Source organism: Pseudomonas japonica, from assembly GCF_013522925.1.
Classification (GTDB): domain Bacteria; phylum Pseudomonadota; class Gammaproteobacteria; order Pseudomonadales; family Pseudomonadaceae; genus Aquipseudomonas; species Aquipseudomonas japonica_A.
In genome coordinates this window covers 111714-169384 of record NZ_JAAMQU010000011.1, presented here as the reverse complement: position 1 = coordinate 169384, position 57671 = coordinate 111714, and the positions used below count along the sequence as shown (strand labels likewise).

Sequence of the window (57671 nt, the reverse complement as noted above, 5' to 3'; positions counted from 1 at the left end):
GCCCCCGAGGTTGAGCAAGGTGCCAACCCCAAGGCCGGTACCCGGGCCAATCACCACGGCCGGGCGGCGCGGGTCGGCACGGCCTTCGCGCACGGTCCTGAATTCACCTTCCTGTAGCTGGGTCATGCCCAGCGCCATGGCGGTGAAGTCGTTGATCAACAGCAGGCGCTCTACCCGCAACGTGTTGCAGAAGGCCTTCTGGCTAAGCCGCCAGTGGTTGTTGGTGAAGCGGAACTCGTCGCCGTCCACGGGCCCGGCAACCGCCAGGCACACCTGAGAGACCGCGCCCGCGGCCAGGCCCTGGTCTTTCAGGTACTGCGCAATGGCTTGCTCGGGGCTGGTGTAGTCGGCGGTGGAGAAAACCTGCACCGCGCGCATCGCATCGTTTTCCCACAGGGCGAAACGAGCGTTGGTGCCACCGATGTCACCTACCAGTGCCAATGTCATTTAAGGGCTCCCAAAGCCGAGGTAAAGGCGCTGGCGCCCTGCTCGGCCGAGCTGAACGCCACCCGCATGAAACTGAACAGTTCACGACCGCAGCCCACGCTGCTGTCGATGGTTGGCACCGCAGGCTCGCGGGCGGCGAACTCGGCCGGATCGACCTTGAGCTCAAGGCTTCCGGTCGCGCCGTCGACGCGGATGATATCGCCATCGCGCACGCGGGCCAGCGGGCCATCGTCCACCCCTTCCGGGCAGACATGGATCGCGGCCGGGATCTTGCCCGATGCACCAGACATTCGTCCATCAGTAACCAGCGCCACCTTGAAGCCTCGGTCCTGCAGCACGCCGAGGAAGGGGGTCATCTTGTGCAGTTCCGGCATGCCGTTGGCCCGTGGCCCCTGGAAGCGCACCACCGCTACCACGTCGCGCTCCAGCTCACCGGCCTTGAACGCATCGGCCAGTTCCTGCTGGTCTTCGAATACCCGGGCAGGGGCCTCCACTACGCGGAATTCCGGCGCCACGGCCGACACTTTCATCACGCCGCGGCCCAGGTTGCCTTCCATAACCCGCAGCCCGCCTTCATTGGAGAAGGGGCGGCTGGCCGGGCGCAGGATCGCTTCTTCGAGGCTATCGCTCGGGCCATCGCGCCATACCAGCTTGCCATTGTCCAGGAAGGGCTCGCGGGTGTAGGCGGCCAGGCCTTTGCCCAGTACGGTGTTCACATCTTCGTGCAACAGCCCGGCGCTCAACAGCTCGCGGATCAGGAACGCCATGCCGCCGGCTGCCTGGAAGTGATTGATGTCCGCTTTGCCGTTCGGGTACACGTTGGACAGCGTGGGCACCACCTCGGACAGGTCGGCCATGTCTTTCCAGGTGAGCTGGATGCCCGCCGCCATGGCGATCGCTGGCAGGTGCAAGGTGTGGTTGGTGGAACCACCGGTGGCATGCAAGGCCACGCAGGCGTTGACCAGCGCGCGCTCGTCGACGATTTCGCCCAGCGGCATGAAGTTGCCGCTGGCCTTGGTGATGCGCACCACTTGCTGGGCGGCTTCGACCGTGAGCGCCTCGCGCAGCGGAGTGTTGGGGTTGATGAAGGACGACCCGGGCAAGTGCAGCCCCATGACTTCCATCACCAGCTGGTTGGTGTTGGCGGTGCCGTAGAACGTGCAGGTGCCCGGTGCATGGTAGGAATTCATCTCCGATTCCAGCAGCTCTTCACGCGTGGCCTTGCCTTCGGCGTAGCGCTGGCGGACGTCGGCTTTCTGCTTGTTGGAGATGCCGGACGGCATGGGCCCGCCCGGCACGAAGATGGTCGGCAAGTGCCCAAAACGCAGGGCGCCGATCATCAGGCCCGGAACGATCTTGTCGCAAATGCCCAGGCACAGGGCTGCGTCGAACATGTTGTGGGACAGCGCCACCGCGGTGGCCATGGCGATGGTTTCGCGGCTGGCGATCGACAACTCCATACCCGGCTCGCCCTGGGTCACCCCATCACACATGGCCGGCACACCACCGGCGAATTGGCCTACCGAGCCCATTTCCCGCAAGGCGGCCTTGATCACGTCGGGGTAACGCTCGTAGGGCTGATGCGCCGAGAGCATGTCGTTGTAGGCCGACACGATCGCCACGTTCGCCGCATTGAGCAGGCGCAGGTGGTGTTTGTCCTCCGCGCCGCAACCGGCCACGCCGTGGGCAAAGTTCGCGCATTGCAGCTTGCCGCGCTGAGGACCGTCGGTCGCGGCGGCGCGGATCATGGCCAGGTAACGCTCGCGCGTGGGGCGGCTGCGTTCGATCAGCCGTTCGGTAACCTCGAGGACGCGGGGATGCATGTAGGACTCCAGGCTTTAAATGGGACCGTTATCGGGCGCCGCAGCGGATCGTCCTGGGGTGAAACTTTCAACTTAACTGCCAGGGGTCGATCAAAAGACAGAGCCGTACCGGTCACGCGTTGTAGATAAAACAAAATTCTGCCATCAAAAAGGCTTGTTTTCTATTTCTATGCGAATAATCTTGTAATTCCAACAACAAAACAGATTTGGTGATTCGGATTCCTCGGCTGGAGCGTTCACAATCTGACAGTAGGTAAAGCCATGACCATTCGCATCGCAATCAACGGTTTCGGCCGCATCGGTCGAAACGTCCTTCGTGCACTGTATACCCAAGGCTACCGCCAGAACCTGCAAGTCGTCGCCATCAACGATCTGGGCGACAGCGCCATGAACGCGCACCTGCTCAAATATGACACCGTGCATGGCACGTTCGACGCGACCGTCGAGCATGACGAGCAGGGTTTGAGCGTGAACGGCGACCGGATTGCCGTTTCGGCCATCCGCAACCCCGCCGACCTGCCGTGGAAAGCCCACAACGTAGACGTGGTGTTCGAATGCACCGGCCTGTTCACTGATCGTGAGAAAGCCGCGGCGCACCTCACCGCAGGCGCCGGCAAAGTAATCATCTCCGCCCCGGCCAAGGGTGCCGATGCCACCGTGGTCTATGGCGTGAACCATCACATCCTCACCGCCGAGCACAAGGTCATCTCCAACGCTTCCTGCACCACCAACTGCCTGGCACCGGTGGCACAGGTGCTGGACCGTGAACTGGGCATCGAGCAAGGCCTGATGACCACGATCCATGCCTATACCAATGACCAGAACCTGATCGACGTTTACCACACCGACCCGTTCCGTGCCCGCTCCGCTACCCACTCGATGATCCCCAGCAAGACCGGCGCCGCTGAAGCAGTAGGCCTGGTGCTGCCGGAGCTCAAAGGCAAGCTGACCGGCATGGCCGTGCGGGTGCCGGTGATCAACGTGTCAGTGGTAGACCTTACGGTGAACGTGAAGCGCGACGTGACAGCCGACGAAGTCAATGCCCTGTTGAAGGCCGCTGCCGAGGGTTCGAAGGTGCTGGGTTACAACACCTTGCCGTTGGTGTCATGCGACTTCAATCATAACCCGCTGTCGTCCATCTTCGACGCCAACCACACCAAGGTGATCGGGCGCATGGTGAAAGTGATGGCCTGGTACGACAACGAATGGGGCTTCTCCAACCGTATGCTCGATAACTGCCTGGCCCTGTGTAACGCCAGGTAATGGTTCCCACGGGGACCCGGCTTGACCCAGGCAGCAGATGAGAAGCATTATCATCCGCTGCCAAGTGGTCAGGTCGCCCCGTGAACCCCTCTCGTCTGGATGTCGTGTTTCTCCGCCAACGGCTCAGCCTGCTTCGCACGCTACAAGGCCTGGTCCGTAATGCCAGCGTAGCCGAGGACCTGCTCCACGAAACCTGGCTCAGGGTTTCGCGTGCGCTGGCCGAGCGCCCCGTGGATCATCTCGAACCCTTCGTGTTCCAAACTGCCCGCAACCTGGCGCTCGACCACCTGCGCGCCCAGCGCCGCCACGCCCGCCTGGTGGATACCGAACTGCCCGCGCACGCCTTGCACAATGTGGCCGAGGAGCGCAGCAGCGCGGAGGACGCGGCCTATGCCGAACGGCTGTTGCGCCGCCTGAGCACGGAGGTGGCTGGCTTTACGCCGCGACAGCGGGAGATTTTCGTGCGCAACCGCCTTCACGGCCAGCCCTGCCCTGCTATCGCCCACGAACTCGGGATATCCGCGAGCACCGTGCAGAAAGAACTCAAGCAGATCATGCTTATATGCCTGCACGCTACAGGGCACGGTAGTGAGTAGTCGCCCGCGCGATCAGCGCCTAAGCTGCGGGGATCGAAACCAGGAGAAGCACCCGATGACCGACGCATCGCCCGGCAAGGCCCTGGAAGAGGCCGTGGAATGGATGATCGTCCTGCAAAGCCCTACGCCTGCGCAGTGCCAGGCCTTCGATGCCTGGCTGGCCGAAAACCCGTTGAACATCGATGCCTACTCCAAGGCTTGCGCGGGCTGGAACCATGAGGCCGTAGCGCACGTGGCGCAGGCGCTGGAAGTGCCCCGAAGCGCGGCCAAACCCCGGCCGTCACGCAAAGGCCGCTGGCGCCATGCCGTCGCGACCATGCTGGTTATTGGTGTAGCCGGCGTGAGCAATTTGCCGCTGCGGCTGCAGGCCGACCACCTCACCGCAACGGGAGAGCGGCAGCGGTTCGACCTCAACGACGGCACCCAGGTGGTGCTCAATACCGACACGGCCTTGTCCAGCGATGGCCAGGAGGACACGCGCTCGGCGCACCTCTACCAGGGCGAAGCGTGGTTCGACGTACCAGGGCGCGCTCGCCCATTGGAGGTGCAAGCCGGCCCTCTGGTGGCACATGCCAATGGCAGCACGTTCACCGTACGCCTGATGAAGGGCGAAACGCGGGTGCAGGTGGCGCGTGGCGAAGTGCAACTGGAAGGCGCCCGGCAAACCCTCAATGTGCCTGCGGGCATGGGCGTAAGCCTGAATGCTTCGGGTTTCGGCCGCCCTGCCCCGCTGCATCCGGACGAAGACCTCGCCTGGCTGCGAGGGCGACTGGTGTTCGTTGACCGCCCCTTCAAGCAGGTGCTCGCGGAGCTCAGCCGTTATTACCCTGGCTGGATCGTGATGGCCAACGATGCCCTTGGCGAGCGGCGTATCACCGGTAATTACAATGTGCAGGACCCCGCTGCCGCCCTTCGTGCGCTGGCTCAAGTCACTGCGGCAAGCCTTCGGGAGCTTCCTGGCGTGATGCTGCTGAACTGAACCCCTCACAGCCCGCGTACCCTTTCATAGCAGGCGCCAGGTTTTTTTTTACGCGTTTACGCCGTTCATTCGTCTCGTCTTCTTGCCAATGCAAATTATTCGCATCAAGACGGAGCCTTTCATGCATCATCCCCTGCTTCCCGGCGCCTTGTTTGCCCTCACGGCCGCGCTAAGTACCGCAGCCCAGGCGCAACTTGGCGACAGCCGCGATTTTCGTATCGCTCCACAGCCACTGCCCGCAGCGCTCAATGCCTTTAGCCTGGTCACCGGCTGGCAGTCCGGGCTGCCGGCAGAGTTCGGCCAGAATGTGATGTCCAGCGGCGTCACCGGCCACTATGCCTCCGAGGAAGCCCTGGCCCAATTGCTCAAAGGTACCGGGCTTTCCTACCGCAAGGTGGGTGACAACTCGGTGGTGCTCACGCGTCAGGCCGCAGTGGAGCTGGCGCCCGTCACCGTCAGTGCCACCCGCCGCGCGCAGGCCGTTAGCGAGGTACCGGGGAGCGTGAGCGTGATCGAGCGGCAAAGCCTGGACCGGGACAACGTCAACACCATCCACGATGCCGTGCGCTACGAGCCAGGCGTGAGCGTGGGCGGTGCCGGGCAGCGTTCCGGGCTTACCGGCTACAACATCCGCGGCATCGATGGCGATCGCATTCTTACCCAGGTGGATGGCGTGGCGATTCCGGAAAGCTATTTCTTCGGCCCTTACGCACAAACCCAGCGCAATTACGTAGATCCCGAAATCATCAAGCGAATGGAAATCCTGCGCGGCCCCAGTTCGTCCCTTTACGGCAGCACAGCCATTGGCGGCGCCGTGAGCTATTACACGCTCGACCCCGAGGACATCATCAAACCCGGAGAAGCCCTGGGCGCGCGGCTCAAGGCCGGTTACAGCTCCCGCGACAACAGCTGGCTCAAGTCCGGCACCTTCGCCGGGCGCCACGGGGCTTTCGATGGCTTGCTGCACCTCAGCCAACGCGACGGCCATGAAACGCAATCCTACGGAAGCGACCATGGCACCGGGCTGGCTCGCACCGCAGCCAACCCGCAGGACGTGCGCAGCAGCAGCGTGCTGGCCAAGGCTGGCTGGAACTACACCGACGACGGCCGCGTGGTGCTCACCTACGAGAAATACAAAAGCGAGACCGAAGCCGACATCAAAAGCGCGGTGGGCGGGCCTTTCATCTATGGCGCTGCGAGCGGCATGTACCGCTCGCGCAACACAGACGACACCCTTACCCGCGAGCGCTTCGGCATCGCCCACAGCTTCAGCCTGAACAGCCTGCTGGCGGACGAAGCCAAGTGGAGCCTGAACTACCAGTTGGCCAAGACCGACGAGCAGACCGACGAGCTGTATGTTCCCCGCACCCGTCAGGTGCTGCGCCACCGCGATACCACCTACAAGGACCGCCAGTGGATTTTCGACGGCCAATTGGAGAAAGCCTTCACCCTCGGCGCCACGGATCACGACCTTACCTATGGCGCAACGCTCAAGCGCCAGAAGGTGACCGGGTTGCGTTCGGGGTACGGCACCTGTTTGGCCAATGGGTTGAACTGCAGAGCGGGCAGCCCGAGTGCCGATGATTACCTGGCGCCGGAAAGTGACTTTCCGGACCCGACCGTGGATACCTTCAGCGTGTTCGCCCAGGATGAAATCCGCGTGGGCAACTGGTCATTCCTGCCGGGCGCGCGCTACGACTACACCCGTCTGAGCCCGCACCTCACGGATGAATTCCTGAACACCATCACCGCTACCGACGCCACGTTCAGCGACGAAACGAAAACCTGGCACCGCCTGTCCCCCAAGCTGGGGATTACCTACGCGTTTACCGAGAACACAAGCTGGTATGGCCAATACGCCGAAGGTTTCCGCACGCCCACGGCCAAGGCGCTTTACGGTCGCTTCGAGAATGCCGCTGGCGGTTACCGGGTAGAACCCAACCCCGACCTGGAGCCCGAAAAAAGCCGCAGTTTCGAAACCGGCCTGCGCGGCTACTACGACACCGGCAGCTTTGAACTGGCCCTGTTCTACAACAAATACCGCGACTTCATAGATGAAAACCAACTGAATGGTGCCTACGACGCAGTCACCTTCCAAAGCAGCAATATTCGCCGTGCCAGCATTCGCGGTGTGGAGCTCAAGGGCCGCTTGAACCTGGACCGTTTCGGCGCGCCGGAGGGGTTCTACAGCCAGGGCTCACTCGCCTATGCCCGTGGGCGCAACGACGATACCGGCCAGCCCATCAACAGCATCAACCCTCTCACCGGCGTGCTTGGGCTGGGCTACGAGCAACCGCGCTACGGCGGGCTGATGAGCTGGACACTGGTCAAACGCAAAACCCGTGTCGATGGCAGCAGCTTCAACACCCCCGATGGCGGCACCCTGTTCAAGACGCCGGGGTTCGGCACGCTGGACCTCACCGGTTATTACAAGCTCAGCGACGACCTGACCGTGAACGCCGGCCTGTACAACCTGACCGACAAGAAATACTGGCTGTGGGATGACGTGCGTGGCTACGACAGCGTGGGCGAAGCGGCAGTGACCGCACCCGCGAACCTGGACCGCCTCACCCAGCCCGGCCGCAATGTCTCCGTCAACCTGGTGTGGGACATCTGACACCTTGCCGGGCTGTGTTGCCGCCCGGCACCTTCGAATTCTGGAGCGAACCCATGAACGCAAACGCCACCTTCGCGCAGCAAACCCTCGCACATCCGCTACGCTCGCAACGGCTGAGCCAAGCCACCCATGCCCCTCACGAAGTGCTCGACAGGCTGGTGAAGGCCCAGGCACCCTTCGATTCGATCGAAGGCTTCAGCCGCTTCGTGACGGCCCAGTACCAGTTCCAGGCCGAGCTCGAAACGCTTTATAACAACCCTCGCCTGGTAATCCATTTCCCCGATCTGCCCTCGCGCTGCCGTCTGGAGCAGGCCCGCGCAGACCTGTCATATTTGCAGGTAGAGCTACCTGCCGCGGTGCCCGGCGCGCCGGCGGGTTTGTCCCTCGGCGAATCGCTGGGCTGGATTTTTGTCTCTGAAGGGTCGAAACTCGGCGCCGCGTTCCTCCTCAAGCGCGCCGAGGCCCTCGGGCTGTCGCCTACGCAGGGGGCTCGCCATCTGGCCGAACCCGAAGGGGGCCGGGCGGCGGGCTGGAAGGCCTTTGTCAAAGCGCTGGATGCCGTGGCGCTGGACGAACGTGAGGAGCAGCTCGCCGAGGCAGGCGCGCTCGCGGCGTTTGAGCGCTTTACTGTATTGCTGCAAACGGCCTTTGCCCGTGCACAGGCTTGAATTCATTGCCCGGCCCGCCCTCGGCGTGGCCGGGCCCCATCTCTGCACGGTGCCGATGACCGCCCAGCTTCCCCCCAACCGCTCGCGGCTCGCCCGCCTTCTCTACGGCGTGCTGGCTTACGTATGCCTGGGCATCGGCATCATTGCCATTTTCGTCCCAGGCCTGCCCACTACCGAGTTCGTGCTGATTGCCGCCTGGGCCGCTACCCGCAGCTCGCCCAGGCTTGCTGCCTGGCTGGAGCACCACAAGGTGTTCGGCCCGATCATCCGCAACTGGCGTAACGGCAAGGTGATCACACGGCGGTCGAAACTGGCCGCGACCTTCAGCATGCTGGCGTGCGCCGTGATCATGTGGCTGACCTTGCGCCATTACTGGGCGATCTATGCGGCCATCGGTGGCATGGTGCTGGTGAACCTGTGGATCTGGTCGCGCCCCGAAGGGGTAAAAGGATCCAACAAGCAATAACCGCCTGTCTAAAATATTTAAAGTCCTTGTATGGCTTGCCGATGCGGTGAGGTAGTCGAACGTTCGGCTTGCGGGGTGCGCCACAGCCCCTCGCTGATCACCTCACCCATTACGAGCGCGCCCCATGCTGCAGTCACTTTCTATCCGTTTGAAGATAGTCCTCTTGGCGGGGCTATGTCTTGTTGCCGTGGTCGCCACCGTGGTGGGCATGAATATTTACCAAAGCCGGCAAAACAATGCCTTGGTCAGCGACTCGAGCGAGCGGATGCTCACCCGTAGCGTCGAGAAGCTGCTGCTGGCGCAGGCGGCGGAAAAAGCCGCTTCGCTGCAAAAGGCCTACAGCGCCGACCTGATGCTGGCCAGTGATGTAGCCGAGCAGATGGGCCAGCTGAGCAGCGCGGGCAAACGCCACGACTTCAGCGATCGCGCCATCCGTGAGGAAGCCAACCGCGCGCTGGAGCTGAGCTTCAAGCGTAACCGTGACGTGCTGGGGGTGTGGGCGGTCTTCCAGCGTGACGCCTTTGATGGCGATGACGCCGGCTTTGTAGCCGATCTGGCACGCGGCTCCAACGAAACCGGCCGCTTCGGCAGCTATTGGAGCCGCTACGACGGCACCGACAACAACACCGCCATCGATGAAGACGACCTGGTGAAGTCGGACATCAACGCCAGCGGCCTGCCCTACAACACCTGGTACACCTGCGCCCTGCAAAGCGGCAAGCTGTGCCTGCTCGAGCCCTATGCCGACACTATCGGCGACAAAACCGTGCTGATGACTACCATCGCATTGCCCATCCGCGTCGATGGCAAGGTGGTGGGCGTGGCCGGTGTAGACCTGGCCCTCAACTCGCTTCAGGTCAGCGCGGTACAGGCCAAGGCTGAGCTGTTCGACGGCGCAGGCCACATCATGGTGCTTTCCAGCAAAGGCGTGTTGGCCGCCAACAGCGATGCGGCCGATACCCTCGGCAAGCGCATCGACACCGCCCTCGGCGACGAAGGCCGGGAGATCCTGCAGCTGGTACAAGGTGGCACCGCCAAGGTTATCGCCCGCGGCGACCTGATCCGCGCCATTTATCCCGTAACACCGGTAGAAGGCGCCCCTTCATGGGGTGTAGCGATCGACCTGCCCCGCAATGTATTGCTGGCTGATGCCATGAAACTTCAGAACCTGCTGGATGCCGAGCAAACCAGCGGCACCTTGCAAACCCTGGCCGTGGCCATCGTGGCGGGCCTGCTCGGCTTGCTGTTGCTGTGGCTCACGGCCTCGGGCGTGACCCGCCCGATCACCGGCGTGGCCATGATGCTCAAGGATATCGCCAGCGGCGAAGGCGACCTCACCCGCCGCATCCAGTACGCTCGCCGCGATGAATTGGGCGAGCTGGCGAGCTGGTTCAACCGCTTCCTCGACAAGCTGCAACCCACGATTGCCCAGATCAAGACCAGTATCACCGAGGCGCGCGCCACGGCGGACCAGTCCTCGGAAATCGCTCGGCAGACCAGCGACGGCATGCAAGTGCAATTCCGCGAGATCGACCAGGTGGCCACCGCTTCGAACCAGATGAGCGCCACCGCTCAGGAAGTGGCCAGCAGCGCGTCCAACGCCGCCAGCGCGGCACGAGGGGCGGACCAGTCGGCACGGGATGGCATGAGCATCATCGAGCGCAGCACCCGTGACATCAACGGCCTGGCCGAAGAAGTAAGCAAAGCCGTGGCCGAGGTGGAAACCCTGGCGGTGAACAGCGAGCAGATCGGTACCGTGCTCGAAGTGATCCGCAGCATTGCCGAGCAGACCAACCTGCTGGCGTTGAACGCCGCCATCGAGGCAGCCCGCGCTGGCGAGAGCGGCCGTGGCTTCGCGGTGGTGGCCGACGAAGTGCGTAACCTGGCCAAGCGTACTCAGGATTCGGTGGAAGAAATTCGCCACGTGATCGAGCGCATCCAGGGGGCCACTCGCGATGTGGTGTCGACCATGCATTCGAGCCAAGGCAAGGCCCAGGAGAACGCTACGCAGATTCTCCAGGCGTCCTCTGCCCTTACCCGCATCAGTGAGGCGGTTGGCGTGATCAGCGAGATGAACTTGCACATCGCCAGTGCCGCGGAAGAACAAAGCGCCGTGGCCGAAGAAGTGAACCGCAACGTATCGGCAATCCGCATGGTGACCGAAACCCTGACCGGCCAGGCAACGGAGTCGGCACAGGTCAGCAGCCAGCTCAACGCCCTGGCCAGCCAGCAAATGCGCCTGATGGACCAGTTCAAGGTCTGATTGCCCATTGCGGTCTATGCTTCTAGCGTCTACGCCCCGGCCCTCGGGGCGTTTCAGCAAGGGAGCGCTATCGATGTTCGAACCGGGCCATTTGCATCTTGAACACATCCCAGCCCAGCCACGCGATGTTGCGTACCGGCTGGACATCACCTACGAGCCTCACGACGAGCCCAACGGCACGGTGATGCACTTCCAGGTTACTGGAGATATCGCCGGGCAGCCGTTGGACGAAGGCCTGGACCTGCCCGCGGACCTGGCCTTCAATTTCGCCAGCGACATCGACCACCTGGCGCGCCAGCACGGCATGCCGGCAACCCAGGTGCTACCCATCAGCATTCACAAGCAGTACGACGCCATGTTCGCTGACATTCAGAACAAACTGCAGCGTTCACCCGGCGACCCGGTCGACCCTGCGCACTTGCCCACACCGTAGGCAAGCGCGGGCAGCGGTTCCTTCATACCTGAGGGCAAGGCATAATTCGCGGCTTCTGCCGCTCAGGCCCGCCCGCCCCCTATGCGCATTCACGTAAGTTTCCAAGACCGCGTCGGTATCACCCAGGAGGTGCTTGCCCTGCTGGGCGCGCGCAACCTCAACCTGGATGCCGTGGAAATGGTCCCGCCCAATGTCTACATCGACGCGCCCACGCTCAGCCCGGCGGTGCTGGATGAGCTGCGCGGGGCGTTGTTTGCCGTGCAAGGCGTGACTGCCGTCACGGTGGTAGACATGCTGCCCGGCCAGCGCCGGCATTTGCAGCTCGACGCGCTGCTGGCCGCCATGAGCGACCCGGTGCTGGCGGTGGATACGGCCGGCACGGTACTGCTGGCAAACCCCGCCATGGTGTCGCTGTATGGGCGCGACCTCGCGGGCCAACCGCTGAGCGAGCTGTTCAACGACCCTGCAGTGATGACGGCCTTGCTGGAAAACGGGTTTCGCCTGCCGCTGCGAGAAGTGGCGGTCGAAGGCGAGCCGCTGCTGCTGGAGGCCACGCCCATCCCCAACGCCGGGGCGCTGCTCACGCTCTACCCGCCCAACCGGATCGGGGAGCGCCTGGCGGCCTTGCACCACGACCATGCCGAAGGCTTCGAGGCGCTACTGGGAGAGTCCGCTGCCATTCGCCAACTCAAGGCGCGCGCGCAACGTATCGCAACGCTGGATGCGCCCTTGCTCATTCAGGGCGAAACCGGCACCGGCAAGGAATTGGTAGCGCGGGCGTGCCATGCGGCCAGTGCACGCCACAACGCCCCATTCCTGGCGCTCAACTGTGCAGCGTTGCCGGAGAACCTTGCCGAGAGTGAACTGTTTGGCTATGCCCCGGGCGCGTTCACCGGCGCGCAGCGCGGCGGCAAGCCCGGCTTGATGGAGCTGGCGCATCAGGGAACGGTCTTTCTGGATGAAATCGGCGAGATGTCTCCGTACCTACAGGCCAAGCTGCTGCGGTTCCTCAACGACGGCAGCTTCCGCCGCGTGGGCGGCGAGCGCGAAGTGAAGGTGAACGTGCGTATTCTCAGCGCCACGCACCGGGACCTGAACAAAATGGTCAGCGAGGGGAGCTTTCGCGAAGACCTGTACTACCGGCTCAATGTACTCAACCTAGACGTGCCGCCGCTGCGCGACCGGGGGCAGGACATCCTGTTGCTGGCGCGCTGGTTCATGCGCCAGGCCTGCGCGCAGATCGGCCGGCCGGTGTGCCGTTTGGCGCCCGGCACCTATCCGGCGCTGCTCGGCAATCGCTGGCCGGGCAATGTTCGCCAACTCCAGAACGTGATCTTCCGCGCTGCGGCCATCTGCGAAAGTACGCTGGTGGACATTGGCGACCTGGACATTGCTGGCACTTCGGTAGCCCAACACCGGGACCGGGATGTGCAAAGCCTGGAACAGGCCATGGACGACTACGAACGCGCACTGCTGGAAAAGCTCTACGCCGACTACCCTTCCAGCCGCCAGCTCGCCGCCAGGCTACACACCTCGCACACCGCCATCGCCAATCGGCTGCGCAAGTATGGGATACCGGGGCAGAGGGAGTAATGAACCCTGGTCTTTCTGTTGGTCTTCCCGGCCGTCCACATAATCGTGACGCCCCCGTAATGAATTCAATACGGTGTATTTATCACGTTACACCCCCCCCAGGCCGCCCAGGCGCTGACTTCGCTTAAAACCGTAACGGAACCGCTACACCGCCGTTCCTCACGCTGTTTCAATGATCCAGCGGCGCCCAACAAAACCAGCCCTTTGCCCCGCTTGGCAACCAAATTGCAACAGCCCCTGCAATCCAGCCCACACGGGCACTTGTTTTCGGCCCTGTATCGGCCTTCAGGAGTGTTGCATGAGCGTTTTGCGTTTTACCCATGAGCATGAGTGGCTGCGTGCCGAAGCGGACGGCAGCGTGACGGTGGGTATCACCGCGTTCGCTCAGGAAGCACTGGGTGACGTGGTATTTGTGCAGTTGCCAGACACCGGCGATCACGCCGCTGACGCAGAAGTGGCGGTGCTGGAGTCTGTAAAGGCAGCGAGCAGCATCAACATGCCGCTCGACGGTGAAATTCTTGAGGTGAACCCGGCGCTCGAGGGCAAACCCGAGCTGGTGAACGAAGACCCGCTGGGCCGTGGCTGGTTCTTCCGCTTCAAGCCCGCCGACGCCGCCCAACTGGATGGCCTGCTCGACCAGAACGCCTACGATCAACTCATCGCCGCACAAGCCTGAGGAGACGCAACATGCCTTTCGACGTTGCTTTGACCACCGATAACGAATTCATCGGCCGCCACATCGGCCCCCGCGCCGAGGACGAGCAGGCGCTGCTGCAAACCCTTGGTTTCGACAGCCTGGAAGCCCTCACCGCTGCGGTAATCCCGGACTCCATCAAGGGCACCAGCGTGCTCGATGGCAGCGACGGCCAGAGCGAAGCCGATGCCCTGGCCGCGCTCAAGGCCATCGCCGGCCAGAACCAACTGCTCAAAAGCCTGATTGGCCAGGGTTACTACAACACCCATACCCCGGCACCGATCCTGCGCAACCTGCTGGAAAATCCGGCCTGGTACACCGCCTATACGCCCTACCAGCCGGAAATTTCCCAAGGCCGGCTCGAGGCCTTGCTGAACTTCCAGACCCTGGTCAGCGACCTCACCGGCCTGCCGATCGCCAACGCCTCGCTGCTGGACGAAGCCACCGCCGCCGCCGAAGCCATGACCTTCTGCAAGCGGTTGTCGAAAAACAAGGGCGGCAACGCTTTCTTCGCTTCGGTACATTGCCACCCGCAAACCCTGGACGTGCTGCGCACCCGTGCCGAACCGCTAGGCATCGAGGTGGTGGTGGCAGATGAGCAAACGCTGGAAGACACCAGCGCCTTCTTTGGCGCCCTGCTTCAGTACCCAGCCAGCAACGGCGACGTGCTGGATTACGCGGCAGTGGTCGAGCGCTTCCATGGCAGCCAGGCGCTGGTAGCCGTGGCTGCGGACCTGCTGGCCCTGACACTGCTGACGCCGCCCGGTGAATTCGGCGCGGACGTGGCCATCGGCAGCGCCCAGCGTTTCGGCGTGCCCCTGGGCTTCGGCGGCCCTCACGCGGCGTACTTCTCCACGAAAGACGCCTACAAGCGCGACATGCCCGGCCGGTTGGTAGGCGTGTCCATCGACCGCCATGGCAAGCCAGCCTATCGCTTGGCCATGCAAACCCGTGAACAACACATCCGCCGCGAAAAGGCGACCAGCAACATCTGCACCGCCCAGGTGCTGTTGGCGAACATCGCCAGCATGTTTGCGGTTTACCACGGCCCCAAAGGCCTGCAACAGATTGCCAAACGCACCCATGCGCTCACCGCTATCCTCGCCACAGGGCTCAAGGAGCTGGGCGTAGAGGTGGAACAGGCATCCTTCTTCGATACCCTGACCCTGCGCACAGGCGCCAACACTGCCGAGCTACATGCCAAGGCCCGGGCCGCTGGCTATAACCTGCGCCAGGTGGACGCCGAACGCGTGGGCCTGTCGCTGGACGAAACCAGCCGGCAAGCGGACGTCGAAGCGCTTTGGGCGTTGTTCAGCAATGGCCAGGCACCAAACTTCGCGACCGTTGCAGCCAGCGCCTCCGACGCATTGCCTGCCCCGCTGCTGCGCCAGAGCGCGATTCTCAGCCACCCGGTGTTCAACCGTTATCACTCCGAAACCGAGCTGATGCGCTACCTGCGCCGCCTGGCCGACAAGGACCTGGCGCTGGACCGCACCATGATCCCGCTGGGCTCCTGCACCATGAAGCTTAATGCGGCAAGCGAGATGATCCCGGTGACCTGGGCCGAATTCGGCAACCTGCACCCCTTCGCTCCCGCAGAGCAAAGCCAGGGCTACAAGGCGTTGACCGAAGAACTTGAGGCCATGCTGTGCGCGGCCACCGGCTACGACGCCGTGTCGCTGCAACCCAACGCCGGCTCACAAGGTGAGTACGCCGGGCTGCTGGCCATCCGCGCTTACCACCTGAGCCGTGGCGACAGCCAGCGTGACCTGTGCCTGATCCCCTCCTCCGCCCACGGGACCAACCCGGCCACCGCTCACATGGCTGGCATGCGCGTGGTGGTGACAGCCTGCGACGCACGGGGCAACGTCGACATCGACGACCTGCGCGCCAAGGCCGAGGAGCATCGGGACCGCCTGGCCGCGCTGATGATCACCTACCCGTCCACCCACGGGGTGTTCGAGGAAGGCATCGGTGAAATCTGCCAGATCATCCATGACAACGGTGGCCAGGTGTACATCGACGGCGCCAACATGAATGCCATGGTCGGCCTGTGCGCCCCTGGCAAGTTCGGCGGCGACGTGTCCCACCTCAACCTGCACAAAACCTTCTGCATCCCCCATGGCGGTGGCGGCCCCGGCGTAGGCCCCATTGGCGTGAAAGCCCACCTGGCGCCGTTCCTTCCCGGTCATGGCGAGCTGGCGCGCAAGGAAGGCGCCGTGTGCGCGGCACCGTTCGGCAGCGCGAGCATTCTGCCCATCACCTGGATGTACATTCGCATGATGGGCGGCGCGGGCCTCAAGCGCGCCTCGCAAGTGGCCATTCTGAACGCCAACTACATTGCCCGCCGGCTCGAGGAGCACTACCCGGTGCTCTACACTGGTAGCAATGGCCTGGTCGCTCACGAATGCATTCTCGACCTGCGCCCCCTCAAGGACAGCAGCGGCATCAGCGTCGATGACGTCGCCAAGCGCTTGATCGACTTCGGCTTCCACGCCCCGACCATGTCCTTCCCGGTTGCGGGCACGCTGATGATCGAGCCGACCGAAAGCGAATCCCGCGAAGAGCTGGACCGCTTCTGTGACGCGATGATCTGTATTCGCGAAGAAATCCGCGGAGTGGAAAGCGGCGCCCTCGACCCCGAGGACAACCCGCTGAAGAACGCGCCGCACACCGCCGAAGAACTGCTGGGGGAATGGCCGCACAGCTACAGCCGCGAGCAGGCCGCCTACCCGTTGGCCAGCCTGAAGGCGACCAAGTACTGGCCGCCGGTGGGCCGCGTCGACAACGTGTTCGGCGACCGCAATCTCGTGTGCGCCTGCCCACCTATCGAAGCCTATCAAGAGGCCTGACCTGGCCACAGGGCGGTGTCTTCACCGCCCTCCCGGGTCACCTCGATAGCGTCTTCCTGGAGCGATCATGTCCCTGAGTGTGTTCGATCTGTTCAAGATCGGTATCGGCCCGTCCAGCTCGCATACGGTCGGCCCCATGCGGGCAGCCGTGCGCTTCGCCGAAGGGCTGCGCCGCGATGGCCTGCTCACCAGTGTGGCTCAGGTGAAAGTGGAGCTGTATGGCTCGCTGGGCGCCACCGGTAAGGGCCATGGCAGCGACAAGGCCGTGCTGATGGGGCTCGAAGGCGAGCAGCCCGACACGGTAGACACCACCACCATCGAGCCTCGGCTGGCGGCCATTCGCGCCAATGGCCGGCTACGCCTGCTGGGCGAGCACGAAATCGCCTTCGTCGAAAAGCAGCACCTGGCAATGATCCGCAAGCCGCTGCCCTACCACCCCAATGGCATGATCTTCCGGGCATTCGACGCCGCCGGGCTGCAAGTCCGCAGCCGGGAGTACTACTCCGTGGGTGGCGGCTTCGTGGTGGACGACAACGCGGCGGGGGCTGACCGCATCGTGGCGGACACTACCGTGCTGGCGTATCCCTTTACCACGGCCAAGCAACTGCTGGCCCACTGCATCAACGCGGGGCTGTCCGTCAGCCAGGTAATGCAGGCCAACGAGCTGGCATGGCGCCCGGAAGCCGAAACCCGGGCCGGCCTGTTGCATATCTGGCAAGTGATGCAGCACTGCGTGGCGGCAGGTTGCGAGAACGAGGGCATCCTGCCAGGCGGCCTGAAGGTCAAGCGCCGCGCCGCAGTCTTGTATCGGCAACTGCGCAACAACCCGGAGGCTGCCCTGCGTGACAGCCTTTCTGTCCTCGACTGGGTCAATTTGTACGCGCTGGCAGTGAACGAAGAAAACGCCAGCGGCGGGCGTGTGGTCACGGCGCCAACCAACGGCGCCGCCGGCATCGTGCCTGCCGTGCTGCATTACTACATGCGGTTCGTGCCGGGCGCCAATGAGGATGGTGTAGTCCGCTTCCTCCTCACGGCGGCCGCCATCGGCATCCTCTATAAAGAGAATGCGTCCATCTCCGGCGCCGAAGTGGGCTGCCAGGGTGAGGTGGGCGTGGCCTGCTCCATGGCCGCCGGCGGCTTGTGCGAAGTCATGGGCGGTACACCGCAACAGGTAGAGAACGCCGCAGAAATTGGCATGGAGCATAACCTGGGCCTTACCTGCGATCCTATCGGGGGGCTGGTGCAGGTGCCGTGCATCGAGCGCAACGCCATGGGCTCGGTCAAGGCGATCAACGCCGTGCGCATGGCTCTGCGTGGGGATGGCCAACACCACGTATCGCTCGACAAGGTAATACGCACCATGCGCCAGACCGGCGCCGACATGAAGAGCAAGTACAAGGAAACGGCTCGCGGCGGCCTGGCAGTAAACATTATCGAATGCTGACGGCGCGGCCGCGGCAGAAGGAGCACACCGATGTCTGAAGTTTTGTTGAAAACCCCGCTGCACGCCTTGCACCTGGAACTCGGCGCGCGGATGGTGCCCTTTGCCGGCTACGAGATGCCGGTTCAATACCCGCTCGGGGTGCTCAAGGAGCACCTGCATACCCGCGAACAGGCCGGGCTGTTCGACGTGTCTCACATGGGCCAGATTCGCCTGGTGGGCAAAGATGTCGCAGCGGCGCTGGAAACCCTGGTGCCGGTGGATATCATCGACCTGCCCGTGGGCACTCAGCGCTATGCCGTGTTCACCAACGACCAGGGTGGGATCCTCGACGACCTGATGGTGGCCAGGCTTTCCGAGGAGGAGTTGATCCTTGTGGTTAACGCCGCCTGCAAGCACGCCGACCTGGCGCACCTTCGCCAGCACCTGGAAGGCCAATGCACCATCGAGCCCTTGTTCGAAGCGCGCGCATTGCTAGCGCTGCAAGGCCCCAAAGCGGTGGACGTGCTGGCGCGCCTGCAACCGTCCGTGGCGAGCATGACCTTCATGCAGTTTGCCCCCGTGGAACTGGCAGGCATCGACTGCTTCGTCAGCCGCTCGGGGTATACCGGGGAAGATGGCTACGAAATCTCGGTGCCGACCGAACAGGCCGAAGCCCTCGCGCGTCGCCTGCTGGACGAACCCGAAGTACAAGCGATCGGCCTTGGCGCGCGGGATTCGCTACGGCTCGAAGCCGGCCTGTGCCTGTACGGCCACGACATGAACGAAACCCTCACCCCGGTGGAAGCCAGCCTTGGATGGGCAATCTCCAGGGCGCGCCGGGCAGATGGTGCTCGCGCCGGCGGGTTCCCCGGGGCTGAGCGCATATACGCCCAACAAAAGGAGGGCGTGGCGCGCAAACGGGTTGGCCTCCTCCCACAAGAACGCATGCCGGTGCGTGAAGGCGCCGAAGTTGTGGATGCGAACGGCACAACCGTGGGGCAGGTGTGCAGCGGCGGCTTCGGCCCAACGCTTAATGCGCCAGTGGCGATGGCTTGGGTAGACACGCACCTGAGTGGGCTGGATACCGAACTGTGGGCACTGGTGCGGGGCAAAAAGGTACCGGTCAAAGTTGCCCGGATGCCCTTTGTGGCACAGCGTTATTTCCGCGGCTAAGCTGGGTACAGCGCCGTGGCGTTTTTCGTGTGTAACGAGGCCGTCATGGCGCTGTGTTTGCATAGCAAGGCAGGCTGATTTTCAAACCGTTTATAACGGTTGAGCGGTCATGCTGGATAAACAGGAACAAGCACGAAAAGCGGGGAAAAAAAGGCACAAAAGCAGGCGTTTTCGGGGCTTGTTTTTGTAACTGAAGTTAGCGTAGAGTCATCTCGACTGTGTTTGCATGGGTCGCTATGGTTCGTGACCTGGGCAGTAGCGCTAGGCTTTGCTACAACCCGTTCGACGTCTCTTACTTTCCTGCAACCAGCAACAGCGACCTTTCATTGTGAAAGCAGCTGACATTAATATTGAGCTTCAAGGAAATAAGATATGAGCCAGCGTCAGAGCGGTACCGTCAAGTGGTTTAACGACGAAAAGGGTTTTGGTTTTATCACTCCTGAGAGCGGTCCGGATCTGTTCGTACACTTCCGCGCTATCCAGGGCAACGGCTTCAAAAGCCTGAAAGAAGGCCAGAAAGTGACCTTCGTTGCTGTGCAGGGCCAGAAAGGCATGCAGGCAGACGAAGTTCAAGCCGAAGCCTGATCCCCTTCGCATGAAAAAGCCCCGGCTGGAAACAGCCGGGGCTTTTTTTATGCCGATTCACTCGTGCAAGGTGCTAACCCCTTTCGCGAGCTTCGCCTGCGGCTGCGCCGGATGGCCGGCCCCGTTGCTCTACAGCAGCCAGGCCCGCCTCAGCCCTACCCTGCCCTGCGCAGCAACCAGGCCCCGGCCACGGCACATACAGCCGCGGGCAGTGCCACAGCCAACAGCGGCGGGAAGCCGAAGACCAGGCTGGATGGCCCAAGCAGGTCTTGAGCGATACGGAACACGAAGCCCACCAATACGCCGGTGAATACCCGCTGACCCAGCGTGACCGAGCGCAGCGGCCCGAAAATGAACGAGATCGCCATCAATACCAGTGCGGCAGTTACCAGGGGTTGCAATACCTTGGTCCAGAACGCCAGCCAGTACTTGCCGTTGTTCAGCCCCTGGGCGGTCAAGTAGTGGATGTAATCCCACAGGCCTGTAATCGACAAGGACTCAGGCGCCATGACTACAGTGCTCAGCAACTGCGGCGTAAGTGCCACGTCCCAGCGCAGAGTATCGGCGGGCACTACTTCAGTGTGGTCACCCTTGAACAGCGTGGTGGTGACTTCGCTGAGCTGCCAGTGATCCTGATCGTAGACCGCCTTGCGGGCGAAACTGGATTCAAGCAAGTGGCGCTGGTCATCGAACTCGTAACGGGTTACGCCATAGAGCAACCCGTTAGGCTGCACGGTATTGATATGGATGTACTCATTGCCTTGACGATGCCACAGGCCATGCTTGCCACTTTGCGCATCGCCCCCACCCTGTGCCAGCGAACGCGAGGCCTGGGCCTGGTCTTCGGCCGGCGGCGCGACGTACTCGCCGATCAACACGCCAGCCACCATCAACACCAGCATGGGCTTCATCACCGCCCACACAATGCGCGATACCGACACGCCGGCCGCACGCATGATGGTCAGCTCGCTGCTGCTGGCCAGGCTGCCCAGGCCAATGAGGCAACCGATCAACGCCGACATCGGCAGAAGCTCATACAGCCTGCGCGGCGCCGTGAGCAGCACATACCAGGCGGCGTCGCCCAGGGTGTAGGTATCGGTCAGGTCGCCCAGCTCGTCGATGAGCGCGAACAGTGTGGCCAGGCCCAGGATGATCCCCAGCACTGCCAGGATAGCGACGAAGACGCTGCGGCCGATGTAACCGTCGAGCTTTCTCATTTCGCCACCTCCGACCGGCTACGCTGGCGCGCGCGGGCAAGCCGCCACGGTTGCCACCCCATCATGCCCAGGCCGATCGCCAGGAAGAGTGCGTGCACCCACCAGATGCCGACCCCGATGGGCATGCGGCCCTTCTCCAGCGCGCTTCGCACGGAAATCAGAATGGTGAGGTACGCCATATACAGGAGGATCGCCGGTAGCAGCTTGAGGAAACGCCCCTGGCGCGGGTTCACCCTCGACAGCGGCACCGCCATCAGTGCCACGATGAACACCAGCAGGGGCAGCGACAGGCGCCACTGCAGCTCGGCGCGATCGCGCAGCTCACTGGAACCGAAGAGGCTGGCGGTAGGAATGGCCTCGCGCTCGGTGATTTCTTCGCTCACCTCTGGCTTGGGCAACATCACGCCGTAGGTGTCGTACTTGATTGCGCGGTAGTCTGGTTGGCCCGGGTTGCCGTCATAACGGTAGCCGTTCTCCAGAATCAGGTAGCGGTTGCCGTTGGGGTCCACTTCCTGGCGCCCCTTGTCGGCCACCAGCACGGAAATGCCACGGTCCTTCTTGCCGTCTTCGGAGGCGCGCTTCTCTGAAATGAATACACCGCCAAGGTTCACCCGGTCTTCCGAGAGTTCTTCGGTATAGGTGACCCGGGTGCCATCGCGCAGCATCTGGAAGCGGCCCGGTACCAGCGTATCGAACTCTGTGAGCGCGTCCTGCTGGTTGAGAATCTGCGCCACCCGCGCTACCCCCTGGGGCGCCAGGCCAAGGCTGAGCCAGGCAACCGCTGCTGCCACCACCGCCGCTGGAACCATGGTGATGCCAAGCAGGCGCCGCGGGCTCATGCCCGTCGCCGAGAGCACGGTCATTTCGCTTTCGAGGTACAGCCGGCCATACGCCAGCAGGATGCCCAGGAACAGGCCCAGCGGAAGAATGAGCTGGAGAAAGCCCGGCAGGCGATACCCCATGATCTGGAACAGCACCCCCGGATCCAGGGCACCGCTGGCCGCCTGGGCCAGGTATTTGATGAAGCGCCCGCTCATGATGATCACAAGCAACACGGCGCTGACAGCACTGAGCGTGACCAGTACTTCACGGGAGAGATAACGGAAAACGATCAAACCAGACACTCCGGGGTTACCAGCCTTGGCGGCCATGTGCCTGAGCGGCTTGCGCCCCAGGCCCGACGGAAAAAGTGCGCGCATTATCCTGTGAATGTGGGTGGCTGTCACTTCGCGAGCGCCAACGGGGTTGTCAGCGGCCGACGCGCAGGCTCAAACTGCGTGCTTATGCCTGCGCAAGCACGTGGCGCCACGCCGCGTTGAAGTCGAACTTTTGATTGGGGACGCTAAATGGAACTGCTTGTTAAAAGCGTGAATGCCGAAACGCTCAAGACCGCAACACTGGTGGTGCCGGTCAACGAAGGCCGTAGCTTGGGCGCCGTGGCCCGCAAGCTGGACGAGCAAAGCAATGGCGCCATCAGCGCGGTACTCAAGCGCGGCGACCTGGAAGGCAAACCCGGCCAGACCCTGCTGCTCCACAGCCTGCCAGGCCTGCGCGCCGAGCGCGTGCTGCTGCTGGGTGTGGGCAAAGAGGCCCTGGGGGACCGCGCATGGCGCAAGGCCGTGGGCGCCGCCATGAATGTGCTGAAAAACCTGGGCGGCAGCGAAGCCGCGCTGGCACTGGATGAAGTGTCGGTCACCAACCGTGACACCTACGGCAAGGTCCGCCTGCTGGCCGAGACCGTGCTGGACACCACCTATGTGTTCGAGCGCTACAAGAGCAAGAAAGCCGACCCTCGCGCACTGCAGAAGATCACCCTGATCACCGCCAAGGCCGACACTGCCGAAGTGGAGCGCGCCGTGCAGCATGCCCGCGCCATCGCGCTGGGGATGAGCCTCACCCGTGACCTGGGCAACATGCCGCCCAACGTGTGCCACCCGACCTTCCTGGGCGAGCTCGCCAAGGGCCTGGCCAAGGATCACAAGAACCTCAAGGTCGAGGTTCATGATGAGAAAAAGCTGCAGCAGCTTGGCATGGGTTCGTTCCTGGCCGTGGCCCAGGGCAGTGCGCAACCTCCGCGCCTGATCGTGGCCCAGTACCAGGGCGGCAAAAAGGGCGAGCAACCCTATGTACTGGTGGGCAAGGGGATCACCTTCGACACCGGTGGCATCAGCATCAAGCCCAGCGCCAACATGGATGAAATGAAGTTCGACATGTGCGGCGCCGCCAGCGTGTTCGGCACCCTGCGCGCCGTGCTGGAACTGCAATTGCCGATCAACCTGGTATGCCTGATGGCCTGCGCCGAGAACATGCCCAGCGGCACGGCTACCCGGCCCGGCGATATCGTGGAAACCATGAGCGGCCAAACCGTGGAAATCCTCAACACCGACGCCGAAGGCCGCCTGGTGCTGTGTGACGCCCTCACCTACGCCGAGCGTTTCAAGCCCAAGGCCGTGGTAGACGTGGCCACCCTTACCGGCGCCTGTGTGGTTGCGCTGGGCGGGCATACGTCCGGCCTGCTGGGTAACAATGACGGGCTGATCGCCGATCTGTTGTCCGCTGGCCGCCGCGCCGACGACCGCGCCTGGCAGCTGCCGTTGTTCGACGAATACCAGGAGCAACTGGACAGCCCCTTCGCCGACATCGCCAACATTGGTGGCCCGAAGGCTGGCACCATCACCGCGGCCTGCTTCCTGTCGCGCTTCGCCAAGAGCTACGACTGGGCGCACCTGGACATCGCCGGTACGGCGTGGCTCAGCGGTGGCAAGGATAAAGGCGCCACGGGCCGCCCGGTTCCACTGCTCACCCAATACCTGCTCGACCGCGTCGCCGGCTAAGGCGCTCCCCCCGGCGGACCTGCCGCCGGGGAGGCACGTGAACCATGACCCAGGTCGACTTCTATATTCTTCCCAGCCCGTTGGCCTCGGCGCGGCTGGATTTTGCCTGCAAGCTCGCCGAAAAAGCCTGGCGCCTCGGGCATCAGGTGCACCTGCATTGCGCTGACGAAAGCCAGCGCAATGAGCTCGATGCCCGGTTGTGGGCGTTCAAGGGCGAAAGCTTCGTGCCGCACAGCAAGGCGCAGGACCTGTCCCTGGCGCCGGTTACCCTGGGCATTGGAGAGCCGACCAACGCCAGCGGCGAGCTGCTGATCAACCTCACCCTGGCAGTGCCGCCCTTCGTGGCGCGTTTTGCGCGCGTAGCGGAGATCGTCACCGCCGACCCACCCGTGCGCGAGCAGGCCCGGGACAATTTCCGTTTCTATCGCGAACAGGGCTATCCTCTGCAGGATCATCGCCTGACGCGTATTTGAGTTTTCCTTGATGGATAAGCCAACCCCTTTGCCCGACTCCACCCAACTTCTGGACGACCTCGAGTCGATCCGCCGCCTGCTGGGGGACGATTCGCTGGAACCGCCAGTGCTTACCGAGACCATTGACGGCCCTGAGCAGGAGGCCATCCCGCTGTTGTTCGAAGCGGTCGATGAACCCGAGCTGGAAACGGCCGATGTACCGGTACTGGTGGAAGTCGCGCCAGCAGCCGTGACAACGCCGGAGCAGAACCGCCAGGACACGCTGCTTCATCTGGACCTGGAATTGCGCGAGGCCGCTCGAAAGATCATGCAGGACGTGATCGACGACTTCGCGCCCCATATCGAGACCGAGATCAAGCGTCGGCTCGAGGCGCGCATGCAGCGGCTGCTGGATCAACCGCCAGCACACTGAAGCTCTATACGTTGACCCCCGGTCACAGGCGCGGCCCGCCCGCTACACACACAATCGCCCTTCCCGTTATACTGTTCGGCTTTCCGAATCGTTGCCTTACAGGGCCCTGCCGCGCATGGACAAGACTTACCAGCCGCACGCCATCGAAACGTCCTGGTACCAGACCTGGGAAGCGCAGAACTACTTCGCGCCCCAGGGCTCTGGCCAGCCATACACCATCATGATCCCGCCGCCGAACGTGACCGGCAGCCTGCACATGGGCCATGGTTTCAACAATGCGATCATGGACGCGCTGATCCGCTTCCGCCGGATGCAGGGCCGCAATACCCTGTGGCAGCCGGGCACCGACCACGCTGGCATCGCCACCCAGATGCTGGTAGAGCGTCAACTCGAGGCCAAAGGCCAGAGCCGCCATGACCTGGGCCGCGAGCGGTTCCTGGAAAAGGTGTGGGAATGGAAGAACGAATCCGGTGGCAACATCAGCCGGCAAATTCGCCGCCTCGGCTCGTCGGTGGACTGGTCGCGCGAGCGCTTCACCATGGACGACGGCCTGTCTGAAGCGGTCAAGGAAGCCTTCGTGCGCCTGCACGAGGATGGCCTGATCTACCGCGGCAAGCGCCTGGTGAATTGGGACACCAAGCTGCACACCGCCATTTCCGACCTCGAAGTGGAAAATCACGACGAGAAGGGGTTCCTGTGGAACCTGCGCTACCCCCTCGCCGACGGTGCTGTTACCGCTGAGGGCAATGGGTTCCTGGTGGTTGCCACTACTCGCCCGGAGACCATGCTGGGTGACGTGGCGGTTGCCGTGAACCCGGGCGACGAGCGTTACCAGGCACTGATCGGCAAGTTCGTCGAGCTGCCGCTGGTGGGCCGGCGCATCCCGATCATCGCCGACGATTATTGCGACCCGGCCTTCGGCACCGGTTGCGTGAAGATCACCACCGCCCACGATTTCAACGACTACGAAGTCGGCAAGCGGCACAACCTGCCCTTGCTCAACATCTTCGACAAGAGCGCCCAGGTACTACCGGCGCTGCAGGCGTTCAACCTCGACGGTTCGGTCAACGACCAGATCGCCACCGAGCTGCCCGCGGCCTACGCCGGCCTGGACCGCTTCGAAGCTCGCAAGCGCATCGTCGCCGACTTCGACGCGGCCGGTTTGCTGGTGAGCGTGGATGACCACGCCCTCAAGGTGCCGAAAGGTGACCGTTCCGGCACGGTAATCGAGCCGTGGCTGACGGACCAGTGGTACGTGTCTACCAAGCCATTGGCCGAGCCGGCCATCGCTGCGGTGGAAGACGGCCGCATCCAGTTCGTGCCCAAGCAGTACGAAAACATGTACTACTCCTGGATGCGCGACATTCAGGATTGGTGCATCAGCCGCCAGCTCTGGTGGGGCCACCGGATACCAGCCTGGTACGACGAAAGCGGCCAGGTGTATGTAGGCCGCAGCGAAGCCGAAGTGCGCGAGCGCCATAACCTGGGCGCGGACGTGAAGCTGGAGCAGGACAACGACGTACTGGACACCTGGTTCAGTTCGGGCCTGTGGACCTTCTCCACGCTGGGCTGGCCGGAACAAACCGAGTTCCTGAAAACCTTCCACCCCACCGACGTGCTGGTCACGGGCTTCGATATCATTTTCTTCTGGGTCGCCCGGATGATCATGCTGACGATGCACCTGGTGAAAAACCCTGACGGCACGGCCCAGGTCCCGTTCAAAACCGTGTACGTGCACGGCCTGGTGCGCGACGGCCAGGGCCAGAAGATGTCCAAGTCCAAGGGCAACGTGCTGGACCCGTTGGACATCGTCGACGGCATCACACTGGACGCACTGCTGGACAAGCGTACCAGTGGCCTGATGCAGCCCAAGCTGGCCGACAAGATCGCCAAGCAAACCCGTGCCGAATTCCCTGAAGGGATCGACAGCTACGGCACCGACGCCTTGCGCTTCACCTTCTGCTCGCTGGCTTCCACGGGCCGCGACATCAAGTTCGACATGGGCCGGGTCGAGGGTTACCGCAACTTCTGCAACAAGATCTGGAACGCCGCCCGCTACGTGCTGGACAAGGGCGAGGACTGCGGCCAGAACGGCGAGGCGTTCGAGCTGTCGCTGGCCGATCGCTGGATCATTTCCCAGCTGCAGCGTACCGAAGCCGAGGTCACCCGGCAGCTGGACCAGTTCCGCTTCGACCTGGCGGCCCAGGCGCTGTACGAGTTCATCTGGAACCAGTACTGCGACTGGTACCTGGAACTGTCCAAGCCCGTGCTGTGGGACGAGACCGCCCCGGTAGAGCGCCAGCGTGGCACCCGCCGCACACTGGTACGGGTGCTGGAAGTCGCGCTGCGCCTGGCACACCCGTTCATGCCGTTCATCACCGAAGAGATCTGGCAGCGCCTGGCGCCTCTCGCTGGCGCAACCGGCCAGACCATCATGCTGCAGCCCTGGCCGGTCGCAAACGAGGAGCGCATCGACGAAGCCGCCGAGCGTGACATCGAGTGGGTCAAGGAGCTGATGCTGGGTGTGCGCAACATCCGTGGCGAGATGAACATCGGCCCTGGCAAGCCTTTGCACCTGTACCTGAAAAACGCCAGCGCCGAGGATCGTCGTCGCCTCGAGGAAAACCAGCACCTGCTGCGCAAGCTGGCGAAGATCGAAGCGTTCACCGTACTGGAAGCCGCCGATGAGGCCCCGCTGAGCGCCACCGCGCTGGTGGGCGAGCTCGAAGTGCTGGTACCCATGGCCGGGCTGATCGACAAGGACGCCGAGCTGGGGCGTTTGAACAAGGAAATCCAGCGCCTTCAGGGCGAGGTCCAGCGCGTGGGCGGCAAGTTGTCCAATGCGTCCTTCGTGGATAAGGCACCGCCTGCGGTGATCGACAAGGAACGCGCCAAGCTGGCCGAGGCGGAACAGGCCCTGGCCAAACTGGCTGATCAGCACGCCCGTATCAGCGCGCTCTGATGCCCTCGTCGCGGCGGGTGCGCTTCACCATTGTGTGAAAGCGCACCCGCCGCGCATTTTTTTCAGCGAACGTATCAATGAAACCAACGCTTCATCCCCGTAACCGGCATCAAGGCCGTTATGATTTCCCGCGCTTGATTCAGGGCACGCCTGAGCTGAGCCAGTACGTCATCCTCAACCCCTATGGCAAGGAAAGCATCGACTTCGCCGACCCAGCCGCGGTGCGAGTCTTCAACCGTGCCTTGCTCAAATCCCTGTACGGCATCGCCTTCTGGGACATCCCGGAAGGTTACCTGTGTCCGCCCGTGCCGGGCCGGGCCGATTATGTGCACGGCGTCGCCGACCTGCTCGCCCAGGATCAGGGCGGCGCCCTACCCACCGGCGCGCAGGTGCGTGCGCTGGACATCGGCACCGGGGCCAACTGCATTTACCCCCTGCTGGGTCATCTGGATTACCGCTGGCGCTTCATGGGTTCGGATATCGACCCAGTGGCGCTGGGGTCGGCGCAGGCCATCGTCCAGGCCAACAAGCTGAGCAAGGCCATCGAGCTGCGCCGTCAGGCTCAACCGGCGCATATCCTGGAAGGGTTGCTGCTGCCTGAGGAACGCTTCGCGGTGACCCTGTGCAACCCGCCCTTCCATGCCAGCCCTCAGGAAGCGATCGCCGGGAGCCAGCGTAAATGGCGCGCGCTGGGCAAGGCTGACCCCAGCCGCAAACTGCCGGTGCTCAACTTCGGCGGCCAACAGAACGAGTTATGGTGTGAAGGCGGCGAGATCCGCTTCGTGAGCCAGCTGATCGATGAAAGCGTTGCCTGTGGGCAACGTATCGGCTGGTTCACCTGCCTGGTGTCCAAGGCAGGCAACCTCCCGCCGCTGCAGGCACGTATCGCCCGGGCGGGTGCGCTGGATACCCGAGTGGTTGCCATGGGGCAGGGACAGAAGCAAAGCCGCTTCCTGGCATGGACGTTCCAGACACCAGAGCAGCGCAGGCACGGCATCGCGCCAGGCAAAGCATAATACCTGCGAAAAAAAACCGCGCTCAGGGCGCGGTTTTCTTCGCAACGCTCAACTTACTTGTTGATAGCGTCGGTCAGCACCTTGGCAGGCACGAACTTTACGACTTTCTTTGCAGCGATTTCGATGGCAGCACCGGTGGATGGGTTACGGCCAGTGCGTGCAGGACGCTCGGTAACTTTCAGCTTGCCGATACCCGGCAGAGTGATTTCGCTGCCGTTTTCCAGCTGGTCGGCAACGATCTGGCCGAGTTGCTCGAGCGCGTTCTTGGCGGTGGCCTTGGGTGCGTCTACGGCTTCGGCGATGTCAGCGATCAGTTGGTCTTTGGTAAGTGCCATTGTGGTGTTCCTTCCCTTTCAAATTCGTATGGGTTGCCAGAGCAACGTCAGCCGTCGGACCGGCCCTCGTGGGGCCCGGCGTATGGGGTACAGCCACGCCAATCGGCAATGTAGATGCCCATCGCGTTGTTTGGTTCGCGCTGACGGCCACTGATAAGTGGGCTAACGCCGGGGCCATCGAGCGAAGCCGTTGGCACACCAGCGCAAGAGCCGGCAAAACTAGCACAGAGCCAGATAAATATCCGCCACTATGGCGGTAAATATTCGTGTTTATTGGGGTTTTGGCTAAAAAACAGGCAAAAATCGCAGGGCTGGCGACAGAGTGTCGCAGCACTCACTTGCTCAAGGGCGTGACTCCCCCACCTCGGCACTTACGGTACACTTGGCGTTTTTCCGCTATTCCAGAGACGTCCATGCCGATCCGTCATTGCATTGTTCACCTGATCGACAAAAAGCCCGACGGCACCCCCGCCGTGCTGCATGCCCGTGACCAGGCGCTGGAGCATACCCAGGCGCTGGACGACATGCTCGCCGACCTCAACGAAAGCTATAACGCCAAGCAAGGCAAGGCGTGGGGGTTTTTCCATGCCGAATCCGGCGCCTACCCGTTCAGTGGCTGGCTAAAAGCCTACCTCGAAGAAGAGCAGGATTTCACCGCCTTCAGCCGCGTTGCGGTGGAACATCTGCAAAAGCTCATGGAAGAGTCCAACCTTTCCGTGGGCGGACATGTGTTGTTCGCCCACTACAACCAGGGCATGACGGATTACCTGGCCATTGCCTTGCTGCACCATAGCGATGGCGTGGCGGTGACCGACGAACTGGATGTAACGCCTTCCCGTCATCTGGACCTGGGTCAGCTGCACCTTGCCGCCCGGATCAACCTGTCCGAATGGAAGAACAACCAGCAATCGAAGCAGTACATCTCGTTCATCAAGGGCAAGAACGGCAAGAAGGTCTCGGACTACTTCCGGGACTTCATCGGCTGCCAGGAAGGGGTGGACGGCCCGGGTGAAACCCGCACCCTGCTCAAGGCTTTCAGCGACTATGTGGAAAGCGAAGACCTGCCCGAGGAAGCCGCCCGCGAGAAAACCAAGACCCTTGTGGACTACGCCACCAGCCAGACCCGCATGGGCGAGCCCGTGGAACTGCAGGAGCTGTCCGGGCTGATCGACGAAGACCGCCCGCGTGCGTTCTATGAGCACATACGCAACAAGGATTACGGCCTGTCCCCGGAGATTCCAGCGGATAAACGCACCCTGAACCAGTTCCGCAAGTTCACCGGCCGCGCCGAGGGGCTGTCCATCAGCTTCGAAGCCCACTTGCTGGGCTCCAAGATCGAATACGACGAGGCGGCCGGCACCCTGACCATCAAGGGCCTGCCAACCCAGCTGACGGACCAGCTCAAGCGCAGGAAGGATTGACCAGCTTACTGTTCTGGGTTCGAGAGCGTACCTGTAGGAAGCGGGCGCAGCTCGCAAATAGCTTGGGAGATCAGATAGGCTCGATGTCCAGGGGGCATTCGACGATTCGCGAGCTCCGCCTGCGGCTGCGCCCAACTCCCACCACGCTGGCGGCGTTCAATCGATCTGTTGGAAGCCTCCAAACCTGCTTCCAACAGGTTAGAGGCGTCCTCGAAATTCAAGCCTTGATAGCGAACCCCATCCGCGGGAAGTGCACGTGCACAACGCCTGCACGTTCGTCCTCACGGCGCACTACGATTTCTTCGCGATCGCAGTACACCAGCTCACCGGCAACGGCGTCCACGCCGTAGTCCGTGGCTGCAACGCTTACCTTGTCGCCTGCCTTGAAGCCACTCGGGTCCACGAAGTCGATCTCGGCGAAGGTGGCCGGCGTGGCGGCCTTGGCGATTTCAAGCGCTTCGGCGCTGCTCAATTCGGTGGGGGTGCCATGGCCGATGGCAAGCACGCGCTGCAGCCATGCCGAGACGTTCGGGTAGCTGTCCACCAGGCCTGAAGTCACCGGCGTACCTTTCAAGAACCAGAAGGTATGCGCGAGGGCAAAGTCCGCATGGCTGGGCTCGCCGAACAGAAACTCGCCGCCCGCGCTCAACTGTTCCTCCACGCGGCCGATGATCACCGGCCACTGATGGCGAGCGGTTTCGATCGGCAAACGGCTGGCGGTGCCGCCGCTGAACAGCCGCGCACGGTCGGCCAGGAACGCATTGCGTTGCTCCTCGGTGAAGCGTGAGAAGCGCATGGCGGCGGATTCGGGTTGGAACACAAAGCTGACAGCGTGCTGAAACACCACCGAGTCCGCCCAACCGGCGAAGGTCGCCACTACCGCTTCCTTGCCCTTGGGGAACAGCGCAGGGGTTGGCTGCAGCTTGTCCAGCTGGCGCGCAATCAAAGCGGTGTCGCAATACACGTCGGCGCCAATCTGCAGTACCGGCGTTTTCCGGTAACCGCCGGTAAGGGGCATGAGGTCTGGCTTGGGCATCATCGGCGGGATGATGACCGAGTGCCAGGCAAGGCCCTTGAACCCCAGCATCAGGCGGGTTTTCTCGGCGAAGGGAGACGTCGGGTAGTGGTGCAGGATCGGTGCAGTCATTGCGGTATCCAGGCAGGTGTGAGGTGGGTCAGCTTAGCGCTACCGCACCAGCACGCCTACCCACCTCTCGTGATCCGCTGTCATTCGCCCGGGCTATGGCCGCTTTGCCAGGAGAGGGCCATGGCTTCCTTGACGCGCTTGGGCAGCCGCTTGATGGCGCGTTCGGTTCGCAGCGCCTCGCCTTTCTCCTCGCAGGGGTGGATATACACCAGCGCCACTGCAGGGCTGGACCGGAAGAATCGGGCACCCTTGCCGCTCTGATGCGCGGCGAAGCGCTTGTGAGGGTCGTTGGAAATGCCGCAGTACAGGGCGCCATTGGCCGCCCGTACCAGGTAAACGAACCACGGCGCGATCGCGGCCTCAGCCATCGATGCGCTCGCTGCGTACCGCAACCAGCCGAGCCCGCCCGGCACCCATGCCCGCGACAGTCGCACCCAGGCCGATCGCCCCGAACACCCAGCCCATCGCCGACCAGCCGCCGGTAAGGTCATGCACAACCCCGACTGCCAGCGGGCCCATGGACGCGAGCGTGTAACCGAAGCCCTGAGCCATGCCCGACAGGCTGGCGGCGACGTGGGCATCCGGGGAGCGCAGCACAATCAGCGTAAGCGCCACGGCGAATACCCCACCCTGCCCCAGGCCGAGCACCACGGCCCAGCCCCACAAACCGCTCAATGGCGCATACAGGCAGCCGAACAACCCCACCAGGCTCAAGCCCATCACGACGAGAATAGCCAGGCGCTGGTCCCGCCCCCGCGTTGCCAGCCACGGCGCGCTGAGCGAACTGGCCAGTTGCACGATGATCGAGCCGGACGTTACCAACCCTGCCTCGGCAGCGGACAGGCCGCGATCGATCAATATGGACGGCAACCAGCCGAACACGATGTACGCCAGCGAAGACTGCAGCCCCATGAACAGGGTGACCTGCCAGGCAAGCGGGTCGCGCAGCAACCCTTTCACCCGGTAAGCGGCGCGCCGCGCGTGCTGGCCGGAACGGGTTTGCGGAAACCAGGCGATCGCGGCGATAAGCACCGGCACCAGCCATACGCCCAGCCCCAGGCGCCAGCTGTCGCCGAATGCCTCGCTCAACGGCACGCTCGAGCCGGCCGCCAGTGCCGCCCCCAGGCACAGGGCCATGGTGTACACGCCGGTCATGGTGCCGGCATGGGCCGGGAAATCCCGTTTGACGATGCCAGGCAACAGCACCCCGATAATGCCGATACTGGCGCCCGCCACTACGCTGCCGGCAAACAGCCCGCTTACGCCAAACTGGGTACGCAACAGAATGCCCGCAGCCAGCAGGAGCAGTATCCCGCCAACGGTGCGTTCAGGGCCGAAACGGCGAGCCAGCAAAGGCGCCAACGGCGCAAATACGCCCAGGCAGAACACCGGCAAGGTGGTGAGCAACCCGGCCACGGCCGCGCTGAGCCCCAAATCCTCAGACACTCGATGCAACAACGGGGACAAGCTCGACAACGCTGGGCGCAGGTTCAGGGCGACCAATACCAGCGCGCCGATCAACAGGGCGGCACGCCCGCGCGTGGAGGAAATGGAATGCGCCTGAGTAGCGGTGGCGTCAGGCGTAGGGGTGTCGGCAGGCATAAAGGCTCGGCTGGGCAGATTTATTTAGATACAAACAGCCCAGCACTTTACGCTTGCCAAAGGAAGTGGATCAACTGGTCAAAACCTGGATGGGCGCCCTGTCGCGGCAATCCTTAACCGCGACGGGAGCATCCTCAGGGATCAATGAATGATCTGGCTCAGGAACAACCGCGTACGGTCGCTTTGCGGGCGATCGAAGAAGTCGTCCGGCGCGGCCTGTTCAACGATCTCGCCCTTGTCCATGAAAATCACCCGGTTGGCCACAGTCCGCGCAAAGCCCATTTCGTGGGTTACGCACAGCATGGTCATGCCGTCTTCGGCCAGGCCGATCATCGTGTCGAGCACTTCCTTCACCATTTCCGGGTCCAGCGCGGAGGTCGGCTCGTCGAACAGCATGATCTTGGGTTTCATGCACAGCGCACGGGCGATGGCCACCCGCTGCTGCTGGCCACCGGAAAGCTGCCCAGGGAACTTGTGCGCCTGCTCCGGGATGCGCACGCGCTCCAGGTAATGCATGGCGATTTCCTCGGCCTGACGCTTTGGCATCTTGCGTACCCACATGGGCGCCAGGGTGCAGTTCTGCAGGATGGTCAGGTGTGGGAAGAGGTTGAAGTGCTGGAACACCATGCCCACTTCCCGGCGGATCGCCTCGATCTGCTTAAGGTCGTTGGTCAGCTCTACGCCATCCACCACGATGCTGCCCTGCTGGTGTTCTTCCAGCCGGTTGATGCAGCGGATGGTGGTCGATTTGCCCGAACCCGACGGGCCGCACAGCACGATACGCTCGCCTTGGCGCACGTTGAGGTTGATGTCCTTGAGCACGTGGAACTGGCCGTACCACTTGTTCACACCGGTCATGCGAATAATGCCTTCAGCGCCGGCGGGTTGCTTGATGGGGTCGTTCATGTTCTCTCCTGACGCTTAGCGCTTGTGACCGGTGTCCAGCTTGTGCTCCAGGTGTATGGAGTAGCGGGACATGCCGAAACAGAAAATCCAGAACACCAGGGCGGCGAATACATAGCCCTCGGTGGCCATACCGAGCCATTTGGGATCGGCGGCGGCTTGCTTGACGCTGTTGAGCAGGTCGAACAGGCCAATGATGATGACAAGGCTGGTGTCCTTGAACAGCGCAATGAAGGTGTTCACCAGGCCGGGAATCACCAGCTTGAGCGCCTGCGGGAGCACCACCAGGCCCATGCTGCGCCAGTAGCCCAGGCCCATGGCGGAAGCGGCTTCGTACTGGCCCTTGGGGATAGCCTGCATGCCGCCGCGCACAACTTCGGCCACATAGGCGGACTGGAACAGGATCACCCCGATCAGCGCCCGCAGCAGTTTGTCGAAGTTCATGCCTTCGGGCAGGAACAACGGCAGCATCACCGAAGACATGAACAGCACGGTAATCAGCGGCACGCCGCGCCAGAACTCGATGAAGGTCACGCACACCACCTTCACCGCCGGCATCTTGGAGCGCCGGCCCAGCGCAAGGATGATGCCCAGCGGCAAGGCGCCGGCGATGCCGACCGTGGCGATCACCAGCGTGAGCATCAGGCCGCCCCACTGGCTGGTGGGCACAGTAGCCAGGCCGAAGACGCCGCCATGCAACAGGCACCAGGCAATGATCGGGTACAGGATCAGGAAGGCGATCCCGTACTTGACCTTCTTCGGCACCTTGGGAATGAACAGCGGCGCCGCCCCGATCACGGCCAGCCACACCGTGAGGTCTACGCGCCAGCGCAGCGCGGAGGGGTAGTAGCCATACATGAACTGGCCGATCCGCTGTTCGATGAACACCCAGCACGCGCCGGCTTTGGTGCAGTCTTCGCGAACGGTGCCCACCCAGTTGGCATCGAAGATCGCCCAGCTAAGCACGGGCGGCACGATCAGCCAGATGAGGTACAGGGCAAGCAGCGTGAGTAGGGTATTGAACCAGCCGGAAAACAGGTTGGCGCGCATCCAGGCGACGGCACCCACGGCTTTCACGGGTGGCGGCTGGTCGGGCTTGAAAACATGAGTAGTCATATGCAGGTCCCTATCGCTCGATCAGCGCGATGCGCTTGTTGTACCAGTTCATCAGCAGCGAAATGCTGATGCTGATAGCCAGGTACACGCTCATGGTGATGGCGATGACTTCGATGGCCTGGCCGGTCTGGTTCAGCACGGTGCCGGCAAACAGCGAGACCATTTCCGGGTAGCCGATACCGGCAGCCAGCGAGGAGTTCTTGGCCAGGTTCAGGAACTGGCTGGTCAATGGAGGAATGATCACCCGCAAGGCTTGAGGAATGATCACCTTGCGCAGCGTGGGGCCATTGCGCAGGCCCAGCGAGCGGGCGGCTTCGGTCTGGCCATGGCTGACCGACTTGATGCCCGAACGCACGATTTCGGCAATGAACGCGGCGGTGTACACCGTGAGCGCCAGGGTAAGCGCCAGCAGCTCCGGGATCATCACCCAGCCGCCCACGAAGTTGAACCCACGCAGGGTGGGGACCTCCCAATGGAACGGCGCACCGAACACCAGCATGGCGAGGCTGGGGACTACCACGATGATGGCAAGGCCGGTCCAGAACTTGTGGAACGGTTGGCCGGTGGCTTCGAAACGGCGGTTCGCCCAGCGGACCATGGCGAAAATCGCCACCAGTGCGACCACAACGGCAACGGCGAATGCCCAGAAGCCTTCGCCCATCATGGCGCCCGGCATGTTCAGGCCGCGGTTGCTGATATAGAAGCTGTCCGCGATGTTGATACCACCGCGAGGGCCCGGCAGCGTAAGAAAGACCGCGAAGTACCAGAAGAGGATCTGCAGCAGCGGCGGGATATTACGGAAAACCTCGATATACACCGTGGCCAGCTTGCTGATCATCCAGTTGTTGGACAACCGAGCCACACCCACCACGAAGCCCAGCAGCGTTGCGAGCACGATGCCTATGAACGTCACCAGCAAGGTGTTGAGCAGGCCAATGAGGAACACGCGCGCATAGGTGTCCGATTCCACATAAGGAATCAGGTGCTGCGCGATACCGAAGCCGGCGCTGCGTTCCAGGAAGCCGAAGCCCGAGGTAATACCGCGGTGCTGCAAGTTGGTCTGGGTGTTGTCGAACAGGTACCAGCCGAGCGAAACCACGGCCAATACAGTGATGATCTGGAATACCCACGCACGCACGCGTGGGTCGGTCAGGGAAAACCGCCCGGTTTTAGCGCTGGGTGCGCCGATGTGTTTTTGCATGAAATGCCCCGGAGTGAAACGGTCGATACAGCGGTCTGGTGCCGAAGGCCGGCTGGAAATGCCAAGGCAGGCGCTGCCGCGAATTCATCGCGTCCTGCGCCTGCCCTGATTTGCATCCTGCCTTCGCTACGCCGGCCATCGAGCGCCGGCGTACGGCGATCAACGTACTGGAGGTGCGTACATGATCCCGCCGTTGTTCCACAGTGCGTTCATGCCACGGTCGATCTCCAGCGAACCCTTGCCCAGGTTCTTCTCGAAGATCTCGCCGTAGTTGCCCACTTGTTTGACGATCTGCACAACCCAGTCCTTCGGCAAGCCGAGGTCCTTGCCGTATTCGCCGTCAGCGCCGAGCAAACGGGCAACGTCCGGGTTTTTGGTCGACTTGGCCTGCTCTTCCACGTTCTTGGAGGTAACGCCGGCTTCCTCGGCGTTGAGCATCGCGAAGAGGCTCCACTTGACCACGTTCAGCCATTCGTCGTCGCCCTTGCGGACAACCGGGCCCAGGGGCTCCTTGGAAATGGTTTCCGGCAGCACGATGAAGTCAGCCTTGGTGGCCAGCTTGGAGCGCTGTGCGTACAGCTGTGACTTGTCGGAGGTAAGTACGTCGCAGCGGCCGCTTTCCAGCGACTTGGCCGATTCGTCGGAGGTGTCGAAGGTGATCGGGGTGTACTTCAGGCCGTTGGAGCGGAAGTAGTCCGAAACGTTGAGCTCGGTGGTGGTACCGGCCTGGATGCAGATGGTCGCGCCGTCCAGCTCTTTGGCGCTTTTCACGCCCAGCTTGTTGTTCACCAGGAAGCCAACGCCGTCGTAGTAGGTCACACCGGCGAAGATCATGCCCATGCCCGCATCGCGGGAGCTGGTCCAGGTGGTGTTGCGCGACAGTACGTCGATTTCGCCGGACTGCAGCGCGGTGAAGCGCTCCTTGGCGTTCAGCTGGCTGAACTTGACCTTGCTGGCATCGCCAAACACGGCGGCAGCAACGGCGCGGCACACATCGGCGTCGATACCCTTGATCACGCCAGTGGAGTCAGGCACCGAAAAGCCCGGCAAGCCGTCGCTCACGCCGCACTGGACGAAGCCTTTTTTCTTTACGCCGTCCAGGGTGGCCCCTGCCTGAGCAAACCCGCTGGCACCGAACAGGGCCGCGGTGGTCAGTACTGCCAGGGTGGATTTCAACATCTTCATTCAAACCTCCAATGGGCTCTTGTTGTGTCCGAGCTAGTGTTACCCGCACCTTTGTGAGGCGACCTCAACCCGTGCTGGCTTCGTTTTGGGTCGAGCGGGGTAACCTGCAAGTGCGTGGAAAAGCGCTCGTGCCTGCGACGGAGCCGGAATGCCGGATACTTTGCCCGGCACGCCAGCCCCTTCCCCCAACCGCAGGTGTTACCGGTAGCGGGCGCGTCTTCGTTCGCACCATAGGTTTAGCAAAGCGCGTACCATACCGCCACGCATAAGCGATTCAGTTAGCGTCAAGCAGGAAAGTTTCACCCACGCGACGTTTTGTTAGCAAAATGCCACAACCCGCCCCGAAAGCACGCACTCTTTCGAATCAACCCGCACCAAAAAGGAGCGCCGATGAGCGAAACCCTGATCCTTGAGCCCACCCAACCCGCCGACGCCTGTGTAATCTGGTTGCACGGATTGGGGGCAGACCGCTTCGATTTTCAGCCCGTGGCACAGTTACTACAGCAGGTACTGCCCACTACACGCTTTGTGCTGCCACAAGCGCCCGTGCAGGCGGTGACGATCAATGGCGGCTATATGATGCCCAGTTGGTATGACATCTTGGCCATGAGCCCGGCACGGGCCATCAATCGCGACCAACTGGACGCCTCCGCCGCGACCGTTCTTGCCCTGATGGACGATGAGAACGCCAAAGGCATCGCCGATGAGCGCATCGTGCTGGCCGGCTTCTCCCAAGGCGGCGCGGTGGTGTTGCACACGGCGTTCGTTGAGCAGTCCCGCCCCTTGGCTGGCGTGATGGCGTTGTCCACCTATGCGCCAAGCTTTGGCGACGTACTCCCGCTGACGACCGTTCAGCAGGCCATTCCTGTGCTCAACCTGCATGGCACCCAGGACGGCGTGGTCATCCGGGAAATGGGCCGCGCAGCCCATGACCGGCTACAGGATGCAGGCGTGACGGCGACCTGGAAGGAATACGCTATGGAACATGCGGTGATCGAAGCCGAAATCCGCGACATCGCGGCCTGGCTGAAGGCCCGACTGGGTTAAGCCCGCCCGAGCGCGGCACTACGCCGCGCCCGATTCTTGCATTACACTGCCAGCGAACCATTCCTTACAATCAATGACGAGATGACCGTGCTCAAAGCACTCAAGAAAATGTTCGGCAAAAGCGAGGCTGAGCCACTCGCCGCCGCGCCCGCTTCGCCCGCTGAGATTCATACGCCTCGCCCTTCCGCAGCCTCCGCCCCTGTGCCCAAGCCGGCAAGGGCACCCCGCGCCACCGAGGCGCCGGCGCGTGAAGCTGCCGCCGCCACTGCCGAACGCCCGCGCCGCGAACGCAAACCTGCGCCCAAGCCCAAGCCGGTAGTGCAATGGAAACCCGAGGATTTTCAGGTCGAGCCTCAAGAAGGCAAAACCCGCTTCCATGACTTCCCCCTGCGTGCAGAACTGATGCACGCCATCCACGACCTGGGCTTCCCCTACTGCACGCCGATCCAGGCTCAAGTACTCGGGTATACGCTCAAGGGCCGCGACGCCATCGGCCGAGCGCAAACCGGTACGGGTAAAACCGCGGCCTTTCTGATTTCCACCATCAGCCAGCTGCTGCAAACGCCGCCGCCAGCCGAGCGCTACATGGGCGAACCGCGGGCGCTGATCATCGCCCCTACCCGTGAGCTGGTGGTGCAGATCGCCAAGGATGCCGCCGAGCTCACCCGCTATACCGGGCTGAACGTGATGACCTTCGTAGGCGGGATGGATTTCGACAAGCAGCTCAAGCAGCTCGAGTCCCGCTATTGCGACATTCTGGTGGCAACTCCCGGCCGCCTGCTGGATTTCAACCAGCGTGGCGAAGTGCACCTGGATATGGTCGAAGTGATGGTGCTGGACGAAGCCGACCGCATGCTCGACATGGGCTTTATCCCTCAGGTTCGCCAGATCATCCGGCAGACCCCACCCAAAAGCGAACGCCAGACGCTGCTGTTCTCCGCCACATTCACCGAAGACGTGATGAACCTGGCGCGCCAGTGGACAGTAGAGCCGGCCATCGTCGAGATCGAGCCTGAACAGGTCGCCAGCGACACCGTGGAACAGCACGTGTACGCCGTGGCTGGCAGCGACAAGTACAAGCTGCTGTACAACCTGATCAACAGCGAGGGCTGGGATCGGGTGATGGTGTTCGCCAACCGCAAGGACGAAGTACGCCGCATCGAGGAGCGCCTGGTACGCGACGGCGTCAACGCTGCGCAGCTGTCCGGGGACGTGCCACAGCACAAGCGCATCAAAACCCTTGAAGCCTTCCGCGCGGGCCAGGTGAAAGTACTGGTTGCGACCGACGTCGCAGGCCGTGGCATTCACATCGAAGGCATCAGCCACGTGATCAACTTCACCTTGCCCGAAGACCCGGACGACTACGTGCACCGCATCGGCCGAACCGGCCGCGCAGGCACCAGCGGCATCTCCGTGAGCTTTGCCGGTGAAGACGACAGCTATCAGCTGCCAGGGATCGAGGCGCTGCTCGGCAGGAAGATCAGCTGCGAAATGCCGCCGGAGACCTTGCTAAAGCCGGTACCGCGCCGCGGCTGAACGGTGTTCAGGGCAAAAGCCGAAACCTGTAGGAAGCGGGCGAAGCTCGCGAATAGCATTTTCGCGAGCTTCGCCCGCTTCCTACAGGTGCCTGGTGCCAACAGTCATCATCCAAGCCAGAAGCCCAGCCTGGGCCTCCTGAGGATCACCACCGCTCGGCGGCTTGCTGGTCGCTGTGGCGGCCTTCCACCCAGCGCGGGCCATCGGGGGTGGTTTCCCGTTTCCAGAACGGCGCCCGGGTTTTCAGGTAGTCCATGATGAATTCGCAGGCCTCGAACGCGGCTTGCCGATGGGCGCTGGCACAGGCCACGAACACAATCGGCTCTCCCGGAGGCAGGTCGCCCACCCGGTGAATCACCTCCACGTTCAACAGCGGCCAACGCTCCCGCGCCTCTTGCTCGATGCTACCCAGCGCTTTTTCGGTCATGCCCGGGTAGTGCTCGAGAAACAACCCGGCAACGTCCTTGCCGTCGTTGAAATCCCGTACATACCCGGTAAAGCTCACCACCGCCCCTATGCCCAACTGGCTTTGATGAACTGCGTTAAGTTCCATGCCCGGGTCAAAGGCCGTGGGTAGAACGCGAATCGCCATCTCAGCCCCCGGTCACGGTGGGGAAGAAGGCTACCTCGTCACCGTCCTGCAACGGCTCTGCAAGGCTGCACAGCTCCTCATTACGTGCGCACATGAGGTTGGCCTCGGCCAGCACGTCATGCTCGCCCTGGTTGACCAGAAAGGCCCTGAGCGCTTCGAGAGTAGGAAACTCCCCCTCGACCTGTTCGGCGTCGCGCCCCATGGCTTCGCGGAACCTCGCGAAATACAGCACGTTCAGTTTCATAGCGGTGCCGCCTGGAAATCTCCACTTTTGCCACCGCGCTTTTCAAGCAGCCGCACCGCTTCGATTACCATGCCCTTGTCCACGGCCTTGCACATGTCGTAGATGGTCAGCGCGGCGACACTGGCAGCCGTCAGCGCTTCCATTTCCACGCCGGTCTGGCCTGCCAGCTTGCAGCGGGCCCGGATCAGCACGGTGTCGGCGCCCTCCCCGCTCAGCTCTACCTTCACGCTGCTGAGCATCAGGGGGTGGCAGAGGGGAATGAGGTCGCTGGTTTTCTTCGCCGCCTGTATGCCGGCAATGCGGGCTACGGCGAATACATCGCCTTTGGGGTGAGCGCCGTCGACGATCATCTGCAGGGTGCCCGGTTGCATGCGCACGCGGGCCTCGGCGGTGGCCTCGCGCTCGGTGACGGCCTTGGCGGTGACGTCCACCATATTGGCGCGGCCGTGGGAATCCAGGTGGGTGAGCATGGGCCCGCTCCTTCGAAAAACAGGCCGCCAGTGTAACGCAAAAGGCCCCGCGGCAAGCCACTGGGGCTTGGCGCGGGGCCTCTTGTTGACCTGGTTCCCGGGCCTGCCGGATGGCCGGCCCGGTTCCTGCAGTTACTGAGTGATGGACTTCACGGAAACGCCAACCGGGGTAGCGCTGGAGCGGCCGTAGATGTCTTCGAAGCGCTCGATGTCGTCTTCGCCCAGGTAGCTGCCCGATTGAACTTCGATCAGTTCGAGCGGGATCTTGCCCGGGTTGCGCAGGCGGTGAACCGAAGCGATCGGGATGTAGGTCGACTGGTTCTCGGTCAGCAGGAACACGTTCTCGTCGCAGGTCACTTCGGCGGTACCGGATACCACGATCCAGTGCTCGGCGCGGTGGTGGTGCATCTGCAGCGACAGGCACGCGCCCGGCTTGACGGTGATGTGCTTGACCTGGAAGCGGCCGCCCTGGTCCACCGAGTCGTACGAGCCCCATGGGCGGTACACTTCACAGTGGTTCTGGGTTTCGCTGCGGCCCATGTCGTTCAGGGTGGCAACCATGTTCTTCACGCCCTGGACCTTGTCCTTGTGGGCAATCATCATGGCGTCGCGGGTTTCTACCACCACGATGTTTTCCAGGCCGATCACCGACACCAGCTTGCCGTTGCCGTGGATCATGCAGTTGCGGCTGTCCTGGATGACTACGTCGCCCTTGGTGACGTTGCCGTTGGCGTCCTTGGCGTGAACTTCCCACAGGGAGTTCCAGCAGCCTACGTCGCTCCAGCCGGCAGTCAGCGGCACCACGCAGGCGCGCTGGGTTTTTTCCATCACGGCGTAGTCGATGGAGTTGTCCGGGCAGCAGGCGAAGCTGGCTTCTTCGATCTCGATGTTGTCGCCATCACGTTTGCTGCGCTCAAGGGTGAGCAGGCAATTGTCGTAGATGTCCGGATCGTGCTTTTTCAGCTCTTCCAGGAAGCGGCTGGCGCGGAACAGGAACATGCCGCTGTTCCAGAAGTAACCGCCTACGTCGACGAACTCCTGGGCGCGTTTTTCGTCCGGCTTCTCAACGAAGTGGGACACGCGGCTCACGCCTTCCGGCAGCAGGGCGTCGTTGGTGGATTTGATGTAGCCGTAGCCGGTTTCCGGGCGGGTTGCCGGCACACCAAACAGCACCATCTCGCCACGCTCGGCAGCCACGGTGGCCAGGGCCAGGGCGCGTTGCAGGGCTTTCTGGTCTTCGATCACGTGGTCGGCTGGCAGCACCAGCATCAAGTCGTCACGGCCTTCGTTGACCAGCTTCATCGCGGCCAGCGCTACGGCTGGGGCGGTGTTGCGGCCGAAGGGTTCGAGCAGGATGCCCTGGGTTTCCAGCTTGAGGGCCGACAGTTGTTCGTTGACGATGAACTTGTGGTCCTTGTTGCAGACCACCAATGGCTTATCCATGCCTTCGAACACCAGACGTTCCAGGGTTTGCTGGAAGAGCGTGTGCTCACCCGTCAGCGCCAGGAATTGCTTCGGGAACTGCTTGCGCGAAAGCGGCCAGAGACGGGAGCCGCTACCACCTGACAAGATCACCGGAATCATAGTGTTTCTCCAAGAATTACGTAATGAGATGACTGTGTTGTTCTACCGCTTCGTCTACTTGTTGTTCCATGCCGGCCGCCGTGCTGGCGGCCGCGCAACCCCCGCGATCAGCGGGTGGAAACTGGGCGCTTGACCCATACAGGGTTCAAGCTGGCGCCTTGGCCGGTTACATACAGGACGGTGGCGTCGCCGCGCTCCAGCGTGACCGCTGGAAGGTCCTTGACCTTGTTGGCACCGTCGAACAGCGCGAACGTAACTTTGACCGGGTTGATTTCACGGTCGCCGCTGGCGTTAGGAGCAACGGCTGGGATCACTTCCTTGCCATCGGCGGTTTTCAGCGCGAGCGGCTTGTCGCTCAGGTTTTGCACGCGCACCAGGGCTTTCTGCTTGTTGTTGAACGCTTTTTCTTCAACCAGTTTGGAAGTGCCGGAAGCGCTCTTCACGATGGTGTAGTAATGGTCACCGGCCAGGTTTACCGGCAGGCTTTCGCTGCCCAGCTTGGCGGTGTACTGGCCGCCAGGCATGAACTCGAAATCGTTGCTGCCCAGCGGCGCGATTTCCGAAGGCTTGCCGGTACCGATGGTGGAAGTCACTTCCTGGTTGCTGGCGTTATATACCCGTACAAATGCAGAGCCTTTGGGCGCGGTTGGACCGTACAGCGCGCCGTCACCGGCCGCGAAGGCCTGGGTGGACAACAGACCAAACCCTACGGCCAGTGCACAAGCCTTGGCGATACGGGAAGTACGAAGGGCAGTCTTCAAAGTCTTTGCGGTCATGTGCGTTCCTCTCGGCTGATATGAAACGTGCGCCGTTTATTTAAAATTTTCAGTTGTTCTGGCCTACAGCCAGATTCTGATTGCTGTCTTGAGTTTTCTTCAGTTCCGCGACCCACGCAGGGTCGAAGCCGCTGAGATCATTCTTCATCGGCAAGTAACGCTCAGGGAATTCCCAAACGAGAACTTGCGGTGGGTTATTCTTGAAGCCGTCGCTCTGCAAGTATTTGAGCATCGGCAAGATCGGACCATGGCCTTCCTCGGCATAGTTCACGACATCGCTGTGCAACGACTCGCGCAGTGCGCCCAGGAAGTTCCAGTGCGGGTTGGCGCTGTAGCTCGTACCTACCAGGCCCACCGGAACTTCGGCATCACTGAAGAGGGCATCCTCGCTCTCCACAGCGCCTTCGACAGCGCGAGTTGTCTTTTGTTGCAAACTATCTGGCTGCGGAAGCAAATTTGTGAACAGCGGGTCGAGCGGCAGGAAAGATGTGAGGTCACCTTTGTACGGCTTGGGCTGCTCTGCCTCGGTTACATATTGAACCGGGGTAGTATTAATTGGCGAATGTGCCGAAATAGCGGCGCCAATATTACGTGCCACAACTTCCGCGCCCAGTGGTGTCCAGTGCGTATCAGTGCGCAGGAATACTTGACCGGTTTGCTTGGCCTGCTGTAGCGGGGTCATCAGATCCGGAGCAAAGATGCCCGCCTGCTGCGCTTGCGCATGGAACTGTTCATACAAGTCCTTGTGCATGCTGGCAGGCTGAGTGTCCGCAAAATGCTCTGGATACAAGCGGGCTTTGGCAGGAATGATCGCCATCACCAGCTTGATGCCTTGTTGTTGCAAACGGTCGCGCACACCACGGATCAGCGCGAAGTTTTCCTTCTCGATCTGATCCCCGTTGGCGACCGGCTTGAACTCCTCGTCGGTGAACAGCCACTGGTCCTTGCCCAGCACTACCCCCGGGCGGCCCTCATGGAACAGTTTGTAGTCCACTGCCGCCCACAGGTTGGTGCCCAGGCGCTTGATCGGAAACTCTTCGTCGTAGTGGGTTTCCACGGCCTTGGTCAGCTTGCCGTTGAGGAAGGTCATCTGGGCCGTTCGCTCGAAGCTGCCGAACGACACCAGAGACCAGAGCCCCATCAGCACCAGAATGCCGAAGAAGATCGCGATGTAGAGAATACGTAATGAACGTGTCATGGGCGGCTCGCTCAGAACTGGAAGTAAAGGAAAGGCGAGAAGCTCTGCGCCGACAGCTTCAGGATCGAAGCCACGAACAACAGCAGAACCAGCGTACGCATGAGGTAGCGCGGCCAGTCAGCGACCCAGTACGCCGCCTGCACCTGGTGCCCCGCCGAATGCGCCTGCACGATGGCGGGCTGGTCGCCCGGTACGGCCTTGATCTGGCCAGGTTGCGCGGTGGCGGGGCCATTGGCCTCGACGCTGGCTTGCTGGGCAGCGGCTTTCTGGGCGCGGGCGTTGATCGGCGCGTAATAGAAGTCACGCAGGCCAAAGAAGGCCATGGTGATGTAAGCGACGATCAAGGTAGCGACTTGCAGGCCGGTGAGGCTGGCGCTGTTGAGCTCGGACAGTTGCCATTCGCCGAAGCTGAACATGGCGTGATACATGCGAATGGCCACGTGCATGTTTTCGGAGCGGAAGATCACCCAGCCCAGTACCACCAGCAGGAAGGTGAAGATCCACTTGATCGGGTTGAAGCGGCGAGGCGCGGCATCGATGCCCAGTGCGCGTTCGATGGCCAGCCACAGGCCATGCCACATGCCCCAGATGATGTAGGTGAAGTTCGCCCCGTGCCACAGGCCACCGAGCAGCATGGTGAGGAACAGGTTGCGATAGGTGGCAAAGGTGCCGCCACGGTTACCGCCCAGGGTGATGTAGAGGTAATCACGCAGCCAGGTGGACAGGCTGATGTGCCAGCGCCGCCAGAACTCGGTGATCGACTGGCTGATATACGGCTGCTTGAAGTTCTCCATGAAGCGGAAGCCCATCATCAGGCCCAGGCCGATGGCCATGTCGCTATAACCGGAGAAGTCGAAGTACAGCTGCGCGGTGTACGCCAGCGCACCCAGCCAGGCATCGCCCGTGGTGGGGTCTGACAGCGCGAAGGAATGGTCTGCCACCACCGCAATGGTGTCGGCGATGAACACCTTCTTGATAAAGCCCTGCATGAAACGTGTCGCACCCTCGGAGAATTTATCCAGGGTGTGCGTGCGGTGGTTGAACTGGTCCACCAGGTCCTTGAAACGCAGCACGGGGCCGGCGATCAAGTGCGGGAAAATAGCCACGAACGCCGCGAAGTCGATCAGGTTGCGGGTGGCCGGGGTATCGCCGCGGTACACGTCGATGATGTAGCTGATGGACTCGAACGTATAGAACGAGATACCGATCGGCAAAATGATGTGCGTGAGGATGAACGGCTCAAGGCCGAACGAGGTGATGATTTCGTTCAGGCTGTCCACGCCGAAGTTGGCGTACTTGAAATAGCCCAGCACGATCAGGTCTACCCCGACGCCCAGCAGCAGCCAGCGCTGGGAGGTTTTCGTTCGCACGCCGTTGGCGCCGATGCGAAGGCCAATGAAGTAGTTCCACAGGGTCACGGCGGCGAACAGCGCGAGGAAGTCGACGCGCCACCAGGCGTAGAACACATAGCTCGCCACCAGCAGCAGCAAGTTGCGATAGCGCGTTCCGCTCAGATAGTACAAGCCGAAGAAGATCGGCATGAACAGGAACAGGAACACGTTGGATGAGAAAACCATCCCGATCTCTCCTTGTTTTTCCTACACTGGGAGCCGCTATAGCCCCCCCATACCCCCCCGGCCGAAGCCAAGGGGAAAGTGCGAAGGGGGCAGACGCCTTAACTGCCCCCTCCCGCATTCACGCGACTAACCGGGCCTGTCAGAGCCCGTCGTCGTCGTTGTCACCCTTGCCGCCCTTCTCCCCTTTTTCATGTTGAGGGTCGAACGTGCGGGTCAGGTCGCCGCCGAGGCGGAAGGTCTTGAACGGTTCCATCTGCCGCTTGCGCGCGATGGTGTCCGGGGTGCAGTCATAGAGCGTGCAGTAGGGTTCGAGCCAGGCATACTTGCTGTCGATCTTCAGATCGGTCATGTCCTGGGTTTCGCCGTTTTTCTGCGCGAACTCTTCCGGCGCCTTCGAGCCTTCCAATACCCGGTCACCCAAGCGCTTGAGCGCGCCGTTGTTTTCAGGGCGCAGGTCCACACCGTTGGCCTGGGCGAAACTGGCGATCATGGCCAGCGGCGGCAAGGCGTAGTTGTGATAGGCCAGCGCACGCTGCTTGCGCTTGAGTTCGTTTGGCAGGAAGCCCTGGTTGTCCACCTGGCTGGCGGCCACCTTGAACTCCTTCACCGACCAATCGAACAGGTCGCGCCGGTTGGTGACGATGGACGTCGCCATCACCGACCAGGCTGCCCAGTAGGAGTGGTTGTTGATCTGCTCCAGCGGCAGGTTGCTCCAGTCGCTCACCACCTGATCGGCCATGCGGCTGAACCAGGCTTCGATCTTCTGGGTTTGCGCCTCGTGGCCCTGCAACGGGTGAGACTCGGAGAACTTGAGCCGCAGGTACGAGGACGACATGCTGCCCAGTGCCCACTTGCGCATGGATTTGCCGGTGTGGTTGAAGTCTTTCGACATCAGCGCATTGGCGTCCGCCCAGGTGCCCAGCCACTGCAGCGTGCAGTCCAGCTCGGCCGGCTTGCCGTCGCGCATGAACTGCATCACTTGTTTGCTGATACCACGCTCCAGCGTGGTGATCGGCTTGGTGGCATCACGGAAGGCTTCTTCCGAATCCTTGTTCAGGGTGGCCCGGGCCTTGTCCGAACCTTCGTATTTGCTGCGGAACTGCAGCGAGCCGGTGAACGGGGCCGGTACCGCCGGGCATTGAAAATCTCCGCCTTTCCCTGGCTTCTCGATGGCCTCGTAGTATCCCTGAGGTGGCACCAGGCCCGCGGCGTGCGCCGCGGAGCCGAACATGGCAAGGCCCAGCAAGGCCGGCGCCAGCATGCGGCGAGCGGCCCGGGGGGTAAGACGAGAAGTCAACATATGCATTCAGCCCTCAGAGCCCGGCTTGTGCGTTGCGCGTGGCAACACCGGGGAACACGTTGCGTTTGCAGATCTTCGCTTCAACTTTCTGCGGCCCGGCCTTGGCGTCTTCCGGCCCGTGAATTTCCACGGCCAGCAGGTTCATCTTCGGCCAGTCGGTGTCATCGCGCAGTTCGAAGGCGAAGCGCCCATCCGTATCGGAAGTGGTCGGTTTCTCGATCTTGATGTCCTCGTGGCGGCCGTTCATGTACCAGAGCGTTGCCTTGAGGTCTTTCACCGAAGGGTCGGCGAACTTGATGTCAACCTGATGATTCCAGTTTTCCAGGTCCTTGATACCGTTCTGGCCATTGACCAGCAGTTCGGTGGTCTGGTTAGGCTTGACCACGCCACTGGCGGCCAGCTCCGCCGGCTTGCCTTCGCAGCCATTGCCCATCAGCGCCATCATCTGGCGGTAGATGGTTTCCTGGTCCAGCGGGTACAGCGGGGAGAACTCCCACACCAGGATCTTCGGCGGCTTCTTCTGGAACTCTTCACTGCCCAGGTATTCGAGCATCGAGCCTTCAAAACCACCGCCCGGGAAGGCCACGTTCAGCACGTCGGCACCGCTGTATTGCTGCAGGAAGCCCGCGAAGTTGTAGTTCTTGCCGCTGTGGCTGGTACCCACCAGGGTCACGTCCGGGCTGGCGGTGTCGCCGAACAGGTCGCCGTCGCCGGCCTCGCCCTTGGGCTCGGTGGTGAAGGTGTCCATGTACTGGATCGCATAGCTGCTGTTGCACAGCTGGCCGGCCATGTTCTGCAGGGTGCCGGTCTTGCCCATGCGCCCGGAGACCTTGGTCTCGTACTCTTTCTTCGGAATGCTGGCGTAGCCCGGCACCTTCTTCATGGTCTCGGCCACGATCTTCGCGGTGCGCTCGGCGCCATACGGCGTCCAGTGCTGGTCGCCACGGAAGTAGAAGTCATGGGCCTGCTGCTCGTTGGTAAGCGGCGACAGGTCCGGCACGTGGTAGCCCATGGCCTGGAAGCGGCCCAGCATGTCCTTGTAGTTCTTCAGCGCCGTGTTGTAGTCGAAGCGCTCGCGGTCGGCCGGCAGCATGTGCGCGCGGTCTACCAGGCCACGGGTGGGCTGGTACACGATCACCACTTCCACGCCGCGGGCCTTGAAGGCGTCGTGCAGTTCTTTCATGCGACGGTAGCCTTCGGGCGACGTCTTGAACTCGGTGCGCAGGTCTTCCACGGTACGGAACAGCCAGTCACCCTCGCCCTTGATCAGGGTGGTGAAGTTCTTCTGGTACCGGGTTACGTAGTTCTTCGCATCCGCCGCAGCAGGGCACAGCTGGCAGCACGGCTGGGCGGTGAACGTAGGCGGCTGCACCTCGGCGGCCTGCGCGCTCCCTGCGGCATACAGGGCGGCGGCCAGGCCTGACAGGCTGAGCAGCTTGATCAAATGTGAATGCATGGAAATGGTCCTTAATCCTGCGCCATGTCTGTCTGTTTCTCGACCGGGTCGATCAACACTGCTTTTTTCTGGCGAATCAGCAGGTCCAGAATTTCGGTTTGATGATCACCCAGGATCCCGGTCAGGCTGATGCCACCCTGCTTGGTAGGGGCCAGCATCGCTACGCGATACAGCTCGATACTCAGCGGGGAGTCGATCGCCAGCGGGTTGGTGCCGTTACCGGACAGCTCGCCGCCAACCACGATCATCGACACTTCGGCGTCGAACGGGTCCAGGGCGATGTCGCGGTCGGTATCGCTGAGGTCCTTGATGTGGCCGTATACGCCAGTCAGCCCGTTGCCCATCGCCATGTTTTCGTACAGGCGGATGTTGGTGCTGTTGCGCACGCGGATGCCGTGGCGCTTGTTGGCCACCAGCTTGTTGCCCCACAGCAGGTTGTCACCGCTCTCGTACAAGGTGATGCCGTCGGTGTGGTTCTGGTAGATCTCGTTGTAAGCCACCAGGTTGCCCACGCTGTTACGGTCAAGCACCACACCCGAAAGGTGGTTGTCGTAGCTGCGGTTGTTGATGATGAAACTGTCGTTCACCTCGCGGGAAACGATGATCCCGTGCTTCTTCTTCGTCCCGTACACCGTGTTGTCGGCAATGATCAGCCCGTGCGAACGGTCGTGGGGGTCGATGCCGTAGATGATGTTGTCGTGGTAGGTGTTGCTCTTCACCACGAAGCCCTGGGTTTCGTAGCAGTAGTAGCCGTACCACATGTCCGAGAAGGTGGAGCCGATGATCCAGCCGGTAGGTTCGCTACGGCCCATCTGCGCCTTCATGCTCGGGGTGTACTGGGAAATACTCACACCGTAGGACTTACTCTCGTTGTAACCGAAGCTTTTCATTTCGGTATTGACGATGTAGGTCTCGGTGCCGCCCCAGCTCACCAGGAACGGACGGAACTCATCCTTTTCCTTGAACCAGGCCTGGTCGTTCTTCGCTTCGCTCCAGCCGGTCACCTTGGTATCGAAGGTGAACAGCTTGCCGTCGTTGACGATGAACGAACCGCCGTCCTGGGACAGGCGCAGCTCTTTCACGCGGCCGTCGATCTCAAGGGTGCCCTTGTGAGCGACCACGATCGGAACCCGTGCCAACCACACGCCTGGCGAGGTTTCGCGCAGGTATTGCTTGGGTACGGTTTTGCCCAGGTCAGCGAAGTTGACGTAGCCGTCATCGATGAAGATGGCCTGCGGAATACCGCGCTGCTTGCCAACCCACGCCATCATCTTGTTGTCACCGCCGATGAACGCCTTGAGCGGAAGCTCCTGCATCATACGGCGCATGTTCACCTTGCCCTTCTTGCTGCGGTCGACCTTGGCATGCGCGGCCTGGGCGGTATAACCGCTCAGGTCGGGCAGCTTGGGCGGCGCCAGGTCCAGGGGCTCGGTGGGCGCGCTGGCCACGCTGTAGTTCTGCGCGGCCTGCAGTTCCTTGGTGGTACCGGCTTTCACCACCGCCTGGGTCGCAGGCGCGGTGGCGGCCAGGGCGGAGCCACCGGCGATCAGCAGTGCTCCGGCCAGCACAGCGACTGGCCAGGCGTGCTTGCGCACCTGCGGCCGCACCTTGCTGTATGAATGCTTCATCTCATTGCACTCCCTTGGCGGTACCCATCAGAAACGCCAGATGACGTCGACGATGGCGCGATGCATGTAATTGTCCACGCCACCGGCATAGGCATCGCCGGGCTTGAACACACCGGCGCGCAGGCGCACCAGCGCGGACGGTTCGTCGAACGACTGGCTCAGGCTCGCGGGCAGCAGGCCTTGCTTGAAGTACTTGGTCACAACCAGGTCCATTTCTTGGCCCAGGTCTTTCTCGCCATCGTTGAGCGGCAAGGTGGACAGCGAAACATCACCGGTGGTGGCGTCCGTGGATTCATACGCCGCGTTGATGTTGCTGCCGCCGATCGGCGAGCTGCCATCCACACGCCAGAAGCGGTGGTAGATCAGGCTGGCGTCGTAGTCTTCCTGCATTTCCCAGGAGGCGAAGATCGAAGCGGTCTGCACGTTGGCCAGCTCAGCCTGGAAGGCTTCGCCGAAGCGGCTGATGCGCGAGCGGGTACCGGTCCAGCTGGACCGGTTGCTCTGCAGGCCGTTCTGCTCGTAATCCTTGCTGGCGCGGGCATAGGCAGCACCCACTTGCCACTGAGGGTCCAGACGCAGGCGCAGGCCCAGGTCGGTCGCCCAGCCATTGACGTGCTCGCCATAGGTGTCGCCCGCGGTAACGACACCATTGGTATCGGTGCGGTTGAACGTATCGCGATTGCCGGTGAGCCAGGTCAGGCTGCCCCAGTAGTTGATCTGGTTGGTATTGCGATGGTTGTAGGCATCGCTGGTCGCTTCCAGGCCCAGCCAGGTCAGCTCGCCGTTGCTGGTCTTGTCCAGGTCGTCGATCTCTTCCCCGGCGTTGGCCAGGTCGCCATCGTCATGTACATGGTGCGCGCGCAGGCCCACCCACTGGCTCGGCGCCCACTGGTAGGACACATCACCCCACACGTGGGTACGGTCCTTGTCATTGGGCGACAGGCGCGAGTAGTCGGTACGGTAGTCGCTGAAGCGCTGCCCTACCCCTACGTCTGCCTTGAGCAGGGTGGTGTCCAGGTTCCAGGTGAGCGACTCGATGTAGTTGTCGTGCCACTGGCCGTCGTCCTGGCGCAGGCGCTGGCGGCCGAACTTGGTCAGCTCGCCTGGATAGGGCGTGAGCAGGCGGCTGTAGCCCACCCAGAACTCGCGCAGGGCCAGGTAGCTGTCGTCCGCTTCACGGTCCTTGCTGTAGTAGCGGCTGCCACTGGAGCCATTGACGTTCTCGTCGGGCTGCAACAGCGGGTCGGTCTGGATGGTGTCCGAGGCCGCCACGGCCTGGCCCATGAAGTACGCGCTCCAGTTGCCCCACTCGCCGTAGGCCCAGGGGCGCAGGTCGATACCCACACCGGCCACGTCGCCGCCGGAGCGGGTGCCCAGGTCGCGGTCGTCTTCGGACTGGCCAGTGACTTTCACTTCCAGGCCGAAGTTATCGGTGGCGGTCAACGCCGCCAGGGTCGGGCAGGACCAAAGTGTCGCAAAGCCAAGGCCGATACCGGCCAGCATGAATTTGTTGAGCATCATAGGGATTGGTCCTCACCGACTGCTGTTTCTGGCAGGGCATGCAGCGCTACGGCGGCATTGTCCTGGCCGGAAACCGCGCCACGGGCGGCGGTTTCCTGCTGCAGCAGTTGCTGGGCTTGAGCCCGCATTTGCGGTGGTAGTTGTTCTTCGATTGTTTTGGCCAGGTCCAGTACTTCCTGGCGTGGCTGCGGCTGGAGCATCGCCTGGTTCTTGGCCAGCTGGCTGAACACGTAGGCGTTGACCGGGTTCGGCACGGTGCCCCGCCCGTTGAAATACAGCTGAGCCAGCGCGAAGTCGGCGCTGATCTGGCCACGGCGGGCAGCGACCAGGAGGTTATCCACGGCCTTCTGCGGATCGACCATGCCCAGGTAGCCACGGCGGTAGATCTGGCCCAGGTAGTAGTAGGCGCTGACCTGATCCGGAAGCGCCTTTTTCAGGTGCTCCTCGGATTTGGCGGCGTCCGGCAGTACTACCTTGCCTTCGTAGTAGATCTTGCCCAGCAGCAACTCGGCACGGCTAGGGTCAGCATCGTGGCCCTTGTCGATGTAGCCCATCAGCTGATCGACGTCGCCCAGGTCGGGGTAGTCGTATTGCAGCTGCGCCAGGCTGATGTAGGCGCCGGGGTAGGTACCCGTGGCGCTTTCAAGCAGGGCCTGGGCGGTTTTCGGATCAGGCGTGCCCAGGTCCGGGTTGGCCAGGATGCGGGCCACCGCGTCTACGCGGTTAGGCTGTACACGGCCAACGGCGAAGTTGTCCTGCAGGCGCTTGATCAACGCGGCCTGGTCGTCCGTGCGGTTCTGCTTCTGGTAAACCGTCGCCAGTTCCACGTAGCACAGGTCGGTGGTATCGAGTGCAGCCTTGCAGATGCGCTCTACTTCCGCCAGGTTCTGGTCGTAAGTGTTCTGTACGCGATACAGGATGATCTGGGCCAGGCCCGCTTCAGGATAGCCAGCGGCCTTCCATTCGTTGATTTTCTGTTGCGCGTTCACCTTCGGGAAGCTTTGTGGGTACTGGATGTACAGCAGCGCCAAGGACATCAAGGTGCCGCCCTCGCCACTGGCGAAGGAGTTCTTGAGCAGCCCTTCAGCCTCGTGGCGCTCGGCCTCGGTGCTGTTGGGCTTGGCAGCCAGAAGCTTGCCCAGGCGAGCGGCGGCGCGTGGCGAAGTAGGCGCGGCGGCGCGGTAGGTCGCCTCGGCCTTGGCCAGCTGCGCGGGGTCACCGCTTTCAACCCAGATGTCAGCCAGGCCAACCTGGGCATCGGCATAGCCCAGGTCTGCCAGCTGCTGGTAGTTCTGCTGCGCCAAAGCCACGTTGCCGTTTTTCATGGCTTCCTGGGCAAGGCGTTGGTCCGGCAGGCCGGCACAGCCAGCCAGCGCGAAGGCCACGGCCAGGCCCAGTACGGCAGGCCGATGCAGATGTCGTAGAGTGTCAGCCACGCTCATTCTCCTGACGCTCACTTAGAAGCCGTGGGCCATGGCTTTGTCGATCAGCCAGTCGATCGAAGGGCCGTGAGTGCTGGAAACATCCACAGGGCGGCCAGCGTATTTCACATCCAGCGGCTGGTCTGGCTTGATGGTCACGCGCATGTCGGTGGACAGGTCGTCGGTTTTCAGGTTGGTGGCAGACACTACCTGGCCCGAACGCAGCTGGTCATCACCGGCTACACGGAAGTCAACCTTGGTGCCTGGACGAATGTCGTCGATCTGGCGGTAGGTGTAACGGGCTTCGATGTTGGCGCTGGAGTTGCGAGGCACCAGGTTGAAGATCACGTCACCCTTGCTGGCGTACTGGCCGTTGGCAACCAGTTGCTGAGCCACGATGCAGTCGCATGGCGAGGTCAGGGTGCCGGTCATTTGCTTGCCGAACAGCTCGGTCACTTTCTGGGGGGTCAGGTCCTGTTCTTCCAGGTGGCCCTTGAGCACGTCCAGCATGCTGGTGCTGAAGCTGGCCAGCGGCGAGCCTTTTGGAGCCAGGCCGTTGGCGCCTACCAGGCTGGATACGGTGCCGTCACGCGGCATGGTGATGTTCATGCCCGGCGCGGCCACTACACCCGACTCGGCGTGGGTGACGAAGTACAGGTTGTAGACCGACTTGAAGATGTAACCGAAGGCCACCAGGCCGACGATGAAGATCCCCAGGCTGAAGGTCACGGCGCGCAGGCGGCCGAAGAACGACATGTCGTTGCCAGCGGCCTTGCGCTTGCGGGCCTTGGTGAAGTTGTCGCGCTGCAGGGTACCGAGCACGTCGCCCATGGTGACCAACTCACCGCTCAGGTGGGAGGTGATCAGGTGACGCAGGGTCGCGATGTCGGCCTGTTCCAGGTTCTGGAACTGTGCGCCGACGCGGCCGTTGCCCTCGACCGAACGAGCCTGGAACTCGATGTCCATGCCCAGGCCCAGGTTGTCGATGACGAACATCAGGCGGCCACGGTAGATCTGCCCCTCGACCAGCGGGTTTTTAGGCATGAAGGAGAAACCACCGGCGGAAAGCTCTTCTACTTTCGCTTCCTGGGTTTCGCGGTTCGGCCCGATGAAACGGATCTTCGCTGGCAGGCGAACCCGTGCGAATTGGCGCTGGGCTTCGGACTCATGGACCACATTGGGGTTGACGGCTGTATTCATGGTTAATTTTCCTACTTAATCCATTGAGGGCTGGTCAGACGATCGCAAACAGGAACGCAACGAATACGCTGCCTGCCGAGAACGTCATGGTCCGAGAAGACCAGGTGTTGAACCATTGTTGAAAACTGGCCAGATCACGTTTCGTGGACGTGGGTTGCCGCGTCCAGGACTGGCGGTCGAGGCGGAAGAACACGTAGATCTTCATCAGCGCGCCGACGATCTGGTTGTAATAAAGAATGATCGGGTAGGCCGGCCCCACGGAGTGCCCGCTGAGCGACAGCAGGATGGTGAGAATCAGGCGGGTAATACCGATCCACAGCAGGTACGCGAGCAGGAACGTGACGCTGTACTTGAACGTCGCGATCAAGGCCGCGGTCAGCCCCAGCAGGGAGGTCCACATGGACACGCGCTGGTCGAACAGCACCACCATGGTGAACAGCCCGAGGCGGCGAATGCCCAGCCCCAGTGCCCGAGAGTTCTGCCGCAGGTTGTTGCCGTACCAGCGGTACATCAGCTTGCGGCTGGCCTTGACGAAGCTCTTCTCCGGCGGGTGTTCGACCGTGTTGATGGTCGCATCCGGCACATAGAAGGTGTCGTAACCCAGGCGCATCAGGCTGAACCAGCTGGACTTGTCGTCACCGGTCAGGAAGCGGAAGGTGCCCAAACGCCAGTGCTTGAGCGAGTCGCTCTCCACGTCGGCGATGAACAGCGGGTCGGTTACCACCGAGGCGCGGAAGACGGACATCCGGCCGGTCATGGTCAGCACGCGCTTGGACAAGGCCATGGAGCACATGTTGATGTGGCGCTGGGCGAACCGCAGCTTGTGCCACTCGCTCATGATGTAGCTGCCACGCACTTCGCAGAACTCGTTGGTGGTCAGGCCACCCACGTTCGGCCACAGGGCGAACCAGGGCACGGTCTTGCGCACAACGCCTTCGTTGAGCACGGTGTCGCCGTCGATCACGGCCACTACCGCATGCTCGTCGGGCAGGTGCCGCGAAATCGCGCGGAAGCCGTACGCCAACCCGTCCCGCTTGCCGGTACCGGCGATGCGCACGAAGTCCAGGCTCACCCGCTCAGGCGGGTTCATCTTGGCCCAGAGGGACTTCATCAACAGCTCGTCCGACATTTCCACCAGCGACGCGACGATGGTGGTGGGGTAGCCGCTGTCGATCGCTTCGCGGATCACCGACTGGTACACGGCCGCCGTGGTGCTGGCGTCGATACGGAAGCTGGTGACCATCAGGAACACGTGGGAAGGATCTGCGTCGGTGCCCAGCTTCATCACCTTGCGGCGCAGTAGCGGGTAAACGACGTAAAGGAACAGCATGCCGCGCACGAAGTGCATGGCACCCATCGAATAGCGCCAGATACCCACGGCGCCAATCAGGAAAATGAAATCCTTGGAATCAGAATTGAACAGCGATGGGGGCAGCGCAAGCGCCAGGCCCATCAGCAGACACAAGTAAAACAGCCATCCAGCAGCCTGGAGCAGGCCGTGCTTTAGCCTCGACATATCCGCATCCGTCTCTTCATCGACCGCCCGGATCGGCGTTCGAAAGTGTTAAGGCAGGCGTAAAGAACCGCGGGGGCCGTAGGCCCACCGCGGTCACGGCTGTTACCAGCAGATACCTTCGTAGTTCGTGTTCGAGTCGGTCGCTTCTTTCTTCAGGAAGCCGACCAGGTCGAATACTTGCTTGCCCGCTGGCGGGTTTTGCAGCAACTCGCCGAAGGCCTTGTCGCCGTTACCCAGGATCAGCACTTCAGCACCGTTTACAACGGCATCGAAGTCAGACTTGAGCAGGGACGATACGTGAGGGATCTTGGACTCGATGTATTCCTTGTTCGCGCCCAGGATGCGAGCGTGCTCTACGTTCTTGTCGTAGATGCTCAGCTCGAAGCCTTTGCCGATCAGGCGCTCGGCCAGCTCTACCAGCGGGCTTTCACGCAGGTCATCGGTGCCGGACTTGAAGCTCAGGCCCAGCAGGGCAATCTTGCGCTTGCCGTAGCCGTTGATCACGTTGAAGGCGTTCTGCACTTGTTGCTCGTTGCTGACCATCAGCGAGTTGAGCAACGGAGCCTTCACGTCCAGCGAGCTGGCGCGGTAGGTCAGTGCGCGAACGTCCTTGGGCAGGCAGGAGCCGCCGAAAGCGAAGCCTGGGCGCATGTAGTAGGCGGACAGGTTCAGCACGTGGTCCTGGCAGACCACGTCCATCACTTCACGGCCGTCTACGCCGCATGCCTTGGCAATGTTGCCGATTTCGTTGGCGAAGGTGACCTTGGCCGCGTGCCATACGTTGCAGGTGTACTTGATCATCTCGGCCACTTCGACCGGCTTGCGGATGATCGGAGCATCGAGCTCTTCGTACAGGCCTTGCAGCACGTCGCCGGACTGTTTATCGAACTCGCCGATAACGGTCAT

At 62.3% G+C, this 57671-nt stretch carries 49 protein-coding genes and 1 pseudogene (2 of these 50 cut by a window edge); 23 read left to right on the top strand and 27 right to left on the bottom strand.

The window, feature by feature from the left end; all coding sequences use genetic code 11:
- On the bottom strand, positions 1-447 hold the start of the coding sequence (locus G7016_RS18190; protein ID WP_181117122.1) for a glucokinase. The gene continues 510 nt to the left of window position 1, outside the view; 447 of the gene's 957 nt are visible here — the first part of the coding sequence; its start codon is at positions 445-447; its stop codon lies off the left edge, out of view.
- Positions 444-2270, bottom strand: coding sequence for a phosphogluconate dehydratase (gene edd / locus G7016_RS18185; protein ID WP_181117121.1), 1827 nt, complete (start codon positions 2268-2270; stop codon positions 444-446). Before edd ends, G7016_RS18190 begins: the two co-directional genes overlap by 4 nt.
- Positions 2271-2531: 261 nt before the next feature.
- Here edd and gap point away from each other — a divergent pair, with 261 nt between their 5' ends.
- From gap to G7016_RS18115, 15 genes and pseudogenes are all read left to right on the top strand, one after another.
- A complete protein-coding gene (gene gap, locus G7016_RS18180) occupies positions 2532-3533 on the top strand; it encodes a type I glyceraldehyde-3-phosphate dehydrogenase (protein ID WP_181117120.1) in 1002 nt (333 codons plus the stop codon).
- An 80-nt stretch (positions 3534-3613) separates the two neighbouring features.
- Positions 3614-4129: an RNA polymerase sigma factor gene (locus tag G7016_RS18175; RefSeq protein WP_181117119.1), complete on the top strand. Its 516-nt coding sequence runs from the start codon at positions 3614-3616 to the stop codon at positions 4127-4129.
- Positions 4130-4184: 55 nt separating this feature from the next.
- Positions 4185-5108, top strand: coding sequence for a FecR family protein (locus G7016_RS18170; protein WP_181117118.1), 924 nt, complete (start codon positions 4185-4187; stop codon positions 5106-5108).
- A gap of 121 nt (positions 5109-5229) precedes the next feature.
- On the top strand, positions 5230-7725 hold the full coding sequence (locus G7016_RS18165; protein WP_219856316.1) for a TonB-dependent receptor: 2496 nt from the start codon (positions 5230-5232) through the stop codon (positions 7723-7725).
- A gap of 53 nt (positions 7726-7778) precedes the next feature.
- On the top strand, positions 7779-8393 hold the full coding sequence (locus G7016_RS18160) for a biliverdin-producing heme oxygenase (RefSeq protein WP_181117116.1): 615 nt from the start codon (positions 7779-7781) through the stop codon (positions 8391-8393).
- Between the two features lie 55 nt (positions 8394-8448).
- Positions 8449-8859 carry a YbaN family protein gene (locus G7016_RS18155; RefSeq protein WP_181117193.1) on the top strand — a complete coding sequence of 137 codons (411 nt, stop codon included), beginning with the start codon at positions 8449-8451 and terminating at the stop codon, positions 8857-8859.
- Between the two features lie 124 nt (positions 8860-8983).
- Positions 8984-10264, top strand: a pseudogene (locus G7016_RS25640) (PDC sensor domain-containing protein); the annotation flags it as partial.
- Between the two features lie 102 nt (positions 10265-10366).
- A complete protein-coding gene (locus G7016_RS25635) occupies positions 10367-11122 on the top strand; it encodes a methyl-accepting chemotaxis protein (RefSeq protein ID WP_375139239.1) in 756 nt (251 codons plus the stop codon).
- 73 nt (positions 11123-11195) lie between these two features.
- Positions 11196-11555: a DUF5064 family protein gene (locus G7016_RS18145; RefSeq protein ID WP_181117114.1), complete on the top strand. Its 360-nt coding sequence runs from the start codon at positions 11196-11198 to the stop codon at positions 11553-11555.
- 81 nt (positions 11556-11636) lie between these two features.
- Positions 11637-13148 (top strand): sigma-54-dependent transcriptional regulator, encoded by a 1512-nt coding sequence (locus G7016_RS18140; protein WP_181117113.1) that lies wholly within the window; start codon positions 11637-11639, stop codon positions 13146-13148.
- Positions 13149-13446: 298 nt separating this feature from the next.
- Positions 13447-13824, top strand: coding sequence for a glycine cleavage system protein GcvH (gene gcvH, locus G7016_RS18135; RefSeq protein WP_181117112.1), 378 nt, complete (start codon positions 13447-13449; stop codon positions 13822-13824).
- Positions 13825-13835: 11 nt separating this feature from the next.
- Positions 13836-16694: an aminomethyl-transferring glycine dehydrogenase gene (gene gcvP, locus G7016_RS18130; RefSeq protein WP_181117111.1), complete on the top strand. Its 2859-nt coding sequence runs from the start codon at positions 13836-13838 to the stop codon at positions 16692-16694.
- Positions 16695-16761: 67 nt separating this feature from the next.
- Complete coding sequence (locus G7016_RS18125; protein ID WP_181117110.1) at positions 16762-18138, top strand: L-serine ammonia-lyase; 1377 nt, start codon at positions 16762-16764, stop codon at positions 18136-18138.
- Positions 18139-18168: 30 nt separating this feature from the next.
- Positions 18169-19290, top strand: a complete 1122-nt coding sequence (gcvT, locus tag G7016_RS18120; RefSeq protein ID WP_181117109.1) for a glycine cleavage system aminomethyltransferase GcvT — start codon at positions 18169-18171, stop codon at positions 19288-19290.
- Between the two features lie 372 nt (positions 19291-19662).
- Positions 19663-19875 carry a cold-shock protein gene (locus G7016_RS18115; protein ID WP_003175786.1) on the top strand — a complete coding sequence of 71 codons (213 nt, stop codon included), beginning with the start codon at positions 19663-19665 and terminating at the stop codon, positions 19873-19875.
- Between the two features lie 155 nt (positions 19876-20030).
- On the opposite strand, the gene lptG is transcribed toward G7016_RS18115, so the two are convergent.
- Entirely contained in the window at positions 20031-21092 is a 1062-nt protein-coding gene (lptG, locus tag G7016_RS18110) for an LPS export ABC transporter permease LptG (RefSeq protein WP_181117108.1), read from the bottom strand.
- On the bottom strand, positions 21089-22207 hold the full coding sequence (lptF, locus tag G7016_RS18105; RefSeq protein ID WP_181117192.1) for an LPS export ABC transporter permease LptF: 1119 nt from the start codon (positions 22205-22207) through the stop codon (positions 21089-21091). Before lptF ends, lptG begins: the two co-directional genes overlap by 4 nt.
- Before the next feature lie 231 nt (positions 22208-22438).
- Here lptF and G7016_RS18100 point away from each other — a divergent pair, with 231 nt between their 5' ends.
- The 5 genes from G7016_RS18100 (at position 22439) to rlmF (ending at position 28789) form a co-directional block, all read left to right on the top strand.
- Positions 22439-23926, top strand: a complete 1488-nt coding sequence (locus G7016_RS18100) for a leucyl aminopeptidase (RefSeq protein ID WP_181117107.1) — start codon at positions 22439-22441, stop codon at positions 23924-23926.
- A gap of 44 nt (positions 23927-23970) precedes the next feature.
- On the top strand, positions 23971-24399 hold the full coding sequence (locus tag G7016_RS18095; protein ID WP_181117106.1) for a DNA polymerase III subunit chi: 429 nt from the start codon (positions 23971-23973) through the stop codon (positions 24397-24399).
- A 10-nt stretch (positions 24400-24409) separates the two neighbouring features.
- On the top strand, positions 24410-24811 hold the full coding sequence (locus G7016_RS18090; RefSeq protein WP_181117105.1) for a DNA polymerase III subunit chi: 402 nt from the start codon (positions 24410-24412) through the stop codon (positions 24809-24811).
- 115 nt (positions 24812-24926) lie between these two features.
- Entirely contained in the window at positions 24927-27773 is a 2847-nt protein-coding gene (locus tag G7016_RS18085) for a valine--tRNA ligase (RefSeq protein WP_181117104.1), read from the top strand.
- A 77-nt stretch (positions 27774-27850) separates the two neighbouring features.
- Positions 27851-28789 carry a 23S rRNA (adenine(1618)-N(6))-methyltransferase RlmF gene (rlmF, locus tag G7016_RS18080; RefSeq protein WP_181117103.1) on the top strand — a complete coding sequence of 313 codons (939 nt, stop codon included), beginning with the start codon at positions 27851-27853 and terminating at the stop codon, positions 28787-28789.
- Positions 28790-28842: 53 nt separating this feature from the next.
- Here rlmF and G7016_RS18075 read toward each other — a convergent pair whose 3' ends face one another.
- Complete coding sequence (locus G7016_RS18075; RefSeq protein ID WP_181117102.1) at positions 28843-29124, bottom strand: HU family DNA-binding protein; 282 nt, start codon at positions 29122-29124, stop codon at positions 28843-28845.
- A 413-nt stretch (positions 29125-29537) separates the two neighbouring features.
- Between G7016_RS18075 and yejK the strand changes: the two genes are divergently transcribed.
- Complete coding sequence (yejK, locus tag G7016_RS18070; RefSeq protein WP_181117101.1) at positions 29538-30545, top strand: nucleoid-associated protein YejK; 1008 nt, start codon at positions 29538-29540, stop codon at positions 30543-30545.
- A gap of 217 nt (positions 30546-30762) precedes the next feature.
- On the opposite strand, the gene G7016_RS18065 is transcribed toward yejK, so the two are convergent.
- The 7 genes from G7016_RS18065 to G7016_RS18035 form a co-directional block, all read right to left on the bottom strand.
- Positions 30763-31692 (bottom strand): glutathione S-transferase family protein, encoded by a 930-nt coding sequence (locus G7016_RS18065; RefSeq protein WP_181117100.1) that lies wholly within the window; start codon positions 31690-31692, stop codon positions 30763-30765.
- 80 nt (positions 31693-31772) lie between these two features.
- Positions 31773-32060 (bottom strand): GIY-YIG nuclease family protein, encoded by a 288-nt coding sequence (locus G7016_RS18060; protein WP_181117099.1) that lies wholly within the window; start codon positions 32058-32060, stop codon positions 31773-31775.
- The gene (locus tag G7016_RS18055) at positions 32053-33294 is read right to left on the bottom strand and encodes a CynX/NimT family MFS transporter (RefSeq protein WP_181117098.1); all 1242 of its coding nucleotides are present in this window, start codon (positions 33292-33294) and stop codon (positions 32053-32055) included. Before G7016_RS18055 ends, G7016_RS18060 begins: the two co-directional genes overlap by 8 nt.
- 141 nt (positions 33295-33435) lie before the next feature.
- Entirely contained in the window at positions 33436-34200 is a 765-nt protein-coding gene (locus tag G7016_RS18050) for an amino acid ABC transporter ATP-binding protein (RefSeq protein WP_181117097.1), read from the bottom strand.
- A gap of 15 nt (positions 34201-34215) precedes the next feature.
- Entirely contained in the window at positions 34216-35313 is a 1098-nt protein-coding gene (locus G7016_RS18045; protein ID WP_181117096.1) for an amino acid ABC transporter permease, read from the bottom strand.
- 10 nt (positions 35314-35323) lie between these two features.
- Positions 35324-36514, bottom strand: coding sequence for an amino acid ABC transporter permease (locus G7016_RS18040; protein ID WP_181117095.1), 1191 nt, complete (start codon positions 36512-36514; stop codon positions 35324-35326).
- A 159-nt stretch (positions 36515-36673) separates the two neighbouring features.
- On the bottom strand, positions 36674-37699 hold the full coding sequence (locus tag G7016_RS18035) for an amino acid ABC transporter substrate-binding protein (protein WP_181117094.1): 1026 nt from the start codon (positions 37697-37699) through the stop codon (positions 36674-36676).
- Between the two features lie 390 nt (positions 37700-38089).
- Here G7016_RS18035 and G7016_RS18030 point away from each other — a divergent pair, with 390 nt between their 5' ends.
- Positions 38090-38746 carry an alpha/beta hydrolase gene (locus tag G7016_RS18030; RefSeq protein WP_181117093.1) on the top strand — a complete coding sequence of 219 codons (657 nt, stop codon included), beginning with the start codon at positions 38090-38092 and terminating at the stop codon, positions 38744-38746.
- Positions 38747-38827: 81 nt separating this feature from the next.
- Positions 38828-40282 (top strand): ATP-dependent RNA helicase RhlB, encoded by a 1455-nt coding sequence (gene rhlB / locus G7016_RS18025; protein WP_181117092.1) that lies wholly within the window; start codon positions 38828-38830, stop codon positions 40280-40282.
- Between the two features lie 145 nt (positions 40283-40427).
- On the opposite strand, the gene moaE is transcribed toward rhlB, so the two are convergent.
- The 15 genes from moaE to G7016_RS17950 all read right to left on the bottom strand — a co-directional run.
- Positions 40428-40874, bottom strand: a complete 447-nt coding sequence (gene moaE, locus G7016_RS18020; RefSeq protein ID WP_181117091.1) for a molybdopterin synthase catalytic subunit MoaE — start codon at positions 40872-40874, stop codon at positions 40428-40430.
- Position 40875: 1 nt separating this feature from the next.
- A complete protein-coding gene (locus G7016_RS18015) occupies positions 40876-41118 on the bottom strand; it encodes a MoaD/ThiS family protein (protein ID WP_181117090.1) in 243 nt (80 codons plus the stop codon).
- On the bottom strand, positions 41115-41588 hold the full coding sequence (gene moaC, locus G7016_RS18010; RefSeq protein WP_181117089.1) for a cyclic pyranopterin monophosphate synthase MoaC: 474 nt from the start codon (positions 41586-41588) through the stop codon (positions 41115-41117). The genes G7016_RS18015 and moaC overlap by 4 nt, the downstream gene beginning before the upstream one ends.
- Before the next feature lie 132 nt (positions 41589-41720).
- The gene (locus tag G7016_RS18005; protein WP_181117088.1) at positions 41721-43172 is read right to left on the bottom strand and encodes a mannose-1-phosphate guanylyltransferase/mannose-6-phosphate isomerase; all 1452 of its coding nucleotides are present in this window, start codon (positions 43170-43172) and stop codon (positions 41721-41723) included.
- Between the two features lie 107 nt (positions 43173-43279).
- A complete protein-coding gene (locus tag G7016_RS18000) occupies positions 43280-43948 on the bottom strand; it encodes an alginate O-acetyltransferase AlgF (RefSeq protein WP_181117087.1) in 669 nt (222 codons plus the stop codon).
- A 49-nt stretch (positions 43949-43997) separates the two neighbouring features.
- Entirely contained in the window at positions 43998-45146 is a 1149-nt protein-coding gene (locus G7016_RS17995) for an alginate O-acetyltransferase (protein ID WP_181117086.1), read from the bottom strand.
- 11 nt (positions 45147-45157) lie between these two features.
- Entirely contained in the window at positions 45158-46723 is a 1566-nt protein-coding gene (locus G7016_RS17990; RefSeq protein WP_181117085.1) for an MBOAT family O-acyltransferase, read from the bottom strand.
- Positions 46724-46862: 139 nt separating this feature from the next.
- Positions 46863-48023 (bottom strand): mannuronate-specific alginate lyase, encoded by a 1161-nt coding sequence (locus G7016_RS17985; RefSeq protein WP_308812188.1) that lies wholly within the window; start codon positions 48021-48023, stop codon positions 46863-46865.
- Positions 48024-48036: 13 nt separating this feature from the next.
- On the bottom strand, positions 48037-49479 hold the full coding sequence (locus tag G7016_RS17980) for an alginate O-acetyltransferase (protein WP_181117084.1): 1443 nt from the start codon (positions 49477-49479) through the stop codon (positions 48037-48039).
- An 11-nt stretch (positions 49480-49490) separates the two neighbouring features.
- The gene (gene algG, locus G7016_RS17975) at positions 49491-51107 is read right to left on the bottom strand and encodes a mannuronan 5-epimerase AlgG (protein ID WP_181117083.1); all 1617 of its coding nucleotides are present in this window, start codon (positions 51105-51107) and stop codon (positions 49491-49493) included.
- A 27-nt stretch (positions 51108-51134) separates the two neighbouring features.
- A complete protein-coding gene (locus tag G7016_RS17970) occupies positions 51135-52628 on the bottom strand; it encodes an alginate export family protein (RefSeq protein WP_181117082.1) in 1494 nt (497 codons plus the stop codon).
- Positions 52625-54070, bottom strand: coding sequence for an SEL1-like repeat protein (locus tag G7016_RS17965; RefSeq protein WP_181117081.1), 1446 nt, complete (start codon positions 54068-54070; stop codon positions 52625-52627). The genes G7016_RS17970 and G7016_RS17965 overlap by 4 nt, the downstream gene beginning before the upstream one ends.
- Positions 54071-54085: 15 nt before the next feature.
- Positions 54086-55249, bottom strand: a complete 1164-nt coding sequence (locus tag G7016_RS17960; RefSeq protein WP_181117080.1) for an alginate biosynthesis protein Alg44 — start codon at positions 55247-55249, stop codon at positions 54086-54088.
- 34 nt (positions 55250-55283) lie between these two features.
- On the bottom strand, positions 55284-56765 hold the full coding sequence (gene alg8, locus G7016_RS17955; protein WP_181117079.1) for a mannuronan synthase: 1482 nt from the start codon (positions 56763-56765) through the stop codon (positions 55284-55286).
- Positions 56766-56867: 102 nt separating this feature from the next.
- Positions 56868-57671: the 3' portion of a nucleotide sugar dehydrogenase gene (locus G7016_RS17950; RefSeq protein ID WP_181117078.1), read on the bottom strand. It continues 516 nt past the right edge of the window; the window shows 804 of its 1320 coding nt (coding positions 517-1320); the start codon falls outside the window, past its right edge; it ends in the stop codon at positions 56868-56870.

Excerpts from the sequence above, each read along its gene's own strand:
- edd (WP_181117121.1), bottom strand. The coding sequence starts at position 2,270 with ATGCATCCCCGCGTCCTCGAGGTTACCGAACGGCTGATCGAACGCAGC.
- gap (WP_181117120.1), top strand. The coding sequence starts at position 2,532 with ATGACCATTCGCATCGCAATCAACGGTTTCGGCCGCATCGGTCGAAAC.
- G7016_RS18170 (WP_181117118.1), top strand. The coding sequence starts at position 4,185 with ATGACCGACGCATCGCCCGGCAAGGCCCTGGAAGAGGCCGTGGAATGG.
- G7016_RS18165 (WP_219856316.1), top strand. The coding sequence starts at position 5,230 with ATGCATCATCCCCTGCTTCCCGGCGCCTTGTTTGCCCTCACGGCCGCG.
- G7016_RS18160 (WP_181117116.1), top strand. The coding sequence starts at position 7,779 with ATGAACGCAAACGCCACCTTCGCGCAGCAAACCCTCGCACATCCGCTA.
- G7016_RS18155 (WP_181117193.1), top strand. The coding sequence starts at position 8,449 with ATGACCGCCCAGCTTCCCCCCAACCGCTCGCGGCTCGCCCGCCTTCTC.
- G7016_RS25635 (WP_375139239.1), top strand. The coding sequence starts at position 10,367 with ATGCAAGTGCAATTCCGCGAGATCGACCAGGTGGCCACCGCTTCGAAC.
- G7016_RS18145 (WP_181117114.1), top strand. The coding sequence starts at position 11,196 with ATGTTCGAACCGGGCCATTTGCATCTTGAACACATCCCAGCCCAGCCA.
- G7016_RS18140 (WP_181117113.1), top strand. The coding sequence starts at position 11,637 with ATGCGCATTCACGTAAGTTTCCAAGACCGCGTCGGTATCACCCAGGAG.
- gcvH (WP_181117112.1), top strand. The coding sequence starts at position 13,447 with ATGAGCGTTTTGCGTTTTACCCATGAGCATGAGTGGCTGCGTGCCGAA.
- gcvP (WP_181117111.1), top strand. The coding sequence starts at position 13,836 with ATGCCTTTCGACGTTGCTTTGACCACCGATAACGAATTCATCGGCCGC.
- G7016_RS18125 (WP_181117110.1), top strand. The coding sequence starts at position 16,762 with ATGTCCCTGAGTGTGTTCGATCTGTTCAAGATCGGTATCGGCCCGTCC.
- gcvT (WP_181117109.1), top strand. The coding sequence starts at position 18,169 with ATGTCTGAAGTTTTGTTGAAAACCCCGCTGCACGCCTTGCACCTGGAA.
- G7016_RS18115 (WP_003175786.1), top strand. The coding sequence starts at position 19,663 with ATGAGCCAGCGTCAGAGCGGTACCGTCAAGTGGTTTAACGACGAAAAG.
- lptG (WP_181117108.1), bottom strand. The coding sequence starts at position 21,092 with ATGAGAAAGCTCGACGGTTACATCGGCCGCAGCGTCTTCGTCGCTATC.
- G7016_RS18100 (WP_181117107.1), top strand. The coding sequence starts at position 22,439 with ATGGAACTGCTTGTTAAAAGCGTGAATGCCGAAACGCTCAAGACCGCA.
- G7016_RS18095 (WP_181117106.1), top strand. The coding sequence starts at position 23,971 with ATGACCCAGGTCGACTTCTATATTCTTCCCAGCCCGTTGGCCTCGGCG.
- G7016_RS18090 (WP_181117105.1), top strand. The coding sequence starts at position 24,410 with ATGGATAAGCCAACCCCTTTGCCCGACTCCACCCAACTTCTGGACGAC.
- G7016_RS18085 (WP_181117104.1), top strand. The coding sequence starts at position 24,927 with ATGGACAAGACTTACCAGCCGCACGCCATCGAAACGTCCTGGTACCAG.
- rlmF (WP_181117103.1), top strand. The coding sequence starts at position 27,851 with ATGAAACCAACGCTTCATCCCCGTAACCGGCATCAAGGCCGTTATGAT.
- G7016_RS18075 (WP_181117102.1), bottom strand. The coding sequence starts at position 29,124 with ATGGCACTTACCAAAGACCAACTGATCGCTGACATCGCCGAAGCCGTA.
- yejK (WP_181117101.1), top strand. The coding sequence starts at position 29,538 with ATGCCGATCCGTCATTGCATTGTTCACCTGATCGACAAAAAGCCCGAC.
- G7016_RS18065 (WP_181117100.1), bottom strand. The coding sequence starts at position 31,692 with ATGACTGCACCGATCCTGCACCACTACCCGACGTCTCCCTTCGCCGAG.
- G7016_RS18060 (WP_181117099.1), bottom strand. The coding sequence starts at position 32,060 with ATGGCTGAGGCCGCGATCGCGCCGTGGTTCGTTTACCTGGTACGGGCG.
- G7016_RS18055 (WP_181117098.1), bottom strand. The coding sequence starts at position 33,294 with ATGCCTGCCGACACCCCTACGCCTGACGCCACCGCTACTCAGGCGCAT.
- G7016_RS18050 (WP_181117097.1), bottom strand. The coding sequence starts at position 34,200 with ATGAACGACCCCATCAAGCAACCCGCCGGCGCTGAAGGCATTATTCGC.
- G7016_RS18045 (WP_181117096.1), bottom strand. The coding sequence starts at position 35,313 with ATGACTACTCATGTTTTCAAGCCCGACCAGCCGCCACCCGTGAAAGCC.
- G7016_RS18040 (WP_181117095.1), bottom strand. The coding sequence starts at position 36,514 with ATGCAAAAACACATCGGCGCACCCAGCGCTAAAACCGGGCGGTTTTCC.
- G7016_RS18035 (WP_181117094.1), bottom strand. The coding sequence starts at position 37,699 with ATGAAGATGTTGAAATCCACCCTGGCAGTACTGACCACCGCGGCCCTG.
- G7016_RS18030 (WP_181117093.1), top strand. The coding sequence starts at position 38,090 with ATGAGCGAAACCCTGATCCTTGAGCCCACCCAACCCGCCGACGCCTGT.
- rhlB (WP_181117092.1), top strand. The coding sequence starts at position 38,828 with ATGACCGTGCTCAAAGCACTCAAGAAAATGTTCGGCAAAAGCGAGGCT.
- moaE (WP_181117091.1), bottom strand. The coding sequence starts at position 40,874 with ATGGCGATTCGCGTTCTACCCACGGCCTTTGACCCGGGCATGGAACTT.
- G7016_RS18015 (WP_181117090.1), bottom strand. The coding sequence starts at position 41,118 with ATGAAACTGAACGTGCTGTATTTCGCGAGGTTCCGCGAAGCCATGGGG.
- moaC (WP_181117089.1), bottom strand. The coding sequence starts at position 41,588 with ATGCTCACCCACCTGGATTCCCACGGCCGCGCCAATATGGTGGACGTC.
- G7016_RS18005 (WP_181117088.1), bottom strand. The coding sequence starts at position 43,172 with ATGATTCCGGTGATCTTGTCAGGTGGTAGCGGCTCCCGTCTCTGGCCG.
- G7016_RS18000 (WP_181117087.1), bottom strand. The coding sequence starts at position 43,948 with ATGACCGCAAAGACTTTGAAGACTGCCCTTCGTACTTCCCGTATCGCC.
- G7016_RS17995 (WP_181117086.1), bottom strand. The coding sequence starts at position 45,146 with ATGACACGTTCATTACGTATTCTCTACATCGCGATCTTCTTCGGCATT.
- G7016_RS17990 (WP_181117085.1), bottom strand. The coding sequence starts at position 46,723 with ATGGTTTTCTCATCCAACGTGTTCCTGTTCCTGTTCATGCCGATCTTC.
- G7016_RS17985 (WP_308812188.1), bottom strand. The coding sequence starts at position 48,023 with ATGTTGACTTCTCGTCTTACCCCCCGGGCCGCTCGCCGCATGCTGGCG.
- G7016_RS17980 (WP_181117084.1), bottom strand. The coding sequence starts at position 49,479 with ATGCATTCACATTTGATCAAGCTGCTCAGCCTGTCAGGCCTGGCCGCC.
- algG (WP_181117083.1), bottom strand. The coding sequence starts at position 51,107 with ATGAAGCATTCATACAGCAAGGTGCGGCCGCAGGTGCGCAAGCACGCC.
- G7016_RS17970 (WP_181117082.1), bottom strand. The coding sequence starts at position 52,628 with ATGATGCTCAACAAATTCATGCTGGCCGGTATCGGCCTTGGCTTTGCG.
- G7016_RS17965 (WP_181117081.1), bottom strand. The coding sequence starts at position 54,070 with ATGAGCGTGGCTGACACTCTACGACATCTGCATCGGCCTGCCGTACTG.
- G7016_RS17960 (WP_181117080.1), bottom strand. The coding sequence starts at position 55,249 with ATGAATACAGCCGTCAACCCCAATGTGGTCCATGAGTCCGAAGCCCAG.
- alg8 (WP_181117079.1), bottom strand. The coding sequence starts at position 56,765 with ATGTCGAGGCTAAAGCACGGCCTGCTCCAGGCTGCTGGATGGCTGTTT.